General features: G+C 67.4%; 44 protein-coding genes. 28 read left to right on the top strand and 16 right to left on the bottom strand.

Features of this window, described 5'->3' with window-relative positions:
- Positions 1 to 524: 524 nt before the first annotated feature.
- Both ABN273_RS51920 and ABN273_RS51915 read left to right on the top strand, forming a co-directional pair.
- Positions 525 to 1,808, top strand: a complete 1,284-nt coding sequence (locus tag ABN273_RS51920) for a hypothetical protein (RefSeq protein ID WP_349457124.1) — start codon at positions 525 to 527, stop codon at positions 1,806 to 1,808.
- Positions 1,809 to 1,829: 21 nt separating this feature from the next.
- Entirely contained in the window at positions 1,830 to 2,303 is a 474-nt protein-coding gene (locus ABN273_RS51915) for a GNAT family N-acetyltransferase (protein ID WP_349457123.1), read from the top strand.
- Between the two features lie 106 nt (positions 2,304 to 2,409).
- Here ABN273_RS51915 and ABN273_RS51910 read toward each other — a convergent pair whose 3' ends face one another.
- The 5 genes from ABN273_RS51910 to ABN273_RS51890 all read right to left on the bottom strand — a co-directional run bounded on the left by ABN273_RS51910 (position 2,410) and on the right by ABN273_RS51890 (position 7,841).
- Complete coding sequence (locus ABN273_RS51910) at positions 2,410 to 3,015, bottom strand: DinB family protein (RefSeq protein ID WP_349457122.1); 606 nt, start codon at positions 3,013 to 3,015, stop codon at positions 2,410 to 2,412.
- 92 nt (positions 3,016 to 3,107) lie between these two features.
- Positions 3,108 to 4,124 (bottom strand): DUF6461 domain-containing protein, encoded by a 1,017-nt coding sequence (locus ABN273_RS51905; protein ID WP_349457121.1) that lies wholly within the window; start codon positions 4,122 to 4,124, stop codon positions 3,108 to 3,110.
- A 305-nt stretch (positions 4,125 to 4,429) separates the two neighbouring features.
- Positions 4,430 to 6,373, bottom strand: coding sequence for an NACHT domain-containing protein (locus ABN273_RS51900; RefSeq protein WP_349457120.1), 1,944 nt, complete (start codon positions 6,371 to 6,373; stop codon positions 4,430 to 4,432).
- A 121-nt stretch (positions 6,374 to 6,494) separates the two neighbouring features.
- Positions 6,495 to 6,809, bottom strand: coding sequence for a hypothetical protein (locus tag ABN273_RS51895; RefSeq protein ID WP_349457119.1), 315 nt, complete (start codon positions 6,807 to 6,809; stop codon positions 6,495 to 6,497).
- A 60-nt stretch (positions 6,810 to 6,869) separates the two neighbouring features.
- Complete coding sequence (locus ABN273_RS51890) at positions 6,870 to 7,841, bottom strand: ATP-grasp domain-containing protein (RefSeq protein ID WP_349457118.1); 972 nt, start codon at positions 7,839 to 7,841, stop codon at positions 6,870 to 6,872.
- A 4-nt stretch (positions 7,842 to 7,845) separates the two neighbouring features.
- Between ABN273_RS51890 and ABN273_RS51885 the strand changes: the two genes are divergently transcribed.
- From ABN273_RS51885 to ABN273_RS51870, 4 genes are all read left to right on the top strand, one after another.
- The gene (locus ABN273_RS51885; RefSeq protein WP_349457117.1) at positions 7,846 to 9,549 is read left to right on the top strand and encodes an L-tyrosine/L-tryptophan isonitrile synthase family protein; all 1,704 of its coding nucleotides are present in this window, start codon (positions 7,846 to 7,848) and stop codon (positions 9,547 to 9,549) included.
- A gap of 394 nt (positions 9,550 to 9,943) precedes the next feature.
- Positions 9,944 to 10,072, top strand: coding sequence for a hypothetical protein (locus ABN273_RS51880; RefSeq protein ID WP_349457116.1), 129 nt, complete (start codon positions 9,944 to 9,946; stop codon positions 10,070 to 10,072).
- A gap of 1 nt (position 10,073) precedes the next feature.
- On the top strand, positions 10,074 to 11,195 hold the full coding sequence (locus tag ABN273_RS51875; protein WP_349457115.1) for a hypothetical protein: 1,122 nt from the start codon (positions 10,074 to 10,076) through the stop codon (positions 11,193 to 11,195).
- Complete coding sequence (locus ABN273_RS51870; RefSeq protein ID WP_502911293.1) at positions 11,188 to 11,523, top strand: DUF7737 domain-containing protein; 336 nt, start codon at positions 11,188 to 11,190, stop codon at positions 11,521 to 11,523. Before ABN273_RS51875 ends, ABN273_RS51870 begins: the two co-directional genes overlap by 8 nt.
- Positions 11,524 to 11,634: 111 nt before the next feature.
- Here ABN273_RS51870 and ABN273_RS51865 read toward each other — a convergent pair whose 3' ends face one another.
- Positions 11,635 to 14,520, bottom strand: a complete 2,886-nt coding sequence (locus ABN273_RS51865) for an AfsR/SARP family transcriptional regulator (RefSeq protein WP_349457113.1) — start codon at positions 14,518 to 14,520, stop codon at positions 11,635 to 11,637.
- Positions 14,521 to 14,600: 80 nt separating this feature from the next.
- On the opposite strand from ABN273_RS51865, the gene ABN273_RS51860 reads away from it, so the two are divergent.
- The 8 genes from ABN273_RS51860 to ABN273_RS51825 all read left to right on the top strand — a co-directional run bounded on the left by ABN273_RS51860 (position 14,601) and on the right by ABN273_RS51825 (position 24,052).
- Positions 14,601 to 15,137: a carboxymuconolactone decarboxylase family protein gene (locus tag ABN273_RS51860; protein WP_349457112.1), complete on the top strand. Its 537-nt coding sequence runs from the start codon at positions 14,601 to 14,603 to the stop codon at positions 15,135 to 15,137.
- 59 nt (positions 15,138 to 15,196) lie between these two features.
- Positions 15,197 to 16,174 carry a GNAT family N-acetyltransferase gene (locus tag ABN273_RS51855; RefSeq protein WP_349457111.1) on the top strand — a complete coding sequence of 326 codons (978 nt, stop codon included), beginning with the start codon at positions 15,197 to 15,199 and terminating at the stop codon, positions 16,172 to 16,174.
- A 24-nt stretch (positions 16,175 to 16,198) separates the two neighbouring features.
- Complete coding sequence (locus tag ABN273_RS51850) at positions 16,199 to 16,603, top strand: hypothetical protein (protein WP_349457110.1); 405 nt, start codon at positions 16,199 to 16,201, stop codon at positions 16,601 to 16,603.
- 222 nt (positions 16,604 to 16,825) lie between these two features.
- On the top strand, positions 16,826 to 18,058 hold the full coding sequence (locus ABN273_RS51845) for a serine hydrolase domain-containing protein (protein WP_349457109.1): 1,233 nt from the start codon (positions 16,826 to 16,828) through the stop codon (positions 18,056 to 18,058).
- A gap of 100 nt (positions 18,059 to 18,158) precedes the next feature.
- Entirely contained in the window at positions 18,159 to 18,566 is a 408-nt protein-coding gene (locus ABN273_RS51840) for a hypothetical protein (RefSeq protein WP_349457108.1), read from the top strand.
- A 176-nt stretch (positions 18,567 to 18,742) separates the two neighbouring features.
- A complete protein-coding gene (locus ABN273_RS51835) occupies positions 18,743 to 20,017 on the top strand; it encodes a serine hydrolase domain-containing protein (protein WP_349457107.1) in 1,275 nt (424 codons plus the stop codon).
- A 474-nt stretch (positions 20,018 to 20,491) separates the two neighbouring features.
- A complete protein-coding gene (locus tag ABN273_RS51830; RefSeq protein WP_349457106.1) occupies positions 20,492 to 22,477 on the top strand; it encodes a right-handed parallel beta-helix repeat-containing protein in 1,986 nt (661 codons plus the stop codon).
- 828 nt (positions 22,478 to 23,305) lie between these two features.
- On the top strand, positions 23,306 to 24,052 hold the full coding sequence (locus tag ABN273_RS51825; RefSeq protein WP_349457105.1) for an AfsR/SARP family transcriptional regulator: 747 nt from the start codon (positions 23,306 to 23,308) through the stop codon (positions 24,050 to 24,052).
- Positions 24,053 to 24,094: 42 nt separating this feature from the next.
- Here ABN273_RS51825 and ABN273_RS51820 read toward each other — a convergent pair whose 3' ends face one another.
- On the bottom strand, positions 24,095 to 24,823 hold the full coding sequence (locus ABN273_RS51820) for an ABC transporter ATP-binding protein (RefSeq protein ID WP_349457104.1): 729 nt from the start codon (positions 24,821 to 24,823) through the stop codon (positions 24,095 to 24,097).
- Positions 24,824 to 25,552: 729 nt separating this feature from the next.
- Here ABN273_RS51820 and ABN273_RS51815 point away from each other — a divergent pair.
- Complete coding sequence (locus tag ABN273_RS51815; RefSeq protein WP_349457103.1) at positions 25,553 to 26,026, top strand: Clp protease N-terminal domain-containing protein; 474 nt, start codon at positions 25,553 to 25,555, stop codon at positions 26,024 to 26,026.
- Positions 26,027 to 26,258: 232 nt separating this feature from the next.
- Here ABN273_RS51815 and ABN273_RS51810 read toward each other — a convergent pair whose 3' ends face one another.
- Complete coding sequence (locus ABN273_RS51810) at positions 26,259 to 27,566, bottom strand: MFS transporter (protein ID WP_349457102.1); 1,308 nt, start codon at positions 27,564 to 27,566, stop codon at positions 26,259 to 26,261.
- A gap of 348 nt (positions 27,567 to 27,914) precedes the next feature.
- A complete protein-coding gene (locus ABN273_RS51805) occupies positions 27,915 to 28,202 on the bottom strand; it encodes a hypothetical protein (RefSeq protein WP_502911292.1) in 288 nt (95 codons plus the stop codon).
- Positions 28,203 to 28,556: 354 nt separating this feature from the next.
- Here ABN273_RS51805 and ABN273_RS51800 point away from each other — a divergent pair, with 354 nt between their 5' ends.
- Positions 28,557 to 29,816, top strand: coding sequence for a cytochrome P450 (locus ABN273_RS51800; protein WP_349457101.1), 1,260 nt, complete (start codon positions 28,557 to 28,559; stop codon positions 29,814 to 29,816).
- A gap of 405 nt (positions 29,817 to 30,221) precedes the next feature.
- On the opposite strand, the gene ABN273_RS51795 is transcribed toward ABN273_RS51800, so the two are convergent.
- Positions 30,222 to 31,247 carry a M36 family metallopeptidase gene (locus ABN273_RS51795; RefSeq protein WP_349457100.1) on the bottom strand — a complete coding sequence of 342 codons (1,026 nt, stop codon included), beginning with the start codon at positions 31,245 to 31,247 and terminating at the stop codon, positions 30,222 to 30,224.
- Positions 31,248 to 31,532: 285 nt separating this feature from the next.
- On the opposite strand from ABN273_RS51795, the gene ABN273_RS51790 reads away from it, so the two are divergent.
- Positions 31,533 to 32,015, top strand: coding sequence for an LppU/SCO3897 family protein (locus tag ABN273_RS51790; protein ID WP_349457099.1), 483 nt, complete (start codon positions 31,533 to 31,535; stop codon positions 32,013 to 32,015).
- A gap of 283 nt (positions 32,016 to 32,298) precedes the next feature.
- Here the strand turns inward: ABN273_RS51790 and ABN273_RS51785 are convergent, their stop codons facing one another.
- The 5 genes from ABN273_RS51785 to ABN273_RS51765 form a co-directional block, all read right to left on the bottom strand.
- On the bottom strand, positions 32,299 to 33,321 hold the full coding sequence (locus tag ABN273_RS51785; protein ID WP_349457098.1) for a LacI family DNA-binding transcriptional regulator: 1,023 nt from the start codon (positions 33,319 to 33,321) through the stop codon (positions 32,299 to 32,301).
- 247 nt (positions 33,322 to 33,568) lie between these two features.
- Positions 33,569 to 35,023, bottom strand: a complete 1,455-nt coding sequence (locus ABN273_RS51780) for a non-reducing end alpha-L-arabinofuranosidase family hydrolase (RefSeq protein ID WP_349457097.1) — start codon at positions 35,021 to 35,023, stop codon at positions 33,569 to 33,571.
- Between the two features lie 74 nt (positions 35,024 to 35,097).
- A complete protein-coding gene (locus ABN273_RS51775) occupies positions 35,098 to 37,119 on the bottom strand; it encodes a family 43 glycosylhydrolase (RefSeq protein WP_349457096.1) in 2,022 nt (673 codons plus the stop codon).
- Complete coding sequence (locus ABN273_RS51770; RefSeq protein WP_349457095.1) at positions 37,116 to 37,388, bottom strand: RICIN domain-containing protein; 273 nt, start codon at positions 37,386 to 37,388, stop codon at positions 37,116 to 37,118. The genes ABN273_RS51775 and ABN273_RS51770 overlap by 4 nt, the downstream gene beginning before the upstream one ends.
- A gap of 419 nt (positions 37,389 to 37,807) precedes the next feature.
- Positions 37,808 to 39,268, bottom strand: a complete 1,461-nt coding sequence (locus tag ABN273_RS51765) for an endo-1,4-beta-xylanase (RefSeq protein ID WP_349457094.1) — start codon at positions 39,266 to 39,268, stop codon at positions 37,808 to 37,810.
- 499 nt (positions 39,269 to 39,767) lie between these two features.
- On the opposite strand from ABN273_RS51765, the gene ABN273_RS51760 reads away from it, so the two are divergent.
- The 3 genes from ABN273_RS51760 to ABN273_RS51750 all read left to right on the top strand — a co-directional run bounded on the left by ABN273_RS51760 (position 39,768) and on the right by ABN273_RS51750 (position 44,321).
- On the top strand, positions 39,768 to 41,099 hold the full coding sequence (locus tag ABN273_RS51760) for an extracellular catalytic domain type 1 short-chain-length polyhydroxyalkanoate depolymerase (protein ID WP_349457093.1): 1,332 nt from the start codon (positions 39,768 to 39,770) through the stop codon (positions 41,097 to 41,099).
- A 79-nt stretch (positions 41,100 to 41,178) separates the two neighbouring features.
- On the top strand, positions 41,179 to 42,957 hold the full coding sequence (locus ABN273_RS51755) for a family 43 glycosylhydrolase (protein ID WP_349457092.1): 1,779 nt from the start codon (positions 41,179 to 41,181) through the stop codon (positions 42,955 to 42,957).
- A 95-nt stretch (positions 42,958 to 43,052) separates the two neighbouring features.
- Positions 43,053 to 44,321 (top strand): CE1 family esterase, encoded by a 1,269-nt coding sequence (locus ABN273_RS51750; protein WP_349457091.1) that lies wholly within the window; start codon positions 43,053 to 43,055, stop codon positions 44,319 to 44,321.
- A gap of 100 nt (positions 44,322 to 44,421) precedes the next feature.
- On the opposite strand, the gene ABN273_RS51745 is transcribed toward ABN273_RS51750, so the two are convergent.
- Positions 44,422 to 46,047: a GH39 family glycosyl hydrolase gene (locus tag ABN273_RS51745; RefSeq protein WP_349457129.1), complete on the bottom strand. Its 1,626-nt coding sequence runs from the start codon at positions 46,045 to 46,047 to the stop codon at positions 44,422 to 44,424.
- A 774-nt stretch (positions 46,048 to 46,821) separates the two neighbouring features.
- Here ABN273_RS51745 and ABN273_RS51740 point away from each other — a divergent pair.
- The 8 genes from ABN273_RS51740 to ABN273_RS51705 all read left to right on the top strand — a co-directional run bounded on the left by ABN273_RS51740 (position 46,822) and on the right by ABN273_RS51705 (position 56,954).
- Complete coding sequence (locus ABN273_RS51740; protein ID WP_349457127.1) at positions 46,822 to 47,832, top strand: LacI family DNA-binding transcriptional regulator; 1,011 nt, start codon at positions 46,822 to 46,824, stop codon at positions 47,830 to 47,832.
- A 233-nt stretch (positions 47,833 to 48,065) separates the two neighbouring features.
- Positions 48,066 to 49,055: a LacI family DNA-binding transcriptional regulator gene (locus tag ABN273_RS51735; RefSeq protein WP_349457090.1), complete on the top strand. Its 990-nt coding sequence runs from the start codon at positions 48,066 to 48,068 to the stop codon at positions 49,053 to 49,055.
- Between the two features lie 224 nt (positions 49,056 to 49,279).
- The gene (locus ABN273_RS51730; protein WP_349457089.1) at positions 49,280 to 51,403 is read left to right on the top strand and encodes an alpha/beta hydrolase; all 2,124 of its coding nucleotides are present in this window, start codon (positions 49,280 to 49,282) and stop codon (positions 51,401 to 51,403) included.
- Positions 51,404 to 51,582: 179 nt separating this feature from the next.
- Complete coding sequence (locus tag ABN273_RS51725; protein WP_349457088.1) at positions 51,583 to 52,941, top strand: ABC transporter substrate-binding protein; 1,359 nt, start codon at positions 51,583 to 51,585, stop codon at positions 52,939 to 52,941.
- A gap of 82 nt (positions 52,942 to 53,023) precedes the next feature.
- Entirely contained in the window at positions 53,024 to 53,956 is a 933-nt protein-coding gene (locus tag ABN273_RS51720; RefSeq protein WP_349457087.1) for a carbohydrate ABC transporter permease, read from the top strand.
- The gene (locus ABN273_RS51715; RefSeq protein ID WP_349457086.1) at positions 53,956 to 54,837 is read left to right on the top strand and encodes a carbohydrate ABC transporter permease; all 882 of its coding nucleotides are present in this window, start codon (positions 53,956 to 53,958) and stop codon (positions 54,835 to 54,837) included. The genes ABN273_RS51720 and ABN273_RS51715 overlap by 1 nt, the downstream gene beginning before the upstream one ends.
- A 370-nt stretch (positions 54,838 to 55,207) precedes the next feature.
- Positions 55,208 to 55,603 carry a RidA family protein gene (locus ABN273_RS51710; RefSeq protein WP_349457126.1) on the top strand — a complete coding sequence of 132 codons (396 nt, stop codon included), beginning with the start codon at positions 55,208 to 55,210 and terminating at the stop codon, positions 55,601 to 55,603.
- 178 nt (positions 55,604 to 55,781) lie between these two features.
- Positions 55,782 to 56,954, top strand: a complete 1,173-nt coding sequence (locus ABN273_RS51705) for a replication-associated recombination protein A (protein WP_349457125.1) — start codon at positions 55,782 to 55,784, stop codon at positions 56,952 to 56,954.
- The last annotated feature ends 110 nt before the right edge of the window (positions 56,955 to 57,064 follow it).

The raw sequence follows: 57,064 nt of genomic DNA, 5'->3' as shown, positions 1-57,064 counted from the left end.
TTCGTGAAAGGCACACTGGAAGGCGTGTTGCTGTTCGTGCGCAAGGTCACAGCCACACGGATCAATATACGGAGTTGATCTATCTACCGCTCAAAGATTCGACAGAAGGGCTTACCCCCATGGCTGAAGCCAGGGGTCCGCGCCCTAGATCTCCGATCGCAAAGCTCGACTGGGGTGCTTTCTGCCAGCCACGGCCAGAGCGTGGCCTCGGCCAGCATATGCTCACCTCGGTGTGCCAGCTCATCGCGTCGGCCGACGACGCTCTCAAGCGATAACGCTGGAAGCGACATGCTGAGCGGGCCTTCGAGGGAGTGCCGTACACGTCTCGCAGCGAAGTTTCGCAATGGCCGCTGATGTAGCAAACCCGGCGCATGCCGACCAACCACCCGCATCGCTTGTGCGTAGTGGGACCACTGCTCAGCTCGGAACTATTCGATAGGGGATGATCGACGGTGCCGTTCACCGCATCACCCGCCCTGATACGCCAGACCGAACGCTGGTTCGTCCGGCGTGGTGCACCCACGATGATCGAGGGCTACCAGTTCACCACGCACGTGCTGCCCCGGATGGTCCCGCCGCTGGCGTTCGTGGCGCTCGCCAGCCTGGCCTGGCTCCTGCCCCTGAAAACCGCGGGTTCCGGGAAGTGGATCCTGCTCGGCGGAGTGATCGTGGTAGCGGCGGCCGTATGGGTGGCGATCAGTCTGTTCGTCCGGCGGCTGCCCCACTTCTCACGCACGACCAGTATCGCGATTCTCGGGGGGTACGCGGCGATGCCGATCGTCGTGCCCCTGCTGCAACTCGCCGTCGACGATACGGTCACCCCGCCCGCAGGACATGTGGTCGGGCTGCTCGGGTTCGTCATCTTCTTCGCGGCCGTCTTCGTGGTGACGCTGCTGGCCACCACGTACGGTATGGGCGCGCTGCTGCGCCGGGCGATCCGGCGCACCTTCTCCGATATGAGCAACAGCGTGCACCTGCTGGGCCGGGCGCTGCCCATGCTGCTGTTCGTCACGCTGTTCCTGTTCTTCACCGGTGAGCTGTGGCAGGCCGTAAACCGCCTGACGTGGTGGCGGATCTCGCTGGTCGTCGCCCTGTTCGCCGCCGTCGCCATGCTCGCCGCGGCCGCCCGCCTGCGCGAGGAGATCGGACGAGTCGAGCAGGACCTCAGCCCGCATAAGCTGGCATCAGCCTGCAAGGGCACGCCCTTGGCCGAGGTACCGATCGACGACCTGATGCCCGACGGTCCGCCGCGCGCGGTGCCGCTCAACGGGCGCCAGGTCCGCAACCTGCTGCTGATGCTGGCCACCCGTCAGCTGATGCAGGCCGCGGTAGCCGGACTGGCGTTGTTCGCGTTCTTCCTCGTCCTCGGCCTGGTTGTGGTCACGCCTGAGACGGCGGAGCAGTGGATCGGCGGCGTGCCCGTTCCCTCAGACCTCCTGCCCACGGTGCCGGTCGCGCTGCTGCGTATCGCCACGCTCTTCGCCGGGTTCGGCAGCATGTACTTCGCGGTCACCTCGATGAGCGACGCCGACCACCGGCGGCAGTTCTTCGCCCCGATCATCGACCGAATCGAGCGCACGCTCGCGGTGCGGGCGGTCTATCTGGCCGTGCGTGGCACCTCCCGGTCCGGCGGAAGGCCCGGCGGCCCAGCCGACGACGTCGAAACCGACGTGGAAGGTCCCGCTCAGAGCAGAGCGGTTTGCTCATGGTCGGGCAGGTTGAAGTGGGTGACCAGGTCGGCGTCGACGAGATTCATCGCGGGTGATCAGCGCCTTCTCGCGGGCGTTGCGCACGAAGATCCGCGTTGAGGTGGGGAGCCGGCCCAGCGAGTGCGGGCATGGTCTGACCACCCCGTAGAGAAGACGGCCGGTGTGGACGGCGATGCCGTACCCGTGCTCGCGATCGCCTTGACCGGAGACAGGCAGCGCTCGTGCGGCGTGCTCACTCAGAGCCAGCACCGCGACATGGTCCGGAAGCTCGGTGAGCTGAGCTGCGGACACCCCGCTCCACCACTGCTGTGCTGCCGCTTGCTCCTGCGTCGCTACTGGCGCCAGGGATTGGCCAGCGAGGGGGCCCGCGAGCTCATTCGACACGGGTTCGAAGATCTCCGACTGCCCCGCATCTTCGCCGAGACCATGGCGGTCAACACCGCCTCCCGTGCGACCATGACCGCACTCGGCATGGAGCATGTCCGTACGTTCCACATGGAGTGGGCCGAGCCGCTCACCGGCAGCGTTCTTGGTGAGGTCGAGTACGCGATCACCCGAGAGCGGTGGCTCGCTTGCCAGGCGGCCAAAGCTTGAGTGCTCGCCGAAGATCCCACCACGAGGATCGCGGCCGTTCGTTGTGTCCTGCTCGCTTACCGTGTCGCGCGGCAGTGCGAGAGCTAGTCCCTGCGCTCGGCCGCTGTCATGCGCCTTGCGGCTGGTTCTCGGCGGCCTTCCGGGCGGCTTGTTCGAGGCGTTCGCGGTAGTCCGTCCACCATGAGTCATCATCGGCGTTCGGCAGGCGGTCGTGGCTGTGGCGGCCGGCGGCGCCGTCGATCAGCTCGCGGACGATGTCGGCGTGCCCGGCGTGGCGGTTGGTTTCGGCGATCACGTGGACGAGGATGCGATGCAGGGAGACCGTGTTGCTGTCGGCCGGCCACCAGGCGACGTGGCCGGTCGCGTCCAGGGGCAGCTCCTCGATCGTGGCGTCCGCGTGGGCCCAGGCGCGGTGGTAGAGGGCGATCATCTGCTCGCGGGACTCGTCCGGGGTCGCCCACATGTCGGCGTTCGGCTCGGCGTCATCCTCGAACCAGGGCATCGGCTCGCCGGACGAGCGGCCGAAAGTGTCGCCGAAGTAGCCGAACTCGACGCTGGCCAGGTGTTTGACCAGGCCGAGGAGGTTGGTGCCGGTCGGGGTATGGGGGCGGCGGATGTCGTACTCGGACAGGCCGTCGAGTTTCCACAGGAGGGACTCGCGGGCGGTCTTGAGGTAACGGTGGAGGTCCGCTTTCGGGTCCCATCCGGTCATGTCGGCCATTGTGTCAGCGTAGGCCATGAAGAAGGGATATCACGGTGCGGCGAGCTGCGCGGATCGCCGCGTGGAGGCCGTGCGGCGACAGGTCAGAATCGGCTCCACCCGGGAATCTCGACCCACCTGGACCACGGTCCCTTCACGCACGTGCCGTCACCGGGATCCAGGCCCAGCAGCGTGAACGCGTGTCCGATCTCGGCTGAGATCGGGTCTTCCCTGCTCTGGGCCCAGGAGTAGAGGAAACGGTCCAGCGTCCGCGCTGGGCCCTCGCCAGGGTGGGCGTCACTGTCGACCGGATCGCGGTCGCCCCATTCGCCGTCGACGACGTAGCCGCTCTGCGTGCCGCTCTTGGCGTTGAAGTAGACCGTCAGGCACCGGGTGCCCGCCGACAGGGGATTCACCGTCTCGTTCAGAGTGACGGCGAAGCCTTCCGGTTGCACCAGGGCGCATCCGCCCGCGATCTCGGTGACGGCGACGTATCGCAACCCGACGTCGTAAAGGTCCTCGGGGTACTCCTCGTCCTCGGGCGGCCACGGTGCCGGGCGAGGAGGGTGCGGAGGGAACCGCGCGGGGTCGGCCCCCAGTCGCCGTATCGCCTCATCGGCGGTGATTCCCGTGACCAGCGTCAGGCCCATCCCCACCGCCCACTCCCCGCCCAGGTCGGCCGCGGCACTGAGAAGTGCCTTACGCTCACGGGCCCGCTGGACGGCGGCTCGATGCTCCTCCTCCAGCGGAACGGCTCCGGGAAGACCGGCGAACAACGGCGCCTGCGGCCCGGCCAGTGCCAGCCGTCCGGCCGACCACCCGCACATCACCTCGACCCACGGGCCGGCCCCGGCTGCCAGCAGCGCCTCGATCGCGCCGCCGTTGTCCGCCCACACCGCCTCCCACAGCGGGGTGCGGCCGTCTTCCCCGCGTACGTTCACGTCACTGGCCTGAGCCGCCAGCGCGGCCACGACCTCCTTGGAGCCGCGCCCGGACGCCGCGATCAGCGGCACGCCCCAAGCCACCGCCGCCCGCGCACTGGGATCGATGCCGGTCGACAGCCACCGCCCGACCTCCTCCATGTCGGTCCACGTCCAGTAGCCGATCCTGTCGAAGGCCATGACACGCTCCTCAGCGTCCGATGATCGTGAGCGAAAGGCCATGCTAGTGATCACGGGTGACACATTCTCCTGGTCCAGGACACCCCGGGGCTCAGACGACGCGATGATCTTGCCGCGCCCGCAAGACGATCATGTACGGCATCCGTAGAGCCATGCTGCGATCCTGGTGGAGCCGAGCTGCCGAGCATGGCAAAACTCCAGATCGGGCTGTGTGGCATGATTTGGCACCCACACGGCGGAAAGCCTGCGAACGTGTGGCTGCTCGGGTCGCCTCATTCGCCAGGTGGTCGCTTTGGTGGCGCTGGTCAGGGGCGGGGGTGCCGGGCGAGGTAGTCCTGGAGTTCGCGGTGGCGAAACTGGTAGGCGATGCCGGCGATGCGGATCAGTCCGGTGTCGGTGTAGCACCAGTGCAGAAAACGGCCCAGTCTCCACGGCAGCAGCCGCGTCATGCACAGCATTAGGAGCAGGTACCGCAGTCCGGCGTTGCCTGGACCGCCTATTGCCACCATGTAGATCCCGAAGACCAGCGCGGTGGGGCCGACTGTCGCGGCGGCCTCGATCCCGTCGAGGCCGCCCGGGTTGAGCTCACTGGCGATGCCCGCTCCCAGCCCCATGGACAGTCCCAGCAGGAGCAGGAACGCTGATCCGCTGGCAAGGTCGTCGCGGACGATGTCGCGGGGGGTGGCGACGGGCTTGTAGCCGGGGATCATCAGCGAGCCTGCCAGGCTCAGGAGTAATCCGATCAGGAGTCCTGCCGCAAGTCCGGTGGCGAGACCGGCCGCTCCGTTCCCGGTCGTGGCTCCGCCCCAGAGCCCGAACAGGGGGCAGACCACGTATCCGGCCACGATTGCGGTGGGGGACTTCATCTGGGCCAGGTCGATGTGAGTGAGGCGGGGCCACACTTCCAACCAGGCGATGAGGCTGCCGCCACCCCCTAGGCCTATCGCGGCTATGGCGCCGATCGTGATGCCGTCGTGGCCGATCGCCAGTGCGAACGCCGGCACCATGACCGCCGTGATGAGCGCGATGACACCGAGGCCGAGGACACGTGAGCGGTTCCCCGCCAGCGGCCACAGTTCGTGCAGGACGAGGTCGGTGCCGGACAGGGTGCGGCCGTCCAACGAGGGCCGGGTCATATTGGTGTCCAGATAGCGGGCCAGGACCGCCAGCCAGTTGTGGACGTGGCCTGGCCGGTAGCGGCTCTTCGCGCCTGGTGGGGTGGCGGCCGCGATGGTGGCGCGAATGAACAGACTGAGCAGGTGATCGCGGATCTGATCAGGGTCTGTGGCGGTGTCGGCCTGGTCGGCGAGGTGCGCCAGTTCGGCGGGGTCGCGCAGGTAGGCCCCGGTGTCGGATCGTTGCTGGTAGGCGGTGACGGCCAGGGTGAGTCGCCAGGGTGTGGCCAGTGCCTCCGCCAGCGGGTGGCCGGGCTGGGTGAGCGCGTCCAGCACCGGCTGCCAGCGCGTTCGCTGATGCGTGCCGGCGACTGCCTCGATGAAGGTCCATGTCTGGTCCGCGGTGACAGCCGAGAGGGTGACGCGGGCCGCGTCGTGTGCCCAGGCGTCGTCGGAGATGAGCGCGTCGTAGGAGGTTGACCGGCAGGTCAGCACCAGCCGGGACTTCGTGCGCCCGCGCTGGTAGTCATTCAGCGCCCGCAGTGCCTTGCCCGCGCGTGAGCCGTAGCCGGGCTCGGGTTCGAGGTCCATCTCGTCCAGGCCGTCGATGACCGGGAGCACCCGATCGGCCCGCAGCAGGGCCCAGGCGGTGGCCTTGGACAGGTCGAAGGTGCGTACCAGGTGCGCTGCCAGCCAGTCGTCCACGCTCGTCTGAGCGTCCCAGGCCGCGGCGGACACGCGGACTGGGATCGGATCGTCAGGTCTGCGGTCGTCGTCGGTGAGCAGGCCCAGTATCAGCTCGATCGCGAGCACCGTCTTGCCGGAGCCGGCGTCTCCGGTGATCACTAACCGCTGCGGCGTCAGCTTCCGGAAGTACCCCGCCACGTTCGCCACCGTCCCCTCGGACGCGGCTTCGCCGACGTTGTGGCCGGGTGCGGGAGTGAGGATGAAAGCTACATCGATTGTGCGGTCCTGCCGGCCTAGCAGCTGCATCCGCTGTGCGGTCTCGGAGGTCACGACTGCTCCTTCGAGCCTCCGTGCCCACAGGTCCACATCGGTGTCGGTCACCTGCTTGGCCCGGACCGCCTGCCATCCCGACCAGATCGACACCGCCAGCGACAGCGCTGACATCATGAAACTGGCAGGGTCGACATCACCCCACCCCGCAGCCCTTAAACCCATCCAGGCGAATACGCCGGCCACCATGAGCAGCAGCCCGCACGCCCACATCCACACCCGGACAGACCTGCGATCCTCACCCATAAATGACCATCATCGGCGTGGGGGCGCCCTCGCGCATCAAAGTCCGGCCAATCATCATCTGCCGTGCACATCTACGCGGCGCCAGGTCGCGGTTGTGCTCCCTCGCCACGTACGCCGTCAGCGGCGAGGGGGCGATGCCGTCAGGGTGGGGGGCGCGGTGCACGCCCAGCTCCAGCGGATCGGCAGCGTACATCGTCGAGGTGACCTGGAAGGCGGGGCGTAAGGATGGCTGGAAGCGCGCCTGACACGATCGCAAGCGCCACAGGTGGAAGTGATGGGGCGTCGCGGTCTTGATCTCGACGTGCACAGCTGGCTGGACCGTTACCTTGACCGGCTCGCCGAGCTTCCCGGCCGCCCCACTCCCCAGTCAGGCAATCTCCGAGGCACCCATCAGCTTGCCGAGCTCGCTGACAGCAGTCCGGAGTTGCCTGGTCAGCGAATCGCCATCGTCGGTGGACCAGCCGAGGGCGTACCCGGCTCTGGCCCAGTTCGCGGTCAGCGGCGGAAGGCGGCAGCCGGCCGCGGCGAGCTGCCGCACGATCTTGACATCCGTCAGGCCGGCGAGTACCTCCACCGGGGCGACGTTCCGGCGGACGATGCCGGAGGCCAGCAGAAACCGCACCTCCGCCCGCCGAGCGGAGGCCGGACGGTCCACCGCGAGCGGCTGGCCCAGCGCCAGGCGCGCCTGGTCGAGATAGAGGTCGCGGCCATGCACCGCCGACACCAATTCGGTGATGTAGTCGCCTGCCGGTCGCACTGTCGCCTCCAGCAGGACCGGGCGACCGCCGTCAAGTTTCACCTCGACGTGCAAGACGGCCGACTCGACCTGCCAGGCGGCGATCAGGTCGCGGACGAGCGCGTTGAGGGCGGCGTTGGGACGATCGGCCCGGTCAGTGGTGTGGGCGACCTCGAGGAAGCCGGTAGGGCCGCCTGTCTGTTTGCGGGTCAGCGAGGAGAAGATCAGCTTGCCGTCCCGCACCACAGCTTCGACGCTCGCCTCCGCCCCGCTCAGGTACTCCTCGACGATGCCGGTACGGCTCGGTGAGATCGCCCGTACACGCGGCCATCGGTCCAGCGCCTCCTCGACACCGTGGACGGCGAACACGGCGGCGCTCGCGGAGGAGTCCGCCGGCTTCAGCACCGCGGCCTGGACGCCGGTGGCGAAGAACCGCACGAGATCGTCGGGCCCGGTGACGGCCGAGTGTCGGGGACCGGTGAGGCCGTGCCGCTGACAGACCTCTCGCTGGCGGATCTTGCTCCGGGCGATGCGCGCCGCGCCGACGCCCGGGCCCGGCAGGCACGCCTTCTTCCGGCCGTGGGAGAACCTGCGCTGGGACACACCGGTGCCGGGTCTGGCCCGCTTCGTGTGGGATGTGTACGACGCCGGCGGTCGCGTGGTCTTCAACACGGGACGGCGTGAGCGGGTCCGCGAGCATACCGAGCACGCACTGGCCAACGCCGGCATCACGGGGACGCGCATCGCCTTCCTGCAGAACGACCGCTCCCGGCCCGTTCACGAACTGAAGGCCGACAGCCTGCGGAGCTTCGCCGACCTGGACATCGTCGCGGTGTTCGACGACATCTGCGAGAACCGGCAGGCGATGGCCAAGGTCCTCCCGGACGCTCTGTTCGTCGCGGTGGCACTGCCCGGCTACGTCCACGAGCGTCCCTATGACGGTGCCGATGTCGTCCGGTCCTTCGAAACCGTTCCCCAGTGCGCCCGCACCGCGCCGGCCACCCGGCTTCCGGCGCTGTCCCACGCGAACTCGCTGGCCGAACTGTCGCTGGCCGAGATGTCGGAGGGAAAACTCGCTCTGGAGCACGCCGTACGGCTCAGCGAACGCGAATCCTTGGAAATCATCGACACGCTGCTCGAAAGCGCCGAACGTGCCGCGATCCAGACGGCCGGGCGCGCCCCCCGGACAGGCGATCTCGTGGCCGATATCTACCACCTGCTCACGCGCCCGCAGTTCCGCAAGGGAGCACGGGCGAACTATTCCTTGGCCATGGCGAGGCGTGAGATCCAGCCCCGGGTGGCTGACGGCGCCCCCATTCCCGTCATCACCAGAGGCTTCCCGATCAAATTCCCGTACAACAAGCTCAAGACGTTGGGAAGCCAGCCCGACCTGTCCGAACTCGCCGCCATGATCCGGCTGCGCGAGTTGCACCGTACGGTGCAGGAGATCTATCCGCCAGGACTTGCGATCACGGTGCTCGGCGACGGCAACCACTTCCGGCCGCACCCGCGACATCTGCTGCTTGCCTACCGGGAGAAACTGCTCGCCTATCACGCTCTTGCCGGTGGGACGGAGATCCTCACGATCGCTGATCTGAACGAGGTCGCCGAACAGCGCATGGGACTCTTCGCCGTGCGACAGCATGCCGCGCTCATCCCGCAGCGAGTGGCGGAAATTCGTGCTGCCCTCGCCGGATTGGACATCGTCTCCGCACCCGCGCCCGCGCTGGAGCAGGCCACCCTACGGACGACCCACATGATCGGCGGCAATCGCGGTGCTGGAATGGCGATCCCGCATTTCGAGAGCCTGTTCCGATCGCTGATGTACACCGTTTCCACGACACAGGGCCATGACGCCGCTTTGGCCAAGCAGATCTACGCCGATCTGTTCAACCTGGCCGACCCGGCACTCCCCGCGCCGATCGCCGGCGAACGGCGCGCGGTGCTGTCCAAGGCCTGGCATGACACCATCCGGTACATGGCGGTCTTGTGGGCCGATCGTGACCTGGGATTCGACGCGGCGATGTTCTCCCATCAGATCCGGCTGACACCGAACCCGCGAAACGGCTGCCTTGGCTTCACCTACCTCGGCGGGGCGTCCGTCCTTCCCTGGCACGGTACGGCGGCCTTGGACGCCTCAGGCCGCGTGTCAACCGATTTCGCCGTCTCCTTGCTCGACCAGGGTTTTGTCCCAGCGTACTCACCCCTGCTCGGCCCGGCCCAGCCATGGATGATGGTCCCGGTCACCGCCATCGAAGGCGGCGGTCTCCACCCCGGCTTCCGCGCGGCAGTGCAGCTCAGACGCCGCTGAGCGCCGCGCCCTCGCCAGCCCTTGGCTCGGCCTCCGCTGCATGCTCGCCGGACGCTTCGAGCGGCCTGCCGCTGCCCATCCAGGCCGCGTACCTGCACCTCCACCCCCACGGTGTGCGACGACAGACGCGCCAGCCAGGGCTCGCACTCGATCGGGATGACCTCAGGTCAAGTGTCCGGGGAACGGAGGAAAGCTCAATCAATCGAGAGGAGTTGCTGACCTTCGCAGGCCAGGTCTACCAGTCGGTAAGCAAGCCGTACTGGAAGGACCCACCCGGACACTCGACGAAACTGCCAAGCATGCCTTGGGCAGCTCCACGAGTGAGGCTAAATGTCGGTGCCCGTTGATAACTATGGCCCGTCACGTTGACCGACCGACGACGATGGAGCCCCCCATGGCCACGGCCACCTTCAGAGACGAGAGCGCCACCGGCAGGTGCTCAGTCGAGATCGCCCTTCCCGCTCGGCCCGACGCGAGCCAGGCGCGCGAACTCGTCCGCCTCGTGCCGCGGGCAGGCTGCTGACATGGGCGTCCTCGACAACTTTCCCCAGTCCTACGGCTACCTGCTCAACTACCGCATCGAGGGGCTGCCGCGTGAGCTGTTCGCCCGGTACGACGCGGGCGGGCGGCCCGGCGCCGACGACGCCGGGCGCAGGGCGTTCGGCATGTGGGCGCAACTGCGGCTCAGCCTGGGCGACAAGGGCGGCCACGAGTACCCCGAGGAGGTGCTCCGGCTGGTGCGTGAGGTGGCCGATGGCGACATCCCCTGGACGTTCGAGGACACGCGCGTCCTGTGGGAGATCGCCGACGCGCTGTCGAGTTGCGGTCACACCGGGCACGCCGAGCTGTACCGGATTCCGCTGGCCGCCATCGCGACGCTCGGATACCCCGAGCGCCGTCAGATCCTTGGTGACGCGCCGTCGTGGCACCCGGCCCACCGCAGTCCCGGCCGGGCCGCGTTACGCAAGGACCTGGGGCGCGTACTGACCGAGCCCGCGGAGCACGGGGTGGCCGGTGTCGTGCGCAGCCTGGTCTGGGACGGCGACCCCATCGCCCGTGCCATGGCAGGGGAGTACGCCGCCCGGCTGGCTCACCCCGCCGTGCTGCCCCTGCTGAAACACTGGCGCAAGGCCAAGGCCAACAGGCCCAGCGGACCCTGGCTCGCCAAGGTCCGCACGCTGCTCACCGACGACGGCGTGGCGGTGCTGCGCGAGATCCTCTCCCGCGTGGCCACCCATCGCGAGAGTCGCGAGCCCGGCGGCAGGGTCTTCCTCGCCCGCCACACCGCCCTCCCGCTGCGCGGCATGTTGTGGACGTGTGAGGTGATCGACGCGCCCTGGGTGTCCACGCTGCTCGGCGATGTCGCCACGAACTGCGGCATCGGGCGCAACGGCACCGGCGGCGCCGCCGTCTGCCGCAACGAGAGACTGGCCAACGCCGCACTGAACGCGCTGGCCAAGCGGGGCGGTCTCGACACGGTGGGCGTGCTCGCGCGCGTGCGAGCAAAGCTGCGCAGACCGGCCCTGCTGGCGAAGGCGTCCGATGCTCTCGACGCGGTGGCCGTACAAGAGGGGCTGAGCCACGAACAGCTCGTCGACCGGACGGTCCCGGCCTTCGGGCTCGTACGGGTTCGGCGAACTGAGTGAGACCGCTCGCACGCGGCGTGACGCGCTGGCCCGGCTGTTGCCCCGGCTGAAGATCGCCGACCGGGTGGAGCTGACCGACCGGTTCCTGCGCGTGCGGGGGCAACTGCGTACCTATCGGATTCATCTGGGGTCGGGCAACATCCTGATGGAGCCGAACGACGCCTACCTGTGCATCGTCCCCGACCGCGGCCGCTCCGCCTCATCGGTGTTCCTACCGTTCGAGGAGGACGGCGGAATGCTGTCGGTCATCCTGTCGAAGGCGTTCCTGCTGGCAGACGACACCAGGATCAGTGATCCCAGCATCACCCGCCAGCTTGTCGCCATCTAGGCCCGATGCCGGACGTGGTGCGGACGTCGAACGTGCGAATTCCATCCATGCAGGTCAAGCGGCATGTGAGTATTTGTGGAGGACGCCGCCGATCCGGTTTTCAGCTGTGTGTCATAGCTGATGGAGATCGCTGAGGAAGGTGCGGATATCGTCGGCCTCGGGGACGTCGAGGGCGGTGTACAGGTCGAGGGCCTGTAGGGCGTGGTCGCGGGCGAGGTCCATATGGCCGAGGTCGCGGTAGACGTGCGCCAGGCCGTCGTGGGCGCGGGCCTGCTCCGGGCGGTAGCTCACCTCGCGGGCGAGGGTCAGCGCGGCGTCATGGTCGGCTACGGCCTGGGCGAGGTCGCCCATGGATCGGGCGGCTTCCGCCAGGGCGTTGAGCGACTCGGCTTCGTCTCCGGGGAAGCCGAACGTGCGGCACAGGTGCAGGGCGTCGCGATGATGGTGGCGGGCCTGGTCATAGCGGCCCTGCCGCTGGCACACCAGCCCGAGGTTGTTCAGGACGATGGTTTCGCCAATGCGAGATCCGGTCTCGCGATAGAGGTACAGCGCTTGGCGATGGTGGTCGTGAGCGTCTTCGTAGCGTCCTTGGTGCTCGTGGACGGTGCCGAGGTTGGTCAGGCAGCTGGCTTCGCCGGCCCGGTCGCCGAACGCACGGAAGAGGGCGAGGGACTGTCGATAGTGGTCGTGGGCCTGGTCGTATTCTCGCTGCCGCTTATAGACGTTGCCGAGGTTGTGCAGCGCGCGGCCTTTGGCGTCCAGGTCGCCGATTTCGCGCGAAAGGTTCAGGGCGTGCCGGTAATGCTCGGCGGCCTGCCCGTAGTGGCCGTGCCACCAGTAACGCACCTCACCGAGGTCGAGGAGCGTGCGGGCTTCGGCCGCTGTGTCGCCGAGTCGCCGGCTTGCTTGGAGTGCCAAGCCATGGAGGGCCAGCGCGTCGGCATGATGGGCGTGGCCAAGCAGGTAGCGATGCAAGGTGGCCGCCAACTGGCTGGTGTGTGTGAGCCAGCCGTGGCCGGCGGTGTGATGGCCGACCGCGATGAGGTTCGCGCGTTCGGCGTTCAGCCATCTGACCGCCTCGACCTCGTCCTGCGGGGACGAGGTCAGGGTGTCCGGTGCGGGGATGCGTGGCCTGCGGTTCTTGCTCTCGGGGTAGAGGTGATCGATGGCCGTGCTCGCGCTGTGGAGATAGTGGTCGAACAGCCGGCCGAGGGCCTCCCGCTGGGCGCTTGGGGGCTCTTGGGCGGCTGCGGTGGCCAGGGCGTGTTCACGCAGCAGGTCGTGAAAGGTGTAGCGGCCGGGCTGGTACTGGGCCAGGACGTGGGCGTCCAGAAGGTCTTCCATGAGCATCTCGGCCCGCTCGAGTGGAAGATCGGCCAGCGCGGCGGCCGCGTCGGGGCCGATGTCACGGCCCGGCTGCAGCCCCAGAAGCCGGAACATGCGTTGCTGATCGGGATCCAGCTGCTGGTAGGACAGGGTGAACGCGGCTGCCACACCTCTTTCCGAGGTGGCCAGCTCGGAAAGCCTGCGGCGTTGGTCGCGGAGCCGGTCGGCCAGGTATTCGACGGTCCAGCGGGGGCGATGGTGCAGGCGGGCGGCGGCGATGCGGACGGCCAGTGGCAGGAAACCGCACAACTGCAGCACGTCGAGGACCGCGACCGGTTCGGCGGCCGCCCGCTCGCCCACGATCGCCGTGAACAATTCCACGGCGTCCGCGGCAGGCAGCACGTCCATGGACAGGGCGTGTGCCCCGTCCAGGTCGGTCAGCCGTCGGCGACTGGTGATCAGGATGAGGGTGCTGGAGGTGCCGGGCAGCAACGGCCGCACATGCTCGGCGCCGAGGGCGTTGTCCAGCACGGCCAGCACTCGACGGCCGGACAGTTCGGACCGCCACACCGCGGCGCGATCGGCGACCGACGCCGGGATGCGTTCGGCGGGCAGGCCGAGCTGCCCCAGGAGGACCTCCAGCGCGGTGCCGGCATCGAGCGGCGCCTGACCGGCGGTGTGCGCCTGCAGGTCGACGAAGAGTTGCCCGTCAGGGAAGTGGTCCGCGAGGAGGTGTCCCGCATGGACCGCGAGCGCCGTTTTGCCGATCCCGGCCATCCCGTCGATCGCCGAGATCGTCACGACGCCACCGTTGCTGCTCGTCCACGAGCGGGCGAGCCTGTCGAGCTCGCCTTCTCGTCCGGTGAAATCCGGGACGTCGTAGGGCAGGAAGTTCACCCGCTGCGACTTCGTCGGCGCGGCGGCCGGCGCCCGCAGGCCGGGGTCGTCACGCAGGATGGCCTGTTCGAGCTTGCTGAACGCGTGGCCGGGGTCCAGCCCCTGCTGTTCGGCCAGGGCCGCCCGGAACGTTCTTGCCACGTGCAACGCGTCGGGTTGGCGTCCGGCGCGGTGCAGGGCGAGCATCAACTGGCCGCAGAGCCGTTCCCGCAGCGGATTGGCCGCCACGTGGACGGTCAGTTCGTCGATGAGGTCGTCCTGGTGGCCCAGTGACAGCTCTAATTCGGCCAGGCGTTCAATGGCGGTCAGTCGCTGCCCGTTCAGTCGTGCTCTGGCGCTCTGGACGTAATCGGCGGTGATATCAGCCAACGGCTCTCCCCGCCACAGCGCCAGCGCGGCACGGATCTGGTCCGCGGTGTCCTGCGGGTCGCCCGAGGTGGCCTGTGCCTTGGCGATCAGGTTGGTGAACTCGTCCAGATCGAGTTGGCCGGGCTCGGGGGTGATCATGTACCCGGCCGGATGAGTGGCCAGCATCTGGTCGGCTCCCGCAGCGCGCAGCATCCGGCGGATGGCGGCGATCGTGGTTTGGATCTGTGCGCGGGCGGAATCCGGCGGCAGCAGCCCCCACATCGCGTCAATCAGCCGATCCGTACTGATCACGACCTCGGCGTGCAGCAACAGATAGGCGAGCACCGCCCGATGCCGGGGTGCCAGCCTGGGCGGCTGGGAACCCGGAGCCACGGCCTCCACCGGGCCGAGGACCCTGAACCGCATGCCGTCACTCCTAAGGCCGCCAGCGCTTGCATCGAGAACGCATCGGAAATCTATCAAGGCCTAACTGCAGGATTGCCGGCATGCACATCGTTGATCCGGAGATCGCCACCGGTGAGGCCGCGCAACTGTTCACCGCCACACACAAGGCCCTCGGGGTCATCCCCAACCTGGCCAAGGTGATGGCCAACAATCTGGCCGTGTTAAAGGGATACCTGGACGTCGTCGGCATCCTGGGCGCGGAGGGAACCCTGCCGGCGGACTTGCTCGAGCGCATCGCTTTGCTGGTGGCGCAGGAGAACAAGTCTGATTACTGCCTGTCGGTGCACTCGTTCCGCGGAACCAAGGTGGCCGGGCTGACCGCGGTCGAGGCCGGCCGCGCGAGGAGGGGCGAAGCCGGCGACCCCTGGGCTGCCGCGGTCCTGGGATTGGCCTCCGCCGTGGTACGAGAGCGCGGGGCTGTTTCCGACGATCAGCTGGCCACGGCCCGGCACGCCGGTCTGTCCGACGGGCAGATCGTCGAGGTCATCGCCCACGTGGCGCTCAATGTGTTCACCAACTACCTCGCCAACACGGCCCGCGTTGACATCGACTGGCCGCTCGTGCGCCACACCGACTGAAGGAAGCGATGACACAAGTCATGACCGGCGTCCAAGGCATCCCCACCAAGGAGTTTCGCGTGACCCGGATTGTCCCTATGCCTCGGGTTTCGGCCGAGAATGCCACCGCCTGGCATGCGGTTGTAGTGGCCTCGCTCGCCAGCGATCTGCCTGATGAGCCCCGGCCCACGTCCAAGCAGGTCCATGCCCAGCTCACTGCTGGCGGGCTGGACAGCCGCCGACTGCTCTGGCTGGCCACCGAGACCGGCGGCGCGGTGGTCGGTGTGGCCGGGCTGCGGCTTTTCGCCTCGCCCGGCCAAGATCACCTGGCGGAACTGGAGCTGCACGTCGCCCCGGAGCGGCGGCGCTCAGGGGTCGGCTCGCAACTGCTGGCCACAGCCGTGTTGGCAGCAGAGGCAGAGCAGCGCCGAAGCCTGATCACCGCCGCGGCCGGCGGAGGGCCGGGTGAGGCCTTCTGCACCGCGCGCGGCTTCCGGCGGGTGCTGACGCTGGACCATCTACTGCTCGACGTCGCGCAGGCCGACGATACCGAGGCCGACATCGAGCATCCCGGCTACGAGCTGGTCGGTTGGACCGGCACGGTCCCCGACGAGCTGGCCGAAGCCTTCGCCGCGGCCAAGAACGCGATGAACGACATGCCCACCGGCGACATGGACTACGGCAACCAGACCTGGACCGCCGACCGGGTCCGTGCCATGGCCAAAGTGCTGGCCGACCGCGGTGATCTGCTGCTGACGACCGCCGCGCTCGGCAAGGGGGAGATGGCCGGATACACCGAGCTCGTCATCCGGGCCGGGGAGACCCGCCGGGCACTGCAGTACGACACCGCCGTGGTGCCCGCGCACCGCGGCCACGGGCTCGGGCTGTGGGTCAAGGCCGCAATGGTGCGCAGGCTGCGTGCCGAGCACCCCGGCATCGTCGAGATCGAGACCGACAACGCCCAGGACAACACCCACATGCTCGCCGTCAACCGGCGGCTGGGCTTCGGCTTCCACCGCCGCACCCACGAATACCAGCTCGACCTGCCCACCACCTGACCACTTCGCAAGGAGAGCCTCCGCATGTCCCTCACCCTTACCGATCAGGACAAGCTGACCCTGCGGACCGCCGCGTACGGGGCCGTGTCGCTTCTTGCCGCTGCCGGCGCCGCCGGTGGCTCACCGTACCGGATCGCCACCGACGGGTCCGTCGCCCTGGCCTCCGCGACCGGCCCGATCGGGCACGTGCTCGCCGACAAGACAAAGGGCGTGAACCTGAACGGCAAGTCCGTCGCCGAACTCGCCGACCATGTGCTGCCTGCGCTGACTGAAGCCATGAGCCTGCTCAGGAAGCAGGCCCCGGCAGAGGCCGACAACTTCCGCAGCACCGTCATCCTCGCCGTCGAAGCAGCCACCCAGCGGGGCGAGCCCAGCCCCAGCATGGCTGACGTGACCCGCAAGATCACCGGAGCCCTCGACGCCGCCTGACGGGCTGTCCGCCTGCGCTGCTACAGCTTTGCCCGCGCCGCTGACCAGGCGGTGTCGTGTCAGTGGCCGCGTCAGGACGGCAACGGCCCGATATCAGCGCGGTCGGCGATGGTGGCTGCCATGAGCGGTTCAGCCATGGACCCCCGTGCGTCGCTCATCGAAGCCATGAGCGCCAGGCCAGGGCAGGTCTCGCAAGATCGAACACTGTATGTAAGGAGATTCATGATGGGAACTGGCAACAGCGGCTTCTCCGAGGCAGGGCTGCGCAGGCTGCGCGAGGTGCTGGCGCGGCATGTCGAGTCCGGGAGGATTCCCGGGCTTGTCGCCCTGGTCGGCCGGGGCGAGGAGACGCACGTCGAAGCGATCGGGACGATGCGTCATGACGGTGGCGCGCCGATGCGCCGGGACACGATCTTCCGGATGGCCTCCACGAGCAAGCCGGTCACGATGGCGGCGGCGATGGTCCTGCTGGATGAGTGCAGGCTGCGGCTGGACGACCCGGTCGATGAGTGGCTGCCCGAACTGGCCGACAGGCAGGTGCTGGCGCGGGCCGACGGCCCGCTGGAGGACACCGTGCCGGCGCGGCGGCCGATCACCGTACGGGACCTGCTGACCTCCACGTTCGGGCTCGGCGTGGACCTGACGTTGATGGGCTCCCCGATCATGGCCGCAGTTCTGGAGCGGGCCAACTACGACCCGGGAACGGGCCTGGCGCCAGAGCCGGACAAGTGGATGCGCAGCCTCGGCGAGCTGCCGCTGGCCTACCAGCCCGGAGAGCGCTGGCAGTACGAGCTCAGCCACGACGTGCTCGGCGTGCTGGTGGCCAGGGTCACCGGTCAGACGTTCGAGACGTTTCTGCACGAACGCGTCTTCGACCCCCTGGGGATGAAGGACACCGGCTTCCACGTGCCCGCCGGAAAGATCGACCGGCTGCCGCCCAGCTACGCCCCCGACCCGCAGACCGGAGAATTCCACGTGTGGGACGAGGCCGCCAGCGGACGCTACAGCCGGCCTCCGGCCTTCCAGCATGGCGGCGGCGGGCTGGTCTCCACCGTGGATGACTACCACGCCTACTTCCGGATGCTGCTCAATGGCGGGATGCACGGGAGTGAACGGATCCTGTCCCGGCCCGCCGTCGAGCTGATGACCACCAACCGCCTCACGCCCGAGCAGAACGCCGCCCGCAACGACCTGGCCAAGAGCAACGTCCACCTGTCGTTCGGCCAAGGGCAGCAGGGTGGCTGGGGTTTTGGGATGGCGGTGCGCACCTACCGGGGCGACTACGCGTCGGTCGGCCAGTTCGGCTGGGACGGCGGAACCGGCACCACGGCCTACGCCGACCCGGACAAGCAACTCACCGGAATCCTGCTCACCCAGGTCGGGCTGTCAACCCCGGATCCGGCGCGGCTGATCCACGACTTCTGGACCACCCTCTACCAGGCCATCGACGACTGACACCTGGGCCCGCGCCCGGTAGATCCGGTTGGCCAAACCCTGGCCGCCCAGCAGGGCCGCCTTCCACCACCCGACTGTTCCATCGAAGGAGCGCACCACCATGTCCATCACCCTGACCGACCAGGACAAGACCACCCTGCGCACCGCCGCGTACGGCGCCGTCTCGCTGCTGGCCGCCGCCGGAGCCGCCGGCTCGCCGCACAGGATCGCCACCGATGGCTCCCTTGCCCTGGCTTCTGCGACCGGCCTGGTCGGGCACGTGCTCGCCGCAAAGACCAAGGACATCAACCTGAACGGCAAGTCCGTCGCCGAACTCGCCGACCACGTGCTGCCGGCCCTGACGGCGGCCATGAACCTGCTCAACAAGCAGGACCTGGCAGAGGCCGACAACTTCCGCAGCACCGTCATCGTCGCCGTCGAAGCAGCCACCTGTACCCACCAGGGCGAGCCCAGCCCCACCCTGGCCGACATGATCCGCAAGATCACCGCAGCCCTCGACGCTGCTTGAGGGGATGCCCGCCTGCGTAGCCACAGCAAGCGCGCCTGGGACTTCCTGGTACGCGAGCTGATGGGCGCCCAGCCGCCGGCCTACCGCCTCGCCCCATCGACCCCGAATTGCTCGGCGAGCTCTTCGCCTGAGCGCGACACCAAAGACGAGGAACAATGAAAACCCAACCTCCACCAGTGATCACGGCGACCGGGCAGCGCATCGACGGCGTGCATCAGCGCCCGGTCATTCGCGGCAAGGTCTTGCGGCGAGTGGCGGCCACGGCGCTGGCGGCCGCGCTCCTGGGTGGAGTGGCCGCACCCGGGGCGGCCGCCGCGGACAGCAGCACGGCCGTGCCGATGGCCGCTGCCGGGCAGGATCGCCCAGAGCTGCAGAAGGCCATCCAGGAGTTCGTCGATGCCGGCTTCGCCGGGATGCAGCTGCGCGTGCACGATCAGCGGGGTGAGTGGGTCGGCAGCGCCGGGGTGCGCAAGCTGGGCCAGAGCGCCAAGCCGCCGACGAACGGGCGGTTCTGGGCGGGCAGCGTCACCAAGACCTTCACCGCGACCCTGGTGCTGCAACTGGTGGCCGAGGGCAAGATCGCCCTGGACGCCCCGGCGGCCGGCTACCTGCCCGAGCTCGGGCTGGACCGGCGGATCACGGTGCGGATGCTGCTGCAGCACACCAGCGGGTTGTTCAACTACACCGGCGAGCACTACGACGACGGGACTGTCGTGCCGGGGATCCCCGCCACCGGCGACGCATGGCTGGCCAACCGGTTCCACAGCTACCGGCCCGAAGAGCTGGTACGGCTCGCGTTGTCCAAGCCGGCACGGTTCGAGCCGGGCACGGACCAGAACTATTCCAACACCAACTACACGCTGGCCCTGCTGCTGATCGAGAAGGTCACCGGCCACTCGTACGCCGAAGAGATGCAGCGGCGGATCCTGCGGCCGCTCGACCTGAAGGGCACCGTGGTGCCGGGCAACCGGGCTGAGCTCCCCGGACCGCACGCCCACGGCTACTACCGGTATGAGGAGGATGGCCAGGAGAAGGTGGTCGACATCGCCCGCCAGAACCTCTCCCTTCTGGCCGGCGCCGGCGACATGATCTCGACCACCCAGGACCTGCACACGTTCATCTCCGCGCTGAACGGTGGCAAGCTCCTGCCGGCCCCGCTGCTGGCCGAGATGCGCAAGCCGTACGGGAAGTACAACTACGGCTTCGGGCTGTTCGTGCAGGACCTGGGCCCGGGCTGCGGCACCGTCTACCAGCACAACGGCAGCCCCCCGCACGGCTACGGGGCGCTGATGTACAGCTCACCCGACGGCAGCAAGACCCTGACCGCCTCGGTGACCTGGGTGGACGAGGCCACAAGAGGCCCGGCAAAGGACTTCCAGAAGCTGGTGGACAAGCTTGTCCAGGAGGTGTTCTGCGACGGGGCGGCTGATGAGGCCAAACCGGCTCAGTAGACGAGGCCGAGCACTGCGGACCCGTACGACGGCCAGCAGCCCTTTCGCCTGGGCGCGCAAGAACGTCCGCCGGGAGGTATCGACGCTTCGGGGAGTCGGGCCGACCCGCCGGCCCGGGAGAATCCGCTGCACGGTCGCTTCACTCACGCGATAGCCAAGCCGGACCAGTTCACCGCGCACCCGGCGATATCCCCAGATCGGGTTCTCCCGCGCCGGGCACAGCACCAGGTCCCGGATCTCTCTGCTCGTCCTCGGGCGGCCCCCACGTCTGGCATGCGGATGTGTGCGCCACGGGAGGGGACATCTCAGGGGCAGTGGTGTCTATCGCTGTCCCTGATCAGCAGGACGCCGGCATCGGCCCTGCAGTACTCTCTCGGTGTTTGATCTTGAAGGTAGGCGCGAGCTCTGGCTACAGCGCCGACGGCTGGCAGTCGAGTGCGGCCAAGGCTGGTCAGAACCTGGAGGAGAACAGGAATGCGAAGAACCTGGCCGGTGGCGCTGGTGGCCCTCGCCACGGTTGTCATGGGCGGCGCGACGCCGGCGAGTGGCGACGCGGTCGATCCGGCAACCGATTCGACGACGGCAACGGCAGCGGTCTGCGGCAGCTCGTCGCTGAACGGCCCGTCCACACCGCCCTCCGGGGCGGTCGTGGTCCCTGCGGGCGACAACAGCGGCGTGGACTTACGCAAGGCGAACACCACGTACTACTTCGAGACCGGCACGCACACGCTGGGCACCGGCACGTACGCCCAGATCGTCCCCGGCAACGGCGCGACGTTCATCGGCGCGCCCGGCGCGGTACTGGACGGGCAGCGGCTGAACCGGTACGCGTTCGGTCAGCAGGCGACCGGCGTCACGATCCGGTACCTGACCATCACCGGGTTCGTCGCGCCGCGCGATGAGGGTGTGGTCAACCACGACTCCGGCGACGGCTGGGTCGTGGAGCACAACACGATCCGCGACAACTCCGGCGCGGGGCTGATGGCCGGGGCCACGAACAAGATCCGTGGCAACTGCTTCAAGGACAACGGGCAGTACGGCCTGAACGCGTACAAGGCCGGCAACACCATCACCGGCCTGGTTGTGGCGGACAACGAGTTCACCGGCAACAACACCGACGACTGGGAGCACCAGGTCCCTGGGTGCGGATGTACCGGTGGCATGAAGTTCTGGGCGGTGAACGGTGCCGACGTGACCGGCAACTGGGTCCACGGCAACCACGGGCCGGGGGTGTGGGCGGACACCAACAACAACGACTTCCTCATCGAGGACAACCTCATCGAGGACAACGAGTCGCTCGCGATCTTCTACGAGATCAGCTACAACGTCGTGATCCGGAACAACACCATCCGCGGCAACGCCTGGGCCTCCGGTGCCGAGCGGGCAGCGAAGGGCGACCCGTTCCCCGAAGCGGCGATCTATCTGTCCGAGGCGGATGGTGAGCCCCGCTTGAAAGCGCGGACCAGCAAGATCGAGATCACCGGCAACCGGCTCGAGAACAACTGGGGCGGGATCACCGCATGGGCGAACGCCGACCGGTTCTGCAACAGCCCAGCCTCGACGACCGGCGACTGCACGCTGATCGTCGGACCCACCAACACCTCACAGTGCTCGGCTCCTGCCATCGCCAGCGAGCCGCTCTACACCAACTGCCGCTGGTGGACGAAGAACGTCGACATCCACCACAACACGTTCGCCTTCGACCCCAGTGCCGTCAACGGCGGCTGCCCAACGCAGTACTGCGGGCACATGGCCCTGCTGTCCAACTGGGGCACATACCCAGACTGGTCCCCGTACAAGGGCGCCGTGATCCAGCAGTCGATCGTCCACGAGTCGCACAACTCCTGGCACGACAACACCTACACAGGACCGTGGCAGTTCAGGGTCACCGACATGGGCAATCGCATCTTGCCCGGGCAGTGGGTCGGCCCCCAGTACGGCCAGGACGCCGGCAGCACGTTCGACGGCGGCACGCCCGTCCCGCCGGCGATCACTGAGCAGGACTTCGAGTCCGGCTCGACGACCTCGCCCTACACTCCCTGGTACGGGGCCAGCCTGGCGCACCAGACCGGCGGCGCGCATGGTGGCACCGGCTCGCTGCAGATGACCAGCACCCAGGCGTCTGGCAGCGCGGTGGCGCTTGACAACTTCCCCGGATACAGCGGTGTGGTCGCCGGTACGAGTTACCACGTGTCGCTGTGGTACCGGGAGGCTGTGGCGACCATGCCTGCCGTCACGTGGAATGTGCGGTGGCGCGACGAGTCCGGCACGGTGCTGCGTACCGACGCCATCTCCCTGGCCCAGAAGACCGCCTGGACCGAAGCAGCCGGCACGTTCACCGCGCCCGCAGGCACGACCCGCGTCGACTGGACCTTTGTCTGGAACGCGAGCGCCGCCGGACCCGCGTTCCAGATCGATGATGTGGCTATCCGTCCCGGGAACCTTCAGCAAAAGACCTGAAGAACATGAGCCCGGTGACGGCGCTCCGCCCGCCTTCCTGGCACGCTACGCGCAAAGAGCGGCGGTGACACGGAACCCCGTGTTGCAGCCGCTCTGATGGGAGCATCAACCCCCGAGGAGGCGCGTGAAGCACCCGTTTTCAGGTCCCCAGCGAGTGAAGATCACCAAAGATGATCACAACGTTGACGGGCATTGGAGACGTACAACGCCGGGCCGAAGCGCCTACTCCCGTTGTCAAACCTGCGTTCGATCTGGTTCGGGACGAAGAGATCGTGGGGTCAAATCCCGCCATCCCGACCCTGTGATGTCTCAGGACATCGGAACCCCTCGAACCTACGGGTTCGGGGGTGCGAAGCTCGGGGAAGACGCCCAAGGGCCCCTGTTTCGTCCAGGGGAGCAACCGGGCAAGGGGAAGACCGGACGGGTGAACGCGAGTGAACCCTTCGATGAGTCCTCGTCAAAGAGAGCCCTGGGCGACGAGATGAGGACCAGGGTGGTAGCGGCCGCACCTGCGCCACGTCGGCCACGGCTCACCCCAGCTGACCTGCCCGCATCCTCGGCTGGCTGGGACGAATCGGACCGCGCGCCGTGCTCGATGAAGAGCAGACACATACAGCCGTTGGAGAAGCACCGTCTCGACCACCAGGAAGGTTCGCCGCCTCCGTGGTCGCGCTCCTGTGCGCCGCCACGGTCCGCGAACTCCCACCCGCATCCAGACGGCCCCGGCCCGCTGCACCACGGCTCACCTCTGAGCCCCGGTATTGCACGCGTCGCCTGCCATACCGGGGACATACCCGCCATGAGCACAATGCCGATCGGAGGTGCACGATGTTCCAACTGTTGGGACGCTTGGCGGTGGTCGACGGCGGGGGCCGCGCGATCAACGTCCGGGCCGCGAAGCAGCAGGCGATCCTCGCCGTTCTCATGCTGCGTCCAGGCGGAGTGGTCAGCGTGGATCGGCTGATGACGGAGCTCTGGCCGGACGAGCCGCCGGCGACAGCCAGAGCGAGTCTGCAAACGTATGTATACCGCCTACGACGTACTCTGGCACCGCTGGCCGCCCACGGTGTCGACCTGACCACCCTCGGGGACGGCTACACCCTGGTCGTCCCGGATCGAGCGGTGGACATCAGGGCGTTCGAGCAGCGCTTCACCCGGGGAGCGAAAGCTCTGACTGCGGGCCGTCCGGAGGTGGCAGCGGGGCTGTTGCGTGAGGCGCTGGACATGTGGCACGGTCCGCTGGCGCCGGAGATCGACGTCGAAACCGTCCGCTGCGAGCGCCGCCGCCTGAACGCGATGCACCTGACCGCATCCGAGCTCTGTGTGGAGGCCGAGCTGCGGCTCGGCCTCCACAACTGGGTCATCCCGGAACTGGAGCGCCTCGTCGAGGCCCACCCTTTCCGTGAATCCCTATGGGAGATGCTGCTGCGGGCTCTGGCCGGGCGCGGCCGCCGCGCCGAAGCGCTCGCCGCCTACCGGCGCATGCGAGACATCCTCAGTACGGAACTCGGCATCGAGCCGGCCGACTCCCTGCGCCGGCAGCACCAGGAGATACTCCGAGGCGCGCCGCTCTAGCAACAGGTGTTGCAGACGATCACGTACTTTCCGCAGCTTCCGTCACAGCAGTGCGCCCGAAGCTTTATTCCGCCGATGCATTTGTAGATTTAGTAGCAGTCGACGGCGGCAGCGCTGTGCTGCGGGACGACCATCGCCAGAATCCGGTCGCTGAGCTTTTCTATCGCGTTTCTCATGGTCCTCGATATCGTGTTCTACGGGGTGCTCCCTAGCCGGCCGGAGCCGGCGGGACAGCTTCAGCTGCGCGATGAGTGCCGGCACGGCGGCGCACAGCACGATCAGCGTCATGGCAGGACTGATCACCAGCACGGACCCGACGAAGCCGATCACAGTGACAGCGGAGCGGACCAGGCCGAATGCCTCGGTGACGATGCCGTCGGCCCTGGACGTTCCCTCCTGGGCAAGGCGCAGCCGGTCGAGGAAGCGTGGATCCTCGAAAGGCCGGAGACCGGGAAATCGTGCCGTGGCCGCGAAGAGCCGGTCCGTCGTGGTGACCGCAATGGCGCGGCCGATCTGGCCGCCGAGGTACCGCGAGGCGTGCGGCAGGGTCGCGGCGACGACGCCGGTACCGGCCAGCCCTGCGGCGAGGCCCAGCAGCTCCGACAGGGAGGCTGTCCCGGTGAGGCCGTCGATGACCAGCTTGGTCAGCCAGGCCACCGCGACCGGCGTCGTGGCCATGCCCAGCAGGGTGAACGCGTACCCGATCATGGGAACGGCAGCGCTGCTCCAGCCGGTGGCCGCCGCCTCACACGCGGAGGCGGTCAGGCGCACCCCGTCAACGGCCATGCTGCGTTTCCAGCTTCTTGACGGTGACGGCATGGAGGTCGTCGGCGTGGAAGAAGCCGTGCTCGCGGGAGTCGAAGCTCTGCGGTGGACTCGGCGGTTCGCCAGGTCGATACGGGATGGCGGTCCGGTTTCGGCTTGCGCCGGGGACAACTGTCCGATGCTGCGGTGGGGTCGGGCCGTGTTGTAGTGCTCCAGGTAGCGGGTGAGGGGCGCCTGGGTGACCCAGTTCGCTGTCGGGTGAGTGGGTGGTGCCGAGCACGCGGACGCGTCGGGTGGTGTGCTCGATGGCCGCCAGGATGTACTGGCGCTGGCCACTGAGCGTGACGAATACGACGAATCGCAGGCCAGTAGGGCGTCGGCTTGCGAGCGCAGGAAAATTGGCCCACATGGTGGACGCCCGCTCGGGAAACGTTTCAAACGGTTTGACAGCTACCGAACTCGCGAACCGCCCTCTGCAGCAGCGGAGCCGGGACCACATACCCGCCGACAACCCGGATGACAGCACTTCCGATATATGGCGGGAACACGTGAAGGGCGACTTCGTGAAAGCTCGCCTCAAGGGTGCGCCCTGACCCGACCGATGAAGTACGGCGCGTTTCGCATCTTCAACTGGGTCAACTGCGAACGTTGATCATGTGTCAGACACTCCCTCGCATACGGAAGGATGAAATCACGTTCACCGGCCTGACCAACTGATTCGCGAGGAGTGGCAGCATGTTCCAGAGGTTGACCGACCGGGCGCGGCGTGTTGTCGTCCTGTCCCAGGACGAGGCCAGAATGCTCGACCACGACTACATCGGTACCGAGCATCTTCTCCTCGGTTTGATCCGGGAAGGTGAGGGTGTGGGTGCCACGGTTCTCAAGAACCTGGGGCTGAGCCTTGAAGACGTGCGCCGGCAGGTTGAGGAGAGCCAGGGCCGAGGCCAGTCCGTTGTGTCGGGATACCTTCCGTTCACCTCGTCGGCCAGCGAAGCCCTCGAGTCGTCGAACCAGGCGTCCTTGCAGCGCGGCCTCGACTACATCGGCACCGAGCACCTCCTGCTCGGGCTCGTCCGGGATGGTGCGAGTGCGGCGGCCCAGGTGCTGGTCAAGCTCGGGGTCGACCTCGACCATGTCGGGCGCGCCGCAGACGAACTCGTTCAGCAGCACGTGGGCCAAATAGGTGCTCGGGGTCGAGGTACTGTTTGACGGCGAGGCCGACGAAGGCTCGCTTGAGGAGGAAGGGCCCTCACCCCGGGGATTCTGGGCGTTGCAGGGCGATCAGGCTGCTCCGTAGTACTCGCTGATCAGTCCAGTGACGGTCCCCTTCCTGCCAAAATGGACAGAGGTAACAAACAGGCATAAAACTCTGTTCTGAGGGTGGGCTCAACATCCTCGGCGTGTCCGACGGAACCTGGCTCGATGCGGTCTACCGCAGCGCTCATCCCTTCACCGTCCCAGCGCCCGCGGGGAGTGAAGAAGCGTGCGCGTGCACCCACCAGGCGAGCGGAAGTGCGATCAGCACCACCGCCTGGATCGCGAGCAGCGCCGGAACGATGCCCCAACGGTCTGCCACCAGGCCGGCTCCCAGGGCGACGAGCGCGTAGAGCACGCTGCCGAGCAGCGACGCAAGCGAACCCATCGTCGCGCGTTCCCGGTCGGTGAACTCGCGCTGCAGCAACGTCTGCTGGGCGATTGTCGACATGCCATAGGCCGGTGACCCAAGCAGCACGGGCGAAAATACCGTCGGCTTGACCAGCGCCACGAAGTTCGCCACGTTGTCGAACAGCTCACCGAACAGCAGAGTGCGGGCCGCGCCCACCCGGCCGATCACCCAACCACTGACGCGGAAGCCGACGAAGGCCACGCCATGGCCGAAGGTGCGCCACAGGCCCAGCGCCCAGAGCGGCCACAGCCCTGCCACGAAAACAGGCGACAACTGGGCCGCGCTTTCGCTGCTGTAACGAAGCGCCGACACCAGAGTCATCCGGCGGAGCACCGGATTACGGCGGATGCCGCGCAGGGCCGATCCGAGATGCACCAGCACGTTCGATTCCCGCGGGCCGTGCACCCGCGGTTCCCGGACCCGCAAGGCGATGAGCACGCACAGCACCTGCGGCACGACCGACAGCACGACCACCACACGCAGCGACCACGCGCCGGCGACCACGCCACCTATGGCTGCCGCCAGTGCGAGCGCGATCTGGAACATCGAGTTCACCCGGCCCGAGTGCCGGGGGAACTCCTCCTCCCGGCCGGCTTCGAGCAACGTGTCGTAGAGCAGAGACTCGTTGTTGCCGCTCCACAGTGAGGTCGCCAATCCCTCCAGCACAACAGCAGCCAGGAGGAGGCCGTAGCCCGAAGCGCCGGCGTACCCGAGATGGGCGGCCACCATGACGACGGCACCGGCGATCATCGTGCCGCGTCGGCCGAGGCGGTCGGAGAGCACCCCGGTAGGGACTTCGAACGCTGCCGAAGACAGCATCTTCACCGCCAGGAGGCTGGCGGCAGCGGTGTACGAGCCGGTGACTTGCGCGAAGTAGACGACCATGATCGGCCCGTACATGCGGAAGTCGCCGAAGAAGTTGAACCAGCTCAGCAGGCGGACATTCCGGTTGACAGTCTGATCAGCGGAGTTCGGAGCAGGCGGAGCTGACCTCGACCGTTGAGATTTCCTGCCGAACGGGGCAGCGATCAGGCATTCGACCAGGACACGTACACGGAGCAGTGAAGAACGACGAGCGGACACAGCAGAACTCCCGGAAAGGCGAACGGAGACGCCAAACAGCGCCAAGGGCCGGTGACACGTGTCACCTCGCCCCGGCGACCGGGATGTGTGCTGACTTTGCTGCTACACGCGCGGCGTTACAAGCCTGCGACTGCGGTCACCAAGGGGCGAACGGAAGCTCCGGTCATCGTTGTAGACATCAGTGCTCCTCAAGTCCCCAGGCGGGCGGGATTCCGCAACAGCTTCGACTCTAGCGACCGAAGGACCTACGTGCCCGCTGAATCACGGACACAACGGCGGGTAACCGCGCCTCATGGCCGCTTGAGCCAATCCAGGATGGGTGCGCTCTTCCTCGGGGAGCCGGGTTAGTCAGGCTATGAGGCGGTATCTGTCCTGGTAGCGGGTGTGATGGACACGCGCGAGGTGGAAGCGGAAGTACACGTCGAGGTCGCCGTTGGCCTGCACGGCACGGAGCTTGAGGACCTCCTCTGCCCCGGCCAGCCCCCACCTGGCACCGGTAATGCTCAACCTGTCGGCGATGAGATGGCGGCAGGCCCCCTCGATCACGCCCGTCGCGATCGGCCACCCCGCCGCCGGCGCCTGGTCGTAGCGTAAGAACTCCTGCTTCGCGCGCAGGTAGCCGACGCACGCCTCCACCCCGCGGCGCCGCTCACCGTCCAGACGGGCGGGGATCCTGTGCCCGTAGAAGGCCCGACGTCGGCCGCCGCGGCCACCACCAACTGCTCGATCTGCCGCTTGCCGATCACCGGCCCGCACCTGGCCTCGATCGCCGTCTTGGCGGCATCGAACGAGCCGTGCACCGCCTCGGCCACCGCCACGCACCCGCCCGGATGGCTCCCGGTCGCTGACCGAATCGACTCCTCGCATGGGGACGCGGCGCCGCGGGAATGGCACCTCCTGGCCTGTAGAGCGCCGAAGGAAAAGCACTCCTCACGGCCGGCCGGATGTACTGCCCCCGGCGCGCCACCCGATGAGACAGGAGGCTCCACCGTGAACCCCACCATGTCCGTGAGCGAAGCTGGGCGAACGTTTGCCAGGCCCGCCGCTTACGCCGACGAGACCGGCCTTCACGAGGCACTCGCGCTGCTGCGCCGTGAATCTCCCGTCCACCGCGTGGAGGTCCCCGGATACACCCCGTTCTGGGCGGTCACCCGCCACGCCGACGTGCTGGAGATCGAGCGGGACCACAGCCTGTGGCTCAGCGCCCCGCGCCCCGTGCTGAGGACTGCGGACCTCGACGCCGCACTCGAAACGCGCCGGGCGCGGGGGACCGCGCTCAGGAGCATCGTCCACATGGACGATCCGGAGCACCGCGTCCTGCGCGCCGTCGGGGCCGACTGGTTCCGCCCCAAGGCCATGCGCGCCCTGGAGGTGCGGGTCCGAGAGCTCGCCCGCCTGCACGTGGACCGGATGGCAGAGTACGGCGGTGTGTGCGACTTCGCCCGCCAGGTCGCCGTGCACTATCCGCTCTACGTCATCCTTACCCTGCTGGGCCTGCCCGAGTCGGACTTCCCACGCATGTTGCGGCTCACGCAGGAGTTGTTCGGCCAGCATGACGAGGAGACCGGGCGCGGCGGTAGCCCGCAGGGCCACACCTCCGTGCTGGAGGACCTCTTCGCCTACTTCCACGAGCTGACGGCCGAGCGCAGGGCCAGGCCGACTGGCGACCTCGCCTCGGAGATCGCCAACGCCCGCATCGACGGTCGGCCGCTGGACGACAACACCGCCGCCTCCTACTACATCCTCATTGCCACGGCCGGGCACGACACCACCAGCTCCACCATCGCGGGCGGCCTGGAGGCGCTCATCCGGCACCCGGACGAGCTGCGGCGACTGCGGGACGACCCCGGCCTGCTGCCGACGGCCGCCGAGGAGATGATCCGGTGGGTGAGCCCTGTGAAGGAGTTCATGCGCACCGCCTCCGCCGACACTCAGGTCAACGGCACGCCAATCAGGAAGGGCGAATCCGTGCTGCTGTCGTACCCGTCGGCCAACAGGGACGAGGAGGTCTTCGCTGACCCGCTCCGCTTCGACGTCGGCCGCGACCCCAACAGGCACCTGGCCTTCGGCTCCGGCGTCCACTACTGCCTGGGCGCCGCGCTCGCCCGCATGGAGATCCGCGCGCTCTTCGCCGAACTCGTCCCCAGGCTGGCGAGCGTCGAGTTCGACGGCGAGCCCGTGTGGACCGCCACCACATTCGTCGGCGGACTCAAACGCCTCCCCATCCGCTACGTCATGCAGGACGGCTGAGCGTGCCGACTCAGGCGAGATCGCCGACTGGAACAGCGGAGACAGGATCAGGGGTAGCTGTCGTCACCTGCGGGACTCGCACCGCGGTCACGCTCGATGGTGGCGTGGGGCACCTCCTTGGCACTGAAGAGGACAGCCACGAGCAGTACGGCCAGAGCCGACATCATCCACGGCATTCGTCACGGGGGAGTTCGAGACCGCCACACCACTTCAGCCCTCATCGCATTCGGAGCGATCATCGGTTCTGGTCGACGAGCTATCGAAGGCGATACACGAGGGTCAAAATAGCGCTCCTCGCGAAGGCGGGGCCATCTTCGGCTATGGCTGGCGGTTGTGCGAGGGCGGAGTAGGCGGAGGTGCCACCGCCTACTCCGCCCCGATCCCGATGACCGTGCTCCGGCAGAGCTAGAGAAGCCCTCTGGAGGTGAACGCGGCATGCACGGCTGCCGCGGCGGTTTCGCCGCCGTGCCGCTGTGCCGCGTTCACCGTGGCCTCGGCCGCCGCCTTGAAGGTGGTGTCCTTGGCGAAGTCGAACTGCGCGTCGATGATGACCGTGCTGCCCAGCGTGTCACCAAGCCTGCTGCGGATGTCGTACAGGGCGGACGACCAGATCTCGCCGTCCGCGTGCACCTCGCCGACCATGTCCTCGGGGTAGTGCTTGGTGCCGTCCAGCCGGCGCAGGCAGTGCGGGACCCTTGACGTGTAGGAGACCGCATCCCAGTCGGCCACGCATGCCTCGGGAGTCCGTGTAGGTACGCCGGTCTTCCAACTGCTGACGGTCACGGCGAGGTAGTCGCCGAAGGCCTCACCGATCGCGCCCGATTCCAGGGTCGTGCCGAAGCCGGTCACCTGGCCGTCCTGCACTGAATGGCCGTACTCATGGACGATCACCTCGCCGTCCTCGGCGTCGTCCACACCTCCCTTGCCGAGGGTGATGTTGGCCTTGTCCTCCCTGAAGAAGGAGTTGTCGCCGCCGTACTGGTTGATCCGCAGCTCGATCTGGCGCTGGTTCACAGGGCGCAGCCGGGAGCCGAAGCCCAACGACTGGATGTACTGCTGGGCGGTGGTGACCCAGTAATAGCCCATGACCTGCTCGAACTGGTCACTGTCGCGATGCCAGGCCGGGAAGGCCCCGTTCACCGCCTCGGCGGGCTTGCCGGTCTCGCTCTTGACCCTGACGTAGCGCCCGGTGAGAGTGCCGGAGCCGTCCAGATCGGTGAGGGTGACGGTGCGGTATGCCGGGGCGAAGGCCGCGCCGTCGCGGTCGTGGTCGTCGACGAGGGACTCGTCGCCCGTGCTCTGGACCGCGTTGGGGTAGAAAACGGTGGCGGTTGGATCGGTCGTGGCCTGGGCGGTGCCCGGCGCGAGGAGCGCCGTGATGGTGCCGACCGCCAAGCAGGCCGCAGTCATACGAGGTCGGGGGGTGGTCACCGTAGATCCTCCAATTAGTGGGAATCTGGTGAACTTACGGGATTGGTGATCCTTTTGTCACCCCTGGGTGATACGGCAACGTTTGTCCCCATCGACGTGCAGAGAACCGGGTCAGTAGTCGGTCCCTGGTCCGCAGCAGGAGGCGGGGGAGGGCGGTCTTGACGCTACGGCGATTTTTCAAATGAATGGAGGCGTCCGGCGACCTGGTTAGTCTGCTGTGCCGTGACCAACCCAACGCGTGATCGCCACCGCCTTGTCGCCCGCCTCACCGCCGTCCTCGCCGGCGTGCTCTTGATCGCGGTGGCTGCGGGCTGCGCCGCCGCGGACGATCCGGTCAACGCCCAGGTCGGTTCCTGTCTCCAAGCGCTCGGAAAGGGCGGCAAGACCGTCCGGGACGACTTTCGCATCGTCGCGTGCAGCACTCCGGAGGCCGCCTACAAGGTGATCAAGAAGGGGGACCGCTGCGAGGACGTCACTAACGGATACGTCCAGGTCGGCAGCCGCCGGACACGCATCCAGCTGTGCTTGGTGCTTAACGCGAAGGAGGGCGACTGCTTCCACCAGGAGATCGGCTTCCCCACCGGCAAGGTGTCCAAGGTGACCTGCGGGCCATCGGCGACCTATCGGATCACGAAGGTGTCAGACGGGACCGCTGACGCATCAGTCTGCGGCGAAGGCGTTCCCAGCTGGACCAGGACCCCTGACGAACTGCCGCACGCCATTGTTTATCGTCATCCCGCACTCACGCTCTGCGCGGACGGGCTGTGATCTTGCATGCCGTCAACGGGACCGCGCCGAGCGATGATCGGCGTCCTGCGGGACCTGCCGGCTGACATCCCGATCGACGACCCTCCCGCACGGGCCTACGCGTTCTCGCACTGTATCGGGGTGAGCATGCCGAGGCTGCTGTGCCGTCGTCGCCGAGTCGCGACCGGTCAGGTCGTACTTCGGAAGGTGGCGTCGGCGTGAGACGCTGAGGTGTTCACTCTGGCGGATGGGACTGCTCCTGCGGTGAACTTGCCCCGCTGCCTCTTCGCGGACGCGCTTCGGCTCAGGCGGTCGGAAGTGCGGGAGGCGCGGTGCTCTCGCGTACGACGAGTTCGGTGGCCAGCTCGACGCGGCTCTGTGGCAGCTGCTCGCCATGGGCCAGCGTCAGCAGCATCGTGGTTGCCGCGGCGGCCATCTCGGTGAGGGGCTGGCGGATGGTGGTCAGCGGTGGAATGGCCCACCGCACCGACGGCATGTCGTCGAAGCCGATCACGCTGAGATCATCCGGGATGCGCAGGCCGAGCTGGTGGGCCGCGTGGTAGGCGCCGATGGCCTGGCCGTCGTTCGTGGCGAAGATCGCGGTTGGCCGGTCGGGCAGGCGCAGCATGCGGTGCGCTTCGGCCAGACCGCCCTCGATGAGGAAGTCCCCCCGGCCGATCAGCTCCGGGTCGACGGGCACGCCGGCCATGTCGAGGGCGGTTCGGTAGCCGTCGAGACGGGCCCGGCTGGACAGCGCGGAGTCGGGCCCGGTGATGATGGCGATGCGGCGATGCCCGAGCTCCAGGAGGTGGCGGGTGGCCGTGAGCCCGCCGTTCCAGTTGCCGGCGCCGACCGATGGGATGTTCCGCGCGGGAGCGTCGGCCGGATCCAGCAGGACCAGCGGGATCTCGCGGCGGGCGAGCTGTTCGTGCTGGGTCTCGGTCAGGCCGGAGAACACTGCGATCACGCCGCTCGGGCGGCGCCGCAATACACCCTCCAGCCAGGCGTCCCCGGCGGTGTGGTCACGGTGCAGGTCCGATATTCCCACCATGAGCTCGTGCTCACGGGCGACCCCCGCCACGCCTTTGGTGATCTCGACGGGATAGTCGCCCTCGAGTGCGTGGAAGACCAGCTCCACCATGGCCGTCGGCATGGAACGGCGGCGCTGCCGCCGGTAGCCGTGCCGGCGGATGAGCTCCTCCACGGCGGCGCGGGTTTCTGACGACACTTCGGAACGGCCGTTCACGACCTTGGAGACCGTCGCGGTGGAGACTCCGGCCAGCTCGGCGAGCTGCGCGATGGTGAGAGCGGACGACTCCGTGGTCATGGCGGCAGTCTAGTCACGGCGTGCGGAGCTGCGGGCAGTGCTGTCCTTCCAAGATCAAAGCTTCTGCGCCCCGGTCATGTCCGTGTTCGGACATGAGGACGACCCGGGCGGGCTCGGCCTTCCACCGAGCCCGCCGCGCCGGCTCCGCCTGGACCTGATCGCGTGCTGTGATGGCGCTCAGCCGATGGGGCATATACGCCGTCGCCGCGAACGTCAGGAACATCCGGGCCGGACCCGTGTCACGCCGTCAGCGCTGCAGCGTCAGCAGACCCGGCCGGTAGGGCCAGAGGCCGTAGTCGCCGCCGGAGTTGGGATTGCGCCCCTGGTAGAGCAGCTGCAGGTTGCAGGGATCAACGGTGAAGGTCTGATCGGCGCTGGTGCGGACCAGCTCGCCGTGGCTGATGTCGTTGGTCCAGGTGGCGCCGCTGTTGGCCTTGCCGGCGAAGGGGTTGCCCTCGGTCGCGGCCTGGGGTGTCCACGAACCGTTCAGACTGGTGGCGGTGAACGAGCGGAAGTAGCGGCCCTGCGCGCCGATCGCCTCGACGAGCATGAGGTACTTGTTCTGGCCCTGGAGCTTGTAGACCTGAACGGCTTCGAACAGGTTGTTCGTCGTGTCGCTCATGATCACCGTCGATGTGCTGCCGAAACTGCCCGGGAAGTTCCCGATGGGCATGCTGGCCCGGTAGATCTTGCCGTTGTCCCCGGCGAAGAACAGGTACATGTTGGTGCTGTCACCGATGAGCGTCTGGTCGATGGGTCCTGTTCCGGAGCCTGAGATGCTTCCGGAGAAGAGCACCTGCTGCGACGACCAGCCATTCGGGTTGGTGGGGTCGCTGGAGGTCCGGTAGGAGAAAGCGGTCCCGCCCCACTGGTAGGCGAGCACCCAGATGTTCTTCGGGGCGAAGTAGAAGAGCGTGGGCGCGACCGTGGAAGAAGACATCGTGTTCTGGCTGGCCGAGGCCATGTCGGACCAGTTGGTGAAGAGGCTGAAGTTCATCGAACCCCACCTCGTCCCCGTGTCGTGCGTCGTGGCGTAGACGAGATGCTTGCCGTTGTAGGGGGCGACGGTGAAGTCCTTGAGCGAGACCCACCCCGACTTCGGGGTCGCCAGCGGGCCCGTCGAGGTCCAGCGGTACGTCGACGGAAGATCGCACTGACCGGGGTTGCCGCCGCCGTCCACCCGGACGAGTTGCCATTGCTGGTTGGTACCGCCCCAGTCGTCGTACTGGACGATGTTGGCGCCGTCGGCGGTGGAGGCGCCCTGGACCTCCAGGGCCTTGTTGCTGTGGCGCGAGATGAACCTGACATGGCCGTCGGAGCTGTCGGCCAGTCGCCACTGCTGGTTGGTGCCGTTGCCGTCGGCCCATTGCACGATCGCGCCGCCGTTGGCGGTGGAGAAGTTGTAGACGTCGAGCACCTTGCCGGAGTGGCGGGATTTGATGCGGTAGTAGCCGCCGCCGGAGTCGACGAACTGCCATTGCTGCTGGTTCTGGTTGTTCCTGGTCCACTGGGTGATGCGGCCGCCGTCGGCGGTGGAGAGGTTGTAGACGTCCAGGGCCTTGCCGCTGTTGCGGTTGACCAGGACGTACCAGGCGTTGGTGTCGACGGTGGCCGCGTTGGCGGACTGAGTCTGAAGGGCGACGAACAGGCTCGCCAGTAAGGTGGCCAACGCCGCGAGAACGGATAGAGATCTGAATTTCATGATGTGCTCCGATTTATCCGACTTTGACGAGCTGCCATTGCTGGTTGGTGCCTTCCTGGTGTCGACGTGTTGCCTCAGGGGGTGGTGAGGTCGAAGCGGCGCACGGTGACCGCGCCGCCGAGGGACTGGGTGGCGTAGTTGAAGATCCCGAAGCGGTAGCCCATGAAGAACTGCCAGGCGTTGTTCAACGTGAAGGCCGGGCCGAAGCTCACGAAGGTGCTCCCGTCGGTGCTGTAGGAGAAGCGGGCCTGCCTGCCGGAACCCGGCCGGATGTCGGCGCTGACCCGCAACCAGATCCGGCCGCCCGAGAGGTTGGCGCTCGCCGCCTCGGTGCCGGTGCCGGTGGTCTGCCACGAGCTGTTCATGGTCAGGCCGTTGGTCATCACGACCCGGTTGACGCCGTTGTCGCGCTTGACGCCGATCCAGGCCGACTGGTCACGCAGCATGGCCAGGCCTGCGCGGTCGCCGTTGGTCATCTGCGAGTAGTCAAGCTCGATCGTCGCCGTCGATGACGGGCCCTGGATACGGTGGGTCAGCGTGTTGCGGGCGTTGTAGAGGTCGCCTGTGACGGTGGCGGTCTGCAGGCGCAGGCCGTTGCCGGTGGAGAAGCGGCTGGTGTCGGGGTTGTGGTTCCACTCCCAGCGGTGCCCGAGGCTGCCCGAGGTGAAGGTGTCGGGGCCGATCATGGACGCCACCGTCCGGCTGGTCTGGATGTTCGGCTTCGGATAGGTGACTCCCCAGCCGCCGTTGACGGTCTGCACGGTCGGCCAGTCGCCGGTCCAGGTGATCGGTGCGAGTGCCGGGACGCGGCCGCCGGGGTAGGCATCGACGAACGACATGTAGTACCAGTCGCCGTTCTGGGTCTGGACGAGCCCGCCTTGGTGGGGGACTCCGCCGCCGGAGATGGGGCCGGGCATGTTGAGCAGGACCTGGCGCATCTCGTACGGGCCCCACGGCGAGGTGGAGCGGAGCACGTACTGGCCGTTGGCGGGGCGGGTCAGCCAGATGTAGTAGTAGCCGTTCCGCTTGTAGAAGCGGGCGCCCTCCAGGGTGCCGACGCTGCTCGGAGTCTGGAACACCTGCTGGGCGCGCACTTGGCTGAGCCCGTCGGCCGAGAGCTGGGCGACGCTGATGGTGCCGTTGCCGTAGGCGACGTACATGGTGTCGTTGGTGTCGATCAGCAGGCCGGCGTCGTAGTAGCAGTTGTTGATCTGCGAGCGCTTGGTCCACGTGCCGTCCACGGCGGAGGCGGTGTAGACATAGGTCCGGTTGAACTCGACGCAGCCGATCCAGTAGTAGGTGCTGTTGCTGGGCCGGTAGTTCAGGGTCGAGGCCCAGATGCCCTTCACGTACGCCCGGCCGCCATTGAGGTCGTATGCGCCGGAGTTGAAATCGAGCCTCGGGACCGAGTGGCCGGCGTACTCCCAGTCGACCAGGTTGTAGGAGCGCAGGATCGGCGCGCCCGGCGAGTAGTGCATCGTCGAGGCCGAGTAGTAGTAGGCGTCGTCGACCCGGATGATGTCGCCGTCGGCGAAGTCCTGCCAGACGACCGGGTTGGTGTAGGTGCCGCCCGGATCAGGGGTGCTGTCGACGGGGACGAGTTGCCATTGCTGGTTGGTGCCGCCCCAGTCGTCGTACTGGACGATGTTGGCGCCGTCGGCGGTGGAGGCGCCCTGGACCTCCAGGGCCTTGTTGCTGTGGCGCGAGATGAACCTGACATGGCCGTCGGAGCTGTCGGCCAGTCGCCACTGCTGGTTGGTGCCGTTGCCGTCGGCCCATTGCACGATCGCGCCGCCGTTGGCGGTGGAGAAGTTGTAGACGTCGAGCACCTTGCCGGAGTGGCGGGATTTGATGCGGTAGTAGCCGCCGCCGGAGTCGACGAACTGCCATTGCTGCTGGTTCTGGTTGTTCCTGGTCCACTGGGTGATGCGGCCGCCGTCGGCGGTCGAGAGGTTGTAGACGTCCAGGGCCTTGCCGCTGTTGCGGTTGACCAGGACGTACCAGGCGTTGGTGTCGACCGTCGCGGCCGACGCCTGGGGCGTGAGGAACACGCCCACGAGAAGCAGTGACGAGAGAACCGCGAGCACGCGCGTCACAGGAACCTCCAGAGGTTGTTGTTCGCGCCGTTGTCATCGGCGAGCACGACCTGCGCGCCCTGCGAGGTGCCGGCGAGGCCGAGGACCCGGCCGCCGTCGGCACACTGGATGCGGAAGACGAGCCCCACCCGTAGCGCAGGCGCCAGCGGCGGAGATATCGCTGGCAGGCATATTGTTAGCGCTAACAGCTCGCTGCTGAGGTCACCCGGGACCATGACATGCCGGCGAACGCTGTGTCCCTTGCCGTCGCCAGGGATGAGGGGCAACATCCAGGGCTCCTTGACTCAATCGCAGTTGGCGCCGCGAAATCTGTAGCGCTAACTTCCTCCGGCCGAGGGCTGTGGGCGGCCTAATCCGTTGAGCTCGTTGTCGCGGAGTACATCCGACGGTCCGGACCGGCGTCAACAAGGGGCATTCCTCTCGACCTGGGCGTCGCCATGAGAACGCCTTTCAACCTGGAGTTCTGCCTGCCAAGGAGATCGTGCCGCATTGCTTGTACCGGTGAAAGTTTCATAGAAGTTACCCCTGGACAACCGGGTAATTTTCGACGAATCGCGGGTTAAGTTTCGGGCGGCCCCTCCCTCGGCCCCCGCCAGGGCCGAGGGAGGGTCGCGCCGGCGGCGCGGTCAGCAGATGGAGCTGGTCTGGGTCAGCAGGCCCATGTGCCAGGGCGACCAGTCGGTGAAGCTCACGCGCTGCCCGCGTTGTAGGTCCACTTCTGGTTGCTGCCGCCCCAGCAGCTGTACAGCTGCAGCCCTGTGCCGTTGCCGGTGCCGCCGCCGATGGCGTCAAGGCACAGCCCGGACTGTACGCCCACGATCGTGCCGTCAGAGTTGACGCGCCATTTCTGGTTGTCGCCACCCCAGCAGGAGTAGATCTGGATCTTGGCGCCGCTGCCTGTGCCCCCGGCGTCCAGGCACTTGTCGCCGTACTTCAGCTCCCCGGTCGTGGTCTGCATCCACCGCTGGTTGCTCTGACCGTTGCAGTCCCACAGTTGCACCGCGGTGCCGTCGGTGGTGCTGGAGTTGGGTACGTCCACGCAGCGGCCGGAGGCCGTGTTCTTGATCTGCCCCGCGTCGCCCCCGCCGGGCGGCGGCGTCGTGCCGCCGCCGTTGAGCACGTTGAGCACCGCGGTGTAGGCGGCCTTCTTGTTGCCGTTGCTGTCGAAGAGCAGCGGGGTGGTGTTGGCGCCGAGCCAGGAGTCGCTGTCGCGAACCCCCCAGACCGAGATGCCGGTACAACGCGGCACCGCCAGGCAGTCACGGACGACGTTGGCGTACGTGGTGGCCGAGCCGCCCTGGATGTCCAGCTCGGTGATCTGCACGTCGACCCCCAGCGCGGCGAAGCTCTGGATGGTCGTGCGGTAGTTGCTGTTGTAGGGGCTGTTGCCGTTGAAGTGCGACTGCAGGCCGACGCAGTCGATCGGCACGCCGCGGGCCTTGAAGTCCCTGACCATGTTGTAGACGCCCTGGGTCTTGGCCCAGGACCAGTTGTCGATGTTGTAGTCGTTGTAGCAGAGCTTGGCGGCCGGGTCGGCGGCGCGCGCGGTGCGGAAGGCCACCTCGATCCAGTCGTTGCCGGTGCGCTGGAGGTTGGAGTCACGCCGGCCGCCGGAGTTGCCGTCGGCGTAGGCCTCGTTGACCACGTCCCAGGCGTAGATCTTGCCCTTGTAGTGCGCCATGACGCCGTTGATGTGGTTGATCATCGCCTGGCGCAGCGAGCTGCCCGACAGCGCCTGCATCCAGCCCGGCTGCTGGGAGTGCCAGGCCAGGGTGTGCCCGCGCACTCGCTTGCCGTTCTGCACGGCCCAGTTGTAGACCCGGTCCCCGCTGGTGAAGTTGAACTGCCCCCGGTTGGGCTCGGTGGCGTCGATCTTCATCTCGTTCTCGGCCGTCACCATGTTGAACTCGCGATTGGCGATCGTCGTGTAGGCGGAGTCGCCGAGCTTGCCCGAGGCGATGGCGGTGCCGAAGTAGCGGCCGCTCTGTGCGGCGGCCGCGCCGAGCGTGCTCGCCGCGGCATCGGCTGGAATCGCCGTCGCCAGTGTCGTGATCAGGCCGAGTGCGCCGAGCGCGCCGCTGATCAGCGCCCGGCGGCGCGCGCCGAGCGGCCATCGCGCGGTAGGGGGGGACATGGCGTTGACGCGCATGTTCGAGCCTCCATAAGCGAACTGGGGAAAGGATCGTGCTGGACACCTGCGGGACCGACGCCGCGCCCCGGTAGGGACGCACACCACAGGCGTCGGGACGGCAGTCCCTCCGCTGAGCACCGCCGAGCCGGTAGGGGAAGATCGCCTCGAGCACTCAGTGTGGAAATCTCGCCGAAAATTGTCAAGGATGCAGTGAAAACTTTCGACGTACACCTGCTCTGCTTGGCTGGGTTTTACTGGCATGATGTGCGACTTGGGCTCTTGAAAGTTTCGGCCGATCTCGCCAGGTGGGACTGAGGTGAAAGTTTCATGGCGACGCCCTCGCTGATCGACTGCGGTCAGACTCGATAATTCGAGGTGGGCGCGCTGAGGCACTGCCTCTGCCGATCCGCTGCACGTTAAGGCGCTCTTGACAGTACCTTTCTGTCTCGTATTTGCTCCGTCCGCCAACAGCTCAAGTAGGCAGCCGTTTGTTAGCGCTAACAGCGGAGGTGGGCCAATGAAGCGCAGCGAACCGCGTACGAGAAGGTCCGCGGGCATCGGAGCCGCCCTGGCGGCTCTGATCGTGGCGGTGGCCACCGCTCTGTCCGTGTTCCTCACGGCTGCGCCGGGAGCGTCGGCGGCGGTCCTGACCGAAGTGACGAGCTTCGGCGCCAACCCGGGCGGTCTGCGGATGTACCTCTACGTCCCCGACAGAGTGGAGTCCAGGCCGGGCGTCCTGGTGGCGATGCACGGTTGCAACGGCTGGGCTCCGGCCTTCCACCAGGGCACCGAGTTCGCCTCGCTGGCCGACCGGTACGGCTTCATCGTCATCTACCCGCAGGCGAACAAGAGCGCCAACGGCATGTCGAACTGTTTCGACGTGTGGTCCAACGAGGCCCTGCGGCACGGCGGCGGCAGCGACCCGGTGTCGATCGTCTCCATGACGAACTATGTGCTGCAACGCTACAACGGCGACCCGCAGCGGGTGTTCGCCACCGGCTTCTCCTCCGGCGCCATGGAGACCAACAACCTGCTCGCCACGTATCCGGACGTGTTCAAGGCCGGCGCGCCGTTCGCGGGGGTTCCCTACGGTTGTCTCGGCCCCGCAGGGTGCGGCGACAAGACGCCGCAGCAGTGGGGTGACCTGGTCAGGAACGCCTACCCCGGCTACACCGGACCCCGCCCGCGCATGATGGCCTGGCACGGCACCGCCGACTCGGTGCTGCCGTACACGATGCTGCAGGAAGAGGTCGACCAGTGGACCAACGCGCACGGACTGAGTCAGACCCCCGCCTCCACTGACAGCCCGCAATCCGGCTGGACCCGGCGGATCTTCGGCTCCGGACAGGTCGAGGCGTACACCATCACCGGAGCCGGCCACGACCTGCCGCGCACCGGGATGGCCGCGTACGCCATCCGCTTCTTCGGCCTGGACGGCGGCTCGTCCACCACGACGCCGACTCCACCACTCGCCGGGCAGATCAAGGGAGTCGGCTCCGGGCGTTGCCTGGACGTGCCCGGTGCCGCCACCGCCGACAGCACAACGATGCAGTTGTGGGACTGCAACGGGCGCGTCAACCAGCAGTGGGCCGCCACCTCGACCGGGGAGCTCAGGGTCTATGGCAACAAATGCCTCGACGCGGCCGGCAACGGCAACGGCGCCGGCATCCAGATCTACTCCTGCCACGGCGGCGACAACCAGAAATGGCGCGTGAACGCCGACGGCACCATCACCGGGGTGCAGTCCGGGCTGTGCCTTGACGCCGTAGGCCAGGGAACCGCCAACGGCACCCGGCTCCAGCTCTACTCCTGCCACGGCGGCGCCAATCAGCGCTGGACCCGCACCTGACACACCGCGGCCCCCGATCTGGAAGGTAAACATGAAATTTCGGTTCGGCGTCTTACCCCGGCGCGGTGCCCTTGTGCTCATGGCGCTGCTCAGCTGCGTGACGATGATTCCGGGCATGGCCAGGGCGGACAACCCGATCGTCCAGACGATCTACACCGCCGACCCCGCTCCACTGGTGCACAACGGCCGGGTCTACCTCTACACGGGACACGACGAGGACGGCTCGACGTACTTCACCATGAAGGAGTGGCGGGTCTGGTCGTCCACGGACCTGGTGAACTGGACCGACCACGGCTCGCCGATGAGCGTGGCCACCTTCAGCTGGGCGAGCGCGGACGCGTGGGCCGGCCAGGCCGTCTACAGGAACGGCAAGTTCTACTGGTACGTACCGGTGAAAGACCGGGCGAGCGGCCAGATGGCCATCGGCGTCGGGATCTCGGACAGCCCCACCGGGCCTTTCACCGACGCCATCGGGCGCCCGCTGGTCAGGAACGGTGAGATCGATCCCACCGTCTTCATCGACGACAACGGGCAGGCCTACCTGTACTGGGGTAATCCCAACCTGTGGTATGTCAGGCTCAACCCGGACATGATCTCGTACTCGGGCAGTCCCACGCAGATCCCTCTCACCACCGCGGGCTTCGGCACCCGCACCGGCAACACCAGCCGTCCCACCCTGTACGAAGAGGGCCCCTGGGTCTACAAGCGCAACGGCCTCTACTACAACGTCTTCGCCGCGAAATGTTGCTCGGAGTTCATCGGCTATTCGACGGCACCCGGCCCCACCGGGCCCTGGACATACCGCGGGACGGTCATGCCCACACAGGGCAGCAGCTTCACCAACCACCCCGGCGTCATCGACTACAAGGGCGGATCCTACTTCTTCTACCACAACGGCGCCCTGCCGGGCGGTGGCGGCTTCACCCGCTCGGTGGCCGTCGAGAAGTTCACCTACAACGCCGACGGAACCATCCCCACGATCAACATGACCACGACCGGAGCGCCCCAGGCTGGCACGTTGAACCCCTACGTCCGCCAGGAGGCAGAGACGATCGCCTGGGAGTCCGGCGTGGAGACCGAACCCGCCAGCGAGGGCGGCATGAACGTCGGGTGGATCGAGAACGGAGACTACATCAAGGTCAAGGGCGTCGCCTTCGGCTCCGGCGCGACGTCCTTCACCGCGCGGGTGGCCTCGGCGACCAGCGGTGGCCGGATCGAGCTCCGCCTGGACGGAGCCAACGGCACGCTGGCGGGGACCTGCACCGTGCCGGTCACCGGCGGCTGGCAGACGTGGACGACGGTCACCTGCCCGGTGAACGGCACGACGGGCACCCGTGACCTGTACTTCAAGTACACCGGCGGCAGCGGCAACCTGTTCAACGTGAACTGGTGGCAGTTCACCGGCGGCACTGGCGCCGGCGGTAACCTGCTGACCAACGGCGACATGGAGAGCGGCACCACGGCCTGGGGCGCGTCCGGCGGAACCCTGTCGTCCGTCACCGACCCGGTGCACGGAGGCGCACGGGCGCTGTCCATCGCCGGGCGCACGGCGTCATGGAACGGCACCACCCAGGACGTGACCGCCAAGCTCACCAACGGCAAGAGCTACACCACGAGCGTCTGGGTGCGGTCGCAAAGCGGCACGCCCAGCGCGAAGGTGACCCTGGCGCTCGCCGCCGGCGGCACGACGAGCTACCTCCAGCTCACGCCGGCGACGCCGGTGAACTCCGGCGGCTGGACCCAGCTCACCGGTACGGCGACCGTGTCGTGGAGCGGAACGCTGACCGGCGCCACTTTCTATGTCGAGACGGCCGCGGGCACCGACGGCTTCTCCATCGACGACGCCTCGTTCCAGTAGTCCCAAGCCGGCCGATGCTCTCGCCGAACAAGGGAGCAGCGAATGGTTCCTCCATCCAGACGCATCGGAATCCGCACCAAGATCGGAGTTACGTGATGTCAGAACGCGGCTCCCGTTTCACAACGATCGCGGTCGCTGTCGCGGCACTTCTCGTACTGGTCACGGGCCGTGCGGCGATGAGCAGCGACGCCGGCACTGCCGCGGCGCCCGCCGGCGCCCTCGCGACCACCGCCGGATGCGGCAAGACCCCGACGCTGAGGAGCGGTACACACTCGATTCAGACCAGCGGCAAGAACCGCTCCTTCGTCCTCCGGCTTCCCGACAACTACCACAACGGCACCCCCTACCGGTTGATCTTCGGCTTCCACTGGCGGGGCGGCACCGCCGCCGACGTCGACTCCGGCGGGACCAGCGGATATCCCTGGTCCTTCTACGGCCTCAGGCAGCTGTCGAACAACGGCGCGATTTTCGTCGCGCCCCAGGGCTTCAACAACGGCTGGGCGAACAGCAACGGTGAGGACGTCACCTTCGTCGACGACCTGATCCGGCTCATCGAGGCGGATCTTTGCGTCGACACCTCGCAGCGCTTCGCCGCCGGTTTCAGCTACGGCGGCGGGATGAGCTTCTCTCTCGCGTGCTCGCGGCCGACGGTCTTCCGGGCGGTCGCGGTCTTCTCCGGCGCGCAGCTCAGCGGGTGCAGCGGCGGAACCCAGCCGATCGCGTACATGGGGCTGCACGGCATTGGGGACACGGTGCTCAGCATCGCGCAGGGACGGGCGCTGCGTGACAGGTTCGTCCGTAACAACGGTTGTACCGCGCAGAACCCGCCCGAGCCGAGTTCGGGCAGCCGCAGTCACATCGTCACCGCCTACTCCGGGTGCCAGGCCGGTTATCCGGTCGTCTGGGCCGCGTTCGACAACGGCCACACGCCCGCCCCGGTGGACGGCACCTACACCGACAGCGGCGTCACGACCTGGACCAAGGCTGAGGTGTGGAAGTTCTTCTCCCAGTTCGGGAGCTCCTCATCGCCGACCCCCGCACCCGGTGGATGCACGGCCACGATGGAGACCGTCAACTCCTGGTCCGGCGGTTTCCAGTCAAATGTGACCGTCCGCGCCGGCGGCAGCGCCGTCAACGGCTGGACGGTCGGCTGGACCTGGCCAGGCGGGCAGACGATCATTAGCCTGTGGAACGGCGTCCGCTCCGGCTCCGGAGCCGGTGTGACCGTACGCAACGAGTCCTACAACGGCTCCATCGCGGCCAACGGCACCACCACGTTCGGCTTCACCGCCAACGGCGCCCCGGCCACCCCCACCCTTTCCTGCGACGCCGGGGCACCTTCCGCTGCTGACCGACCCGCATGAGAAGGAGAGTCAGATGCGTAAGATCATTCGATTGACTCTGGCGGCGGAAGTGGCCGCCGGTGCTCTGGTCGCGATCATCGGAGCGTAGTCGGCGGTGCGGTCAAGCCGACTGCTGCAGCGACATCACCGCCCAGGGCGCGAGTTCGACGTCGAGATCGAGCACGCCGTCGTCGGGCACGGTCAGCGTGAACCTGAGCAGCGAGTCGGCGACTCTGCTCAGGTACTCGCTCTGTCCCTTTGACAGATTGAGGGGGGATCCGAGTCGGTACCAGGCTTCGGTAGCGTTCCCGTGCTCCCAGTCCACGATCTCGACGAGGAACGTCGTGCCAGGCTCCAGCCCGCCGATCGCGTGATGGATCCTGCGGCTCTGCCCCAGCTCGGCCAGCGCGCGTGCCGCCGGGTACGAGTTCGCCGAGCCGACACCCCTCATGGCCATGTCCTCGGGGTAGTTGTAGAACACCGCCGACACGGCCGAGGTCCGGCTGTCACGGGTCACGACCCCGTCGGACGTCGCGAGGAGCAGCCGGTCGCCGAGTCGTTCCAGCATCGTGAACGCGTGGAACGTGGGTTTGTGGATGCCGCCCTCGTTCACCAGCCCGAACCCGCCGTGGAACGGCCCGATCCCGGCGCCTCCCTCCTCGAACACGTCCGTAAAGGTCCAGTAGGAGATCGAATCGGCGAGGGTGGCGCACTTCAGATACGACCGCGTGATAGAGGTCGCCGCGAACGGCGTGTCGTGGATGAAGTCGCGGGCCGACGGCGACGTCGACCACTCCGTGATGTGGATCTCCGCATCGGGATACGCGCTGTTCTTCACGAGTTTCAGCAGCAGGGTCAGGTCGTCGAACGTGGCATCGGCGTACCGGGTGATGTGCACGGCCTCGCCGTCGGCGCCGTACGCGAAGTCGGTGGGGTACAGGTGGGTCGAGATGAAGTCGATCGGGAGCTCGCGCTCCCCGCACCAGGCGATGAAGTCCTCGATCCAGACCGGGCGCCAGTCGAGCGCGTCCACGTCGGTTGCGACAGCCGTTGCGAGCGTCGCGGAGCGGTCCTCGGTCTCGCCCTTGTAGCGGTCATCGGGTACGAAGACGCTCGTCGCGGGCCCGCCCACCTTCAGGGCGGGATCGATCTTCTTGATCGCCCGGACAGTCTGCTCGTAGAGCTCGAAGTACTCGGTTTTCGTGCCGGTCCAGAAGTGGGGGACCAGATTCGGCTCGTTCCACACCTCGAAGCGCCATTCCCGCACCTCGTCGAGCCCGTACCGGTCTATCCAGTGCTCGACCGATCTCGTGACCAGCTCGACCCAGCGCGCCATGTCCTTGGGCGGGCTGCAGTGAGCGCCCCACCAGAACACGGTCTCGGTCTGCGTCGCCAGCTCGCGCGGCATGAAGCCCAGCTCGACGAAGGGACGGACCCCGCAGTCCACAAGGAAGTCGAACACCTTGTCCACATAGCTGAATGTGTACACGGGCGCGGCAAGGGGCGTGTTCGGGCCGAAACCGCCGCCGTAGCTCTTCCGGTACACGAACATGTCGTCATGAAAGATGCCGTGAAAGCGGACGTACTGGAATCCGCATGCGGCGACAGCCTCGGCGAATTGCTGTTGCCAGTCCGCGCGCAGTGCTTCGTTCGCCCGTCCGGCGCCGATGCATCTGCTCCAGACGTGCCGGAGCACACTCTCATCACGCGGCTCACCGTCGATCAAGTATCGGGTCTCGCTCTTCATGGCCTCACTGTTCTTCACGAAATCGTTCAAAAGGGAAAAGGTGCGCCAGTTCAAGCCCTTGACGGCGCCCAGCGACAGGCCTGACTGCCAGTTGATGAAGGACCGGATGAGGACCGCCCACGGGGTGTCGGTCATGCCGAGCTGCGCGAACAGCAGGAACTGCGGGATCGCCAGGGCGATGCCTGGGACCGAGGTCGACCCCAGCACGACGAGAAGGAACACCCGCTTGCCGGTGAAGTCAAGTTGTCCCGAAGGGCGAACTCGCGGCCGGGGGCGAGCCCGAACGACGACACGAAGTCGGCCTGCGACTTGGTCGCGTGCCTGGATGGTGTTGTCGAGCGCCTTGTACTCGTCCTGGGACGAGCCCGCGTTGACGACCTCGACCTTGATGTTCGGGTTTGCGGCCTGAAAGCCAGGAACGGCCCGTTCGACGGTGCCGTCCCAGCTCCAGACCGTGACCTTCACCTGCTCGTCACCGCCGGTTGTGCGGCCGCTGCCAGAACATGCGTTCAGCTCGAGCATCGGCACGAGTACCCCGGAACAAGCCCGATCTTCTGGGAGAGCCGCATGGGTCTCTCCTCTCATCCTGAGCTGGTTACGAAAGAATTTCGCAACTTGTTCGGTGTTGCGAGGACAGTAGATGTCGGATCTGTCCAGTGTCAACCAGCCGACGAGCGAGACCATGGTGAGAAGGGTTCGTGGTAGGTTTCGAAATAATTTCGTAGACCCGAAGGGAGCCTGATGCGACGGCGAGGTCGTTCCGAGCGAGCCACCTTGGCGGACGTCGCCCGACTGGCTGGCGTCTCGCCGGCGACCGCCTCGAAGGTCCTCAACGGGCGCAGCGATGTGGGGGCGGCCACGCGTGAGGTTGTCCTCGAAGCCATGGCCGAGATCGGCTACATGCCGACGGCGGTGCGACATGAGCGAACCAGGGATCGCACTTTGGTCACTGTGCTCGACATCGTGGAGTCCCGTTATGCCGGAACGGTGCTCCAGGGGATCCTCGTGGCCGCGACCTCCGCTCAGGCCGAGCTCCTCCTTCGCCTGCCGCCCGACAAGCCGATCAGCACGAGCCGCACGGCGGCCCGTGCCTGGATGGAGGAGCAGAAGGCATCCGGTGTCGTCGGTGTCATCGCGCTCGCCGTCGCCGTGCCCGACTCGGTGCTCCTCGCCGCGGAGGATCTCGAGGTGCCCATCGTGACGATCGATCCGATCGACACGACCGAATCGCGTCTCGTCAGCATCGGCTCCACCAACTGGGCGGGGGGTCGCTCGGCAACCGAGCACGTCATCAAGCTCGGCCACCGCAGGATCGCCTGGATCGGCGGCCCGCTGGGCTCTGCCCCCTCGCTGGAACGCTTCCACGGGTACCAGGCCGCGCTCGACTCGGCCGGCGTCACGCCGGACCGAGCACTGATCCGCCACGAAGCATTCTCCGTCGAGGCGGGACTCCGGCACGGCCATGACATCCTCGCGCTCGAGGAGCGGCCGTCCGCGATCGTCGCGGGCAACGACGAGATCGCCGTCGGGGTCCTCGCTGCGGCCAAGGAACGCGGCATCGCCGTCCCCGGCGAGCTGTCGGTCACCGGGTTCGACGACACGCCACAGGCCCAGTGGACCACGCCCCAGCTCACGTCCGTCCGGCAGCCTCTCGTCGGCATGGGCCGGATGGCCGTCGAGACCGTCCTCGGCATGGCGGACGGCGTCCAGCCCGCCTCCCGGCACCTCCAACTGGCGACGACCCTCAGCGTCCGCAACTCCACGGGCCCCGCCCCGTCATGCTGATCCGGGAGCACCCAGAAGTGCGCGAATCCCCAGGACGGCAGCGGTGTTCGTCGTCATGGCGCTGCAACACCCGGCTCGGCCGCGCGATGCGGCCAACGTTTCTACCCGATGAACGGTCGGCCGAAAAGGTCTTGTTTCCGCATTCGTCATCGCTTACCTTTGCGGCTGCAAACGTAACCGATAACGATTGCAACTTGTGAGGCGGCATGGCCAGAGGCGATGCGCCGGTGACGATGAGCGATGTCGCACGTTTAGCGGGCGTCTCCACCGCGACCGTGTCGCGGGTGGTCAACGGGCATTACGGCGTCAGCGCGAGCACCATCGCACAGGTCCGCTCGGCCATCGAGCGGCTCGGCTACGAGTCGAGTCTGGTGGCGACGAGCCTGCGGCGCAGCCGTACCAACGTCCTGGGGCTGGTTACGCACAGCTTCCAGTCCTATACGGCCGAGGTGCTCAAGGGGGTCATGGACGCGCTGAGCCAGTCGGGTTTCGACCTGATCATCTACGCCGACAGCGATCTCTACGGGACCTACTCCGAGGGCTGGGAGCGGCGGCATCTGGCCCGCCTGGCGGGCACGCTCACCGACGGGTGCATCGTGGTCACGCCCTCGGGCGAGGTGCGGAGCGGTACTCCGGTTGTGGTCATCGATCCGGCGAGGGACTCGACGGCGCCGTCGGTGACGGCGGACAACCTCGCGGGTGCCACCACGGTGGTCGAGCATCTCCTCGGCCTGGGACATCGGCGTATCGGATTCATCGCGGGCCGATCCAGCCTGGCGGCCGCATGGTCGCGCGAGGAGGGGTACCGGAAGACGCTTACCGAAGCCGATGTTCCCGTCGATCCGGAGTTGATCGCAAGAGGCGACTTCAATCCCGAGTCCGCGGCAACGCTCGCGCGGGGGCTGCTGGACAGGGCGGACCGTCCGACGGCGATCTTCGCGGCGAGCGACGGAATGGCGCTGAAGGCCCTGGAGGTCGCCAAGGACCTGGGACTCAGCATTCCCGGCGACCTGTCGGTGGTCGGCTTCGACAACATTCCGGAGTCCGCGTTGACCGAGCCTGGGCTGACCACCGTGGACCAGTCGATGTACCGGCTCGGGTACGAGGCCGCGCGCATGCTGAAGTCGCTGGTGTGCGGCGACTGGGAGGGCCCGGACCAGATCGTGCTCCCGACCAGCCTGGTGGTTCGCGGCTCCACCGCGGCACCGAGGAGCCCTGTGTGACCGTGACGCCACCCACGGGTACGGCGTCCCATCACACCTGACGTTCGCGGCAACGAACGGCAGGTGGGCAAGCTGACCCCACGACGGATGGAGGTGCGAACACCAACCACGAACTATCCACCGCATGAAACAGGCCGGCCAGTCGGGCAGCAACCGTGGCCAGCCATTAAGGGAGTTTTCGCATGCCTTCTTTACTTTATCACGGCAGGTCACACCCCCCGGGGGTGCGTCGGCTTGCAGCGGCGATCGCCGCCGGGGCGATGGTGATCGCGGCAGTTCTGCTCGCGCCGCGGCCGGCGGCGGCGGACACACCGTGGCTGAACGTCTCTGAGGGCGGCTACGCGTCCTTCAGCGTTCCGGCGGCCTCCATCGAGGCCGCTGTGGGCCCGGTGTCGCAGGTCGTCATCGAGGGAAACCTCGGTCCCTCTTTCACCTGGGCGGAGTTCGGTCTGACCCGCCGGGGCGACGTCTGGTCAGGAGTCCTCGGCCCGCTCAGGCCCGGGCTGTATTCCTACCAGGTCACCGGCGATGACACCAAGGGTCTCAAGGATCCGACGAACAACACCGGCGTGGCGTCCAAGCCTCTTTGGAGTACCTTCTTCGTGCCGGGCGAGGCGGCGCGCCTGCTGGCGGACGCGCCACAGGGGCAGGGCGGCAAGGTCGAGACCCTGACCTACCGGGCCAAGCACCAGGAGCGGTCGGCTCTGGTATGGACGCCTCCGGGGTACGCGGCCAAGGGCCCCAAGGCCTACCCGGTGCTGTTCCTGCGGTCCGGCGACGGCGGGAGCGCCACAGACTGGCTCGACCTCGGCCGGGCCAAACAGATCTTCGACAACCTGTCGCTCGAGAAGGCCATGGAGCCGATGGTGGTCGTGATCAGCGACGGTGACGGTTTGCAGGATCTCCGGAAGGCGGTCGCCGACCGCTACCGCGTCCATCGCGACCCGGCGCACCAGGCGATCGCCGGTGTAGCCGAGGGCGGGACGCAGGCACTGCGTGCTGCTCTGACCTACCCGGGCCAGTACGCCTACGCCGGCTCGTTCTCCGGTCTCCTGGCGGATGGCGTCGGGCGGGTGGACGCGAACGCGATCAACCGCCACGTCAAGCTGGTGCGCCTGTACACGGGCAACGTGACGGATCCCGCGTACAACGCGACCTACCGCCTGACGAAGGCGCTGGACCGCGCCCGGATCACGTACGAATTCGACGGGGTCAACCCCGACGCCGGGGCGAACTGGAACGCCTGGCAGGAGAACCTCATCGATTTCGCGCCGCGGCTGTTCCGCAAGGTCTCGGATCATGGTCCGAGCGCCGGGCACGGGAAGCTGAAGGGCGAGTTCACCCCGCCGGCCCCTGGCACCACCCCGACGCCGTTCGTCACCGCGGACGGCTTCGTCACCTTCGAGACCACGACGGGCTTCACGGCCGCCGAGCGCGTCAAGGTGTGGGCGAACTGGGCGCCCAACGGAAGTTGGCTGCGCATCCCGCTGTCCCGCGCGGGCGACCGGTGGCGGGCGACCGTGGGCCCGCTCGACCCGTGGTTCTACTATTACCGGCTGATAGTGGATCGGGTCTCGGTCAAGGACGCGTCGAACCCGACGAAGGTGACCTCCGAGCCGACCTGGAGCACCTTCCTCGTCAACGGGGACAAGGCGCGCCTGCTCACGGACGTTCCCGCCGGTCAGGGCGGCAAGGTCGAGAGCATGACGTACCGAAGCGGCGTGGCGAACCAGGAGCGGACCGCCCTGGTCTGGACCCCGCCGGGATACGACCGGCACCGCGCGCAGCCGTACCCCGTCTTCTACCTCCAGCACGGTGGCGGCCAGAGCTACACGGACTGGGTGGAGATGGGACGCGCCAAGCAGATCCTCGACCACCAGTTCCTCGACGGGGACCTGGTGCCGATGGTGGTCGTGATGAGCAACGGCAACGTCTCCGACTTCAACAAGGAACTGCTGGAGAATATCGTCCCGGCGGCCCGCGCCCGCTACCACGTCTCCGACGACCCCTCGCAGCGGGCCCTCGCCGGCCTGTCGATGGGTGGCGGGCAGACGTTCGGCGTGCTCAAGGCCTTCCCGGGGCGGTTCGCCTACGTCGCGGCGTTCTCGGCCGGGTTCGGCAGTGCCGCCGGCGTCGACGCGGAGGCGATCAACAGTGGCACCAAGCTGTTGCGTCTGTACGTCGGCGACCAGACGGACTTCGTCTACCCGTCGTTCATGACGTCCCTGACCACCTTGAACAACCTCGGTATCCGTTACGAGTTCGACGGGGTCACCCCGGGGCCGCACGGCTGGGACGTGTGGCAGAAGAACCTCATCGACCTGGCGCCACGCCTGTTCAAGCGCTAGGCGAGCCCGTCCGCCCGGCCTTCGCCGCCGGACGCGTGCTGTGTCAGCGCTCATATGCGGATCGGCACGAAGGACGGGGCGCGGGTCGCGTCACCCGTGCCCCGTCCCGGCCGATCCGCTCGGTGTCAACGGCGGCGCATGAACCTTCGTGCGCTGCGATCCCCAGGGGAAATATGCCAATGAACAAGAAATGGCTCTCTGCGGCGGCCGCGCTGGCCGCTGCGACCGTGCTCGCGGCCTGCTCCTCCGGCGGGGGAGGGGGTGCGAACACCGCGAGTGGCAGCGGCGCGAGCAACTGCACGAACACGATCCCCAAGAAGAATCTGCCGGTCGTGACCATGTGGGGCTGGTACCCCAACATGCAGCTCGTCGTCGACAACTTCAACAAGCAGAACGGCGAGGTGCAGGTCTGCTGGACCAACGTCGGCCAGGGCAGTGACGAGTACGACAAGTTCCAGACGGCCATCTCGGCCGGCACCGGCGCGCCCGACGTGATCATGATCGAGATGGACCGGATCCCGACCTTCCAGATCCAGAAGGCGCTCGTCGACATCAAGAAGTACGGCTTCGACGCCGTCAAGGGAGACTACAGCGAGGGCGCGTGGAAGGACGTCTCGGTCGGTGACGCGGTCTATGGCGTGCCGGTCGACGGTGGCCCGATGGCGATGATCTACCGGAAGGACATCTTCGAGAAGTACGACATCACGCCGCCGAAGACGTGGGCCGAGTACGAGCAGGCGGCCCAGAAGATGAAGGACGCGGGTGGGCCGGCGTTCGGCGACTTCGCCGCGAACGTGTCGGCGCTCACGATGGCGCTGCAGATCCAAAAGGGCGCGGCCCCGTTCACCTACAATCCGGCGCAGCAGAGCTCAATCGGAGTCAAGCTGAACGACCAGGCCTCCAAGGACGTGCTCGACTACTGGGGGCGCCTGGCGAAGAAGGGGCTGGTCGGGGCGCAGGACCAGTTCACCCCGGAGTACATCTCCGGCGTGATCAACGGTAAGTACGCGACGTACATCTCGGCGGCCTGGGCGCCCGGCTACCTCACTGGTGCCGGCGTCGGCAAGGGCGAGGACACCGGCAAGTTCGCGGCGGCGCCGCTCCCGCAGTGGGATCCCGCCAACCCGGTGCAGGTGAACTGGGGCGGGTCTGCCTTCTCCGTGACGAGCCAGGCGAAGAACCCCGAACTCGCGGCGAAGGTGGCGTACGGCCTCTACGCCGACAAGGAGTCGCTCACCCACGGCTGGACCAACCAGATCATCTTCCCGCTGAACCTCAGGGCGCTCAACGACCCCGAGTTCGTGAACTTGAAGGTCGCGTTCTTCGACGGCCAGCAGGCGAACAAGGAGGTCTACGTTCCCGCGGCCAACGCCTACAAGGGCGTCACCTACAGCCCGTTCGGCCAGTACTACTTCGACGCCATGACCAAGCAGGTCAGCGCGCTCATCGAGGGCTCCGTCACCGGTGCGCAGGCTGCCGACCGGCTCCAGGAGGACGTGACGAACTACGCCAAGGAGCAAGGCTTCACCGTTCAGTGACGTGAAGGGTGGGCCGTCTTCCACTCCGCCGACCCACCCGCGATCCCTCAGCATCGACAGCCCGGAGTCCAGGTTGACCCTCATGATCGACAAGAGTGTGCCAAGCACCCGAAACAGGACGCACAAAATTCGCGGCAAGGTGCGCCTCCGTGAGCATGTGATGGGGTGGCTCTTCGTCGGGCCATTCGGGATCGTCTTCCTGGCGTTGCTCATCACTCCGCTCGTGTACGCGCTGTACCTCAGCCTCTTCCAGAAAAGGCTGATCGGCGGCACCAGCTTCGTCTTCCTCGACAATTACGTGAAGGCGTTCACCGACCCGAGCTTTCTTTCCGGGTCATGGTTCGTCATCCGCTTCTCGCTGGTCTCCATCCCGCTGCAGATCGTCGTGGCTCTTGCGATGGCCCTGATTCTGGATGCCATGACCTCTCTGTTCGCCCGCTTCTCCCGTCTCATGATCTTCCTCCCCTATGCGATTCCCACGGTCATCGGGGCAGTCATGTGGGGATTTCTGTACAGCAAGAGCTTCGGGCCGCTCTCCGATCTCTTCGGCCTGTTCGGCGCCGCCCCGCCTGATTTCCTCAGCAGCAACCTGATCTTCTACGGTCTGGTCAACGTCGTCACCTGGCAGTGGGCCGGCTATTACATGATCATCCTGTATGCGGCGCTCCAGGGCATCGACCCGGCACTCTACGAGGCCGCCCGCATGGACGGTGCCGGCAAATGGCAGATCGCACTCCGGATCAAAATCCCGCTGATCGCCCCCGCACTGCTGCTGATCCTGGTCTTCTCGCTTATCGGCACCCTGCAATTCTTCAACGAACCGCAGATTCTGCGTTCCCTTGCGGCCGGCGCGATCGGACCGGATTTCACCCCCAACATGTACGCATATCAGCAGGCGTTCGCACTCGCGAACTTCAACTACGGATCGGCGATCTCCTTCGCCCTCGGCGGGATCGTCTTCGTCGGCGTCTACGCCTTCCTGTTCTTCACCCGCAAGCGGAGGAGCTTTCTGTGATGAGCGACCGTTCCCGCGCCGGCGTCCGCCGCCGGCCACAACGCCACCTCCCCCTGCAGGTGCTCCTCGGCTTCCTGGTCGTGTACTTCCTCGTGCCGTTCTGGTGGGTCATCGTCAACAGCTCCAAGGATGCTCCCGGCCTGTTCGGCGGCGGCAACACCCTGTGGTTCGCCGACCGGATCGACTACCTCGGCAACCTCGAGCAACTGTTCACCTATGACAACGGCATCTACGGCAGGTGGATCCTCAACTCCACGCTGTACGCACTCGCGGGCGGCGTCGGCGCCACGATCCTGGCCGTCCTGGCCGGCTATGGATTCGCCAAGTACCGATTCGCCGCCAGGCGCTTCAGCTTCTCACTCGTGCTCGGCGCGTTGATGGTGCCGGCGACGGCCCTGGTAATCCCCACCTTCACGATGTTCTCCGAGTTCGGCCTGACCAACACGATCTGGGCGGTGATCCTTCCATCGCTGCTCAACCCGTTCGGCGTCTACCTGATGCACGTATACGCGCGCGACGCGGTTCCCGACGAGATCCTGGACGCGGCGCGGGCCGACGGTGCGGGTGAGGTACGAACGTTCCTCCAGGTCGCATTCCCCCTGATGCGGCCCGCGGTGGTCACAGTGCTGCTCCTGTCTGCCGTGGCGTCCTGGAACAACTACTTCCTGCCTCTCGCCATGCTTTCCGACAACCGCCTCTTCCCCGTCACTGTCGGACTCGGTCTCTGGCAGGGAATCGCCTCGGCGAACAACGCGGGCAGCACCTCCCTCTGGAGCCTCATCATCATGGGCGCGCTGGTGTCGGTTGTTCCCCTCGTCATCGCCTTCTTCACGCTTCAGCGGCACTGGCGCGGAGGGCTGTCCGTCGGTGGCCTGAGATAGGGCGAGGTCGGTCTGCCAGACAATCAACCTGTACGGATGTCCGGGTGGAGCAAACGCCGAGCACGGCGACCGTCATCTGTACCGGCCACCCGGATGCCGCTCCCACCGAGATCGCTTGAGCTGGGATTTCTCTGGATTGCTTACGCGGCTCGCTCGCGGGCCAGCGTGGCCGCGGACAGCCGGCCGTGCTGCCGCAGCAGCAGCACCAGTGAGACCAACCGGTCGGCGCGCACGCGAGAACTTTGCCGAAATACACGACACAGGATGTCGTGATTTGTTTGGGAGGCTCATCACCGCGACGTCGCAGATGGCGGCTGCCGAGCCGATGGACGTCCGTAATGTCGACAATTCGAATGGAGCTGATGTGGCGATGGAGCGAACGGCGGTCAACCCGTGGGCGTGGTCGGTGGAGCTGGGCTACAACCAGGGTGAGATCGTCTCCGGGCACACCCGGACCCTGTACTGCGCCGGGCAGACCGCGATGAGCGGTGACGGCAAGCCCCAGCACGCCGGTGACATGGCGGCGCAGCTGGCGCTGAGCCTCGACAACCTGGAGGCCGTGCTCGGCGAGGCCGGCATGTCCCTGGCGAACCTCGTCCGGCTCAACGTCTACACCACCGACGTCGATCGGCTCTTCGAGCACTACGGCGTGCTGGCGGCGCGGTTGGGCGCCGCCGGGGTGGCACCGTCCACCACGATGCTCGGGGTGACCCGGCTGGCGATCCCCGACCTGATGGTCGAGCTTGAGGGGACCGCCGTCGCGTGATGCGATCTCGCCGCCTCCGCAGGGCTGCCGGAGGCGGCACGAGCAGCAGACAGGTGGGTGATTTCCCGGTGCACAGGATGGTGACAATCGGCGTCTACGGCGTCTACGGCTTCGACGGCGAGTCCTCGTGAGCAGCTCGGTCCTTGCCGCGCCCACCGCTGCGCCGCTTGCGGTTCGCATGCGCCCGCGCTCGCTCGACGAGGTGGTCGGGCAGCAGCACCTGCTGCGTCAGGGCTCGCCGCTGCGGGTGCTCGCCGCCGGCGCCGAGGGCGGCGGAGGTGCGGTCTCGGTGATCCTGTGGGGGCCTCCCGGCACGGGGAAGACCACCCTGGCGCAGGTGATCGCCCACTCCGGCGGCCGCAAGTTCGTCGAGCTGTCGGCGGTGACCGCGAGCATCAAAAATGTGCGCACGGTCATGGAGCGGGCGCGGGGCGATCGGGATCTCTACGGCGTTTCGACGGTGCTGTTCCTCGACGAGATCCACCGCTTCACCAAGGCTCAGCAGGACGCGTTGCTGCCCGGCGTCGAGAACGGTTGGGTGACGCTCGTCGCGGCGACGACCGAGAACCCGTCGTTCTCGGTGATCAGCCCGCTGCTGTCGCGCTCGCTGCTGCTGACGCTGGAGCCGCTCACCGACGACGACCTCCGCACGCTGCTGCGGCGGGCGGTGGCGGATGCGCGCGGGCTCGGTGGCGGGGTCGAGCTCGCCGACGACGCGCTCGACGCGCTCGTGCAGCTCGCCTCGGGCGACGCGCGGCGGGCGCTGACGGGGCTCGAGGCCGCCGCGGCGTCGGCGCTCGCGGGCGGTGACGCCGCGCAGAGCGGCGCAGCGTACGCCGACGGGGAGGAGGGCAAGGGCAAGCCCGTGGTGACGGCCGAGATCGTGTCGGGCTCGATCGACCGCGCGCTGCTGCGTTACGACCGCGACGGCGACGAGCACCACGACGTGATCAGCGCGTTCATCAAGTCGCTGCGCGGCTCCGACCCCGACGCCGCGATCCACTACCTCGCCCGCATGATCGAGGCGGGCGAGGATCCGCGCTTCATCGCGCGCAGACTCATGGTCCACGCGGCTGAAGACGTGGGCATGGCCGACCCCCAGGCGCTGCAGGTCGCGGTCGCGGCGGCCGAGGCGACGCAGCTGATCGGGCTGCCCGAGGCCAGGATCCCGCTCGCCGAGGCCACCATCTACATCGCGACCGCCCCCAAGTCCAACTCCGTCATCACCGCGATCGACGCGGCCATCGCCGACGTCAAGCGCGGTAGCTTCGGCCTCGTGCCGAAGCACCTGCGCCACGCGCATAACCGGGGGGCCAAGCGGCTCGGTCACGGCGTCGATCCTGCTGGTTAACTCGTCTCAGGCTGCGAGAGCGAGTTCTGCCAGTTCGAGGCGGGCGAGGTGGCTGGTGCGGGTCCGGTCGAGCGGGTGTCCGTTCCACCAGGCATCCAGGCGGATGAGGT

It is taken from the genome of Nonomuraea sp. B19D2 (genome assembly GCF_040137845.1).
Lineage (GTDB): Bacteria > Actinomycetota > Actinomycetes > Streptosporangiales > Streptosporangiaceae > Nonomuraea.
The sequence above is the reverse complement of the archived record's forward strand: the minus strand, read 5'-3'. Positions and strand labels throughout refer to the sequence as shown.

Excerpts from the sequence above, each read along its gene's own strand:
- ABN273_RS51850 (WP_349457110.1), top strand. The coding sequence starts at position 16,199 with ATGTCCCTCACCCTTACCGATCAGGACAAGCTGACCCTGCGGACCGCC.
- ABN273_RS51840 (WP_349457108.1), top strand. The coding sequence starts at position 18,159 with ATGTCCATCACCCTGACCGACCAGGACAAGACCACCCTGCGCACCGCC.
- ABN273_RS51765 (WP_349457094.1), bottom strand. The coding sequence starts at position 39,268 with ATGCGCGTCAACGCCATGTCCCCCCCTACCGCGCGATGGCCGCTCGGC.
- ABN273_RS51880 (WP_349457116.1), top strand. The coding sequence starts at position 9,944 with ATGGCCACGGCCACCTTCAGAGACGAGAGCGCCACCGGCAGGTGCTCA.
- ABN273_RS51710 (WP_349457126.1), top strand. The coding sequence starts at position 55,208 with ATGGAGCGAACGGCGGTCAACCCGTGGGCGTGGTCGGTGGAGCTGGGC.
- ABN273_RS51845 (WP_349457109.1), top strand. The coding sequence starts at position 16,826 with ATGATGGGAACTGGCAACAGCGGCTTCTCCGAGGCAGGGCTGCGCAGG.
- ABN273_RS51705 (WP_349457125.1), top strand. The coding sequence starts at position 55,782 with ATGCGCCCGCGCTCGCTCGACGAGGTGGTCGGGCAGCAGCACCTGCTG.
- ABN273_RS51755 (WP_349457092.1), top strand. The coding sequence starts at position 41,179 with ATGGCGCTGCTCAGCTGCGTGACGATGATTCCGGGCATGGCCAGGGCG.
- ABN273_RS51920 (WP_349457124.1), top strand. The coding sequence starts at position 525 with ATGATCGAGGGCTACCAGTTCACCACGCACGTGCTGCCCCGGATGGTC.
- ABN273_RS51715 (WP_349457086.1), top strand. The coding sequence starts at position 53,956 with ATGAGCGACCGTTCCCGCGCCGGCGTCCGCCGCCGGCCACAACGCCAC.
- ABN273_RS51910 (WP_349457122.1), bottom strand. The coding sequence starts at position 3,015 with ATGACCGGATGGGACCCGAAAGCGGACCTCCACCGTTACCTCAAGACC.
- ABN273_RS51735 (WP_349457090.1), top strand. The coding sequence starts at position 48,066 with ATGAGCGATGTCGCACGTTTAGCGGGCGTCTCCACCGCGACCGTGTCG.
- ABN273_RS51875 (WP_349457115.1), top strand. The coding sequence starts at position 10,074 with ATGGGCGTCCTCGACAACTTTCCCCAGTCCTACGGCTACCTGCTCAAC.
- ABN273_RS51860 (WP_349457112.1), top strand. The coding sequence starts at position 14,601 with ATGCACATCGTTGATCCGGAGATCGCCACCGGTGAGGCCGCGCAACTG.
- ABN273_RS51770 (WP_349457095.1), bottom strand. The coding sequence starts at position 37,388 with ATGTTGCCCCTCATCCCTGGCGACGGCAAGGGACACAGCGTTCGCCGG.
- ABN273_RS51905 (WP_349457121.1), bottom strand. The coding sequence starts at position 4,124 with ATGGCCTTCGACAGGATCGGCTACTGGACGTGGACCGACATGGAGGAG.
- ABN273_RS51900 (WP_349457120.1), bottom strand. The coding sequence starts at position 6,373 with ATGATGTCAGCGCTGTCGCTGGCGGTGTCGATCTGGTCGGGATGGCAG.
- ABN273_RS51745 (WP_349457129.1), bottom strand. The coding sequence starts at position 46,047 with ATGAAGAGCGAGACCCGATACTTGATCGACGGTGAGCCGCGTGATGAG.
- ABN273_RS51865 (WP_349457113.1), bottom strand. The coding sequence starts at position 14,520 with ATGCGGTTCAGGGTCCTCGGCCCGGTGGAGGCCGTGGCTCCGGGTTCC.
- ABN273_RS51815 (WP_349457103.1), top strand. The coding sequence starts at position 25,553 with ATGTTCCAGAGGTTGACCGACCGGGCGCGGCGTGTTGTCGTCCTGTCC.
- ABN273_RS51750 (WP_349457091.1), top strand. The coding sequence starts at position 43,053 with ATGTCAGAACGCGGCTCCCGTTTCACAACGATCGCGGTCGCTGTCGCG.
- ABN273_RS51825 (WP_349457105.1), top strand. The coding sequence starts at position 23,306 with ATGTTCCAACTGTTGGGACGCTTGGCGGTGGTCGACGGCGGGGGCCGC.
- ABN273_RS51720 (WP_349457087.1), top strand. The coding sequence starts at position 53,024 with ATGATCGACAAGAGTGTGCCAAGCACCCGAAACAGGACGCACAAAATT.
- ABN273_RS51780 (WP_349457097.1), bottom strand. The coding sequence starts at position 35,023 with ATGAAATTCAGATCTCTATCCGTTCTCGCGGCGTTGGCCACCTTACTG.
- ABN273_RS51760 (WP_349457093.1), top strand. The coding sequence starts at position 39,768 with ATGAAGCGCAGCGAACCGCGTACGAGAAGGTCCGCGGGCATCGGAGCC.
- ABN273_RS51785 (WP_349457098.1), bottom strand. The coding sequence starts at position 33,321 with ATGACCACGGAGTCGTCCGCTCTCACCATCGCGCAGCTCGCCGAGCTG.
- ABN273_RS51830 (WP_349457106.1), top strand. The coding sequence starts at position 20,492 with ATGCGAAGAACCTGGCCGGTGGCGCTGGTGGCCCTCGCCACGGTTGTC.
- ABN273_RS51725 (WP_349457088.1), top strand. The coding sequence starts at position 51,583 with ATGAACAAGAAATGGCTCTCTGCGGCGGCCGCGCTGGCCGCTGCGACC.